The following is a 57,671-nucleotide window of genomic DNA, read 5'->3' as shown; positions in this document are numbered from 1 at the left end:
CTATTCCAGGTATCGAAAAGCTCAGAGATACACTGGCAGAAAAAGCAGAAGCTTTCAAGCATATCGTGAAAATCGGCCGTACCCACTTTATGGATGCGACGCCGCTTACACTCGGACAGGAAATTAGCGGTTACGTTTCACAGCTGAACCACGGTCTGAAAGCCATCAAAAATACACTGGAACACCTGAGCGAACTGGCCCTGGGCGGAACTGCAGTAGGTACCGGTATCAACACGCCAAAAGGTTATTCTGAGAATGTGGCTAAACACATTGCTAACCTGACTGGCCTGCCATTCATCACTGCCGAAAACAAATTTGAGGCACTGGCCGCACACGATGCAATCGTAGAAGCACATGGCGCTCTGAAAACAGTTGCAGTAAGCCTGATGAAGATCGCCAACGATATCCGTATGCTGAGCTCCGGCCCACGCTCCGGTATCGGTGAACTCCACATCCCTGACAACGAACCAGGTTCTTCTATCATGCCGGGTAAAGTAAACCCGACACAGTGTGAAGCGCTGACAATGATCGCTGCACAGGTACTGGGTAACGATGTGACGATCAACATCGGTGGCGCTACAGGTCACTTCGAACTGAACGTGTTCAAACCTGTAATGATCTATAACTTCCTGCACTCTGCACGCCTGATCGGTGACGGTTGTGTAAGCTTCAATGATAAATGCGCAGTAGGCCTCGCTCCTATCGAAGCAAATATCAAAAAACACGTAGACAACTCACTGATGCTGGTAACTGCCCTGAATACAAGAATCGGTTACTACAAAGCAGCTGAGATCGCGCAAACGGCCCACAAAGAAGGTACTACCCTGAAAGAAATGGCGGTGAAACTGGGTTATGTAAAACCAGAAGAATTCGACGAGTGGGTAAACCCGATCAACATGGTGGGTGATATCAAATAAAATATCGCAAACGATATACAATAACAAAGGGGTATCTATACGAAATAGATACCCCTTTGTTTTAACCGGTAATCCGGTTTATGTTAGTGTAAGAGTGTAATGATAATCGTGCGGAGACTCAACAGGATGATCAGTGTTCCTACCATGATCATCAACGGTTTACGCTTGATCTTTCTCACCAGCACCGCCGCAAACGGAGAGGCTATCACACCACCGATAATCAGACCAATGATAACCGGCCAGCCGGCAATTGCCCCAAAGATAAGAAATGTACCTGCACTGGAAAGTGATATGAAAAATTCAGCTGCATTTACCGAACCGATCGTGTAGTGCGCCGAACGTCCCTTGCTCAGCAAGGTAGACGTTACAATCGGACCCCATCCGCCACCACCGAAAGAATCCATAAAGCCGCCAAAAAACGCCAGTGATCCCAGACGTTTGGTCTTGCTTTTTGCTTTTTTAGGTAAAAACGCTTTTCTCAGTACAATCGCACCTAATATCAGCAGATAAGCGCTGATAAAAGGTTTTACATTCTCTTCCGTGAAATAGGAAAGGAAAGGTACTGCGGAAGAAATCGCATTCATATTGGAGATCAGGAAAGACCCGGCAATAGACCCGATAATACCTGGTACCAGCAGATACAGAAACAACTTCTTATTCACATTCCCGAAACGGAAATGCGATATTCCGGAAGCGCCTGTAGTAAATACCTCTGCTACGTGTACACTTGCGCTGGCAACAGAAGGAGGAATGCCCAGCCCTAGCAGTAAAGAAGACGAGGTCGCGCCATAAGCCATACCCAACGCTCCATCCACGGTCTGCGCCGCCAGACCTACCAGGATATAGAACAACAGTTCCCTGGTAAAAAGAGACTGCGTAAACTCGTAAACGCGCGTATGCGTGGCCGCTGAAGTGCCATAGTAGGTCAAAACGCCTATTCCTGCTAATACAGCCACCGCAATAAGACCTATCAACAGCCATAAGAACGGGCGGTGACGGTTTTCCTCATTGACAAGGTCTATTAACAATTCCTGACGTTCCACGGTAGCATACTTTTTTTCAAGTTGGTCTATCTCCTCGTTGTGCGACATGTATTACTTCAGTTATATAGTCTATAGATATGATAGACTAAGGTATGTTTAAATCATCGGATATCCAAATGCGGGAGATTAAAATGTGATGAAGAATATTAAAAAAGATGGACTGTGAAGACGAAGAAACTATCCATAGGAGCAAAAAAATCACCCGCCGGACAAACAACGCTGCCGGCGGGTGACATTTATTTTTCTGTAATAATTATTTCTTCTTGAAAGGCAGATCGTAGGTGATGGCTACATAATAGAGGCCTTTGATGGTCGGGCCACCTACATACTGGAAGTAAGAAGTATTGAAGATATTGGATCCACCCACTTTTACAGATGTATGCAGTTTAGGTAAGCCGTAGGTCACCTGTGCATCCACCGTGCTGTAAGCCGGCACATCGCCGTTACCAAACAGGTTCTGCCAGTAGAACTTATCCTGCCAGTGCCATACTACGTTGAAACCCAGGTTACGTGCTACCTGTCTGTTACCGAAGCTGACATTTGTAAACCATTTCGGCGTATTGAAACCAGGGATCAATGCATCGTCTTTGGTCTTATCCTGCGCCAGGGTATTGTAGTTGGCGTTACCGCTGATGGTAAAGCTCTTCAGGAAGTTATAAGTTACACCCACAGCGAAACCATAGTTCTGTACAGTGGATTTACTGTTCGTCCATACCCTGTAACGGTTCTGGAACTGTTTATCATACATCTGATTGAGTACTTCCTGCGTCGGATTACTGACATTGCCTGTTTGAGGAACTGCTACTTCCACCTGTCCGATGAAGTGATTGTAAGTATTGAAATAACCGTCGATATCTACAAATACCTTGTTATCAAACAGTACGCTTTTATAACCTACTTCGAATGACTGGATCTGCTCCGGTTTGATAGGATCAAGATTCGCTACTTTCAGCACTTTGGCATTCTGTACTTCTGCATCCGCACGGCTCAGGGTAGGATCGGCATTGGTTGCCTTATTTACGGCAGTCGTAAAGGCAGTAGCACTGGAAGTCAGATAGGAATTCTTGAAATATCCCAGTCCTTCCTCAATGAATGCCAGTCCGCCGACACGTCTCACCCCACCGTTGTTCACGAAGGAATAAGCCTCAAATAGAGAAGGGAAGCGGAAACCGTTCTGCCAGGAAGCGCGGAAGTTATGACGCTGGTTTTGCGTAGTATACACCGCAGCTATACGGGGATTAAATTTACCGGAGAATTCCTGGCTTTTATCGTAACGAAGAGAAGCCGTTACTTTCAGCTGATCATGTAGGAATAACTTGCTGCCCTGTACGAAACCACCCACTTTACCATACCAGATGTTTTTGCCACCAGGTGTATTACGTTTATCCAGTGGTTTGGTGAGATCAACAAAGTTATTACCATCAGGAATGATCTCATAAGTACGATAGTCTGCGCCTACCAATACATCCATGAAATGCACATATTTACGCAGGTTCCAGGTACCTTCTGCATGATAGAAATGGCTCATCTGCAATAAAGCAGCGCCACCGCTTTTGTTGGTACTGTCTTTTGATACCGGGTAAATATCCCAGTCATTGATGCCCTTGATCTTCGCTAACTGTGCATCAAAAGCTGCAGTACCAGGTGTCCAGCGACCTTTATCAGCAGCAGCACGCGCTGCTCTGTGAGCTTCAGCTACATTACTGCCAGTCGCGTCGAGTGCTGCATTCAGCGCATTTTTGTAGTCAGCCTGCCATTGTTTATCTGTCTTGAAAGATTTTTCCAGGTTATCTGCCAGTGGGTTCATATTGTATGAATCACCGGTGTTTTCCAGGGACATATAAGAACGGAAAGTGAAGTCTTCTCCTACTAATTCCACTTTATGATTCTGTACGACTACATTTTTCAGACCGATACGGTTACCACGCTGAAAGAAACCATCCATTTTACCAATACGGTAGGTATAGGACGCCTCAATCTTTGGCGTGATCTTGTAATGCAGCGCACCATCAAATTTGATGTTCTTTACCTTATAATCACCCACCAGGTCTTTTTCCCAGTAACCTGTACGCGATACGTTATAGGATTTACCATTTTTATCAGTGATCGGGAATGTGCTCTGGTCTGCATATTTATTCCAGGCATCATTGGCTGTATTGTCAGCACCTACCAGTTGCGGGAAGTCCGGATTGGCTTTAGTGCCAGGGTTGAAGTCATTGTGACTGTCTGCATACCAGTCAGTACCTTCCATGTAAGAGAAGTTCACTTTGAATGCGAATTTCTTACTCAGGGCCTGTGCATAACGGAAAGAGCTTTCAGTGATCGGCTTCGGAGAACTGCCTTTGCCGTCAAAATGGTTGACTGCTACTTTCTGGTACACGCTGATACCCTGATACTGGAAAGGATTTTTGGTAATCAGGTTGGACATACCGTTCAGCGCATTCATACCATAGAGGGCAGAAGATGCACCAGGTGTTACCTCAATGCTCTGTATATCCAGTTCTGTGGGCCCGATAGCATTACCCAATGGTACACCCAGCGTAGCAGCCTGGTTGTCCACCCCATCGATCAGCTGCATGAAACGGAAGTTATTAGGTACATTAAAACCACGTGTATTAAAGACTTTAAAGGTCAGACCTGCAGTGGTCATCTGAACCCCTTTCAGGTTACCGATCGCGTCATAGAAAGAGGCTGCCGGAGTTTCCTTCAGGGCTCTTACGTCTAGTTTTTCGATGGCGACAGGCGATTTCAGTAATTTTTCCTGTTGACGGGAAGCTGATACCACGACTTCATTTACCAGGAGAGACTGGGTCACCAGCTGTATCTGTAAACGGCTATTGCTGTTTTTTACATCAAATTCCTGCGGCTGATAGCCCAGGAGGCGGATCTGCAGTTTAAGAGGAAATCTGGTATTGGCAGTTATTTCAAACCGTCCGGTACTGTCGGTTGTAGCGCCGAAGGAAGTACCCTTGATCTGAACAGTAGCGCCTGGCAAAGGTTCCCCTTTGTCACCGGCAATCTTGCCACCAAGGATATAAGAGCCGTTCAGCTGTGCCTGGGCCAGTACAGGCATTAATAACACGAACAGCCATAGGTATGCAATACGAATAGTGCGTCTTTTTGCGGACATAACTATAGTTTATAATATATGAATTGGTCTTGTGAATAAATATGTGGGGTTTTACCCCTATGGATTCATTGGGGCAAAGCGGTGCGTAGCGCTCAACAACATCGTAAAGAAGTGTCCATCGTTTAATTTATTGGTGGTGAATACTACTTTTAGCTTTATTAGATCTATTAGTCTATCGGAATTGTGGACAAATGTAATGCGGCATTTCAAGTTTTCAAAGAAAACGTTAAAAAAAAAGCGGTCCACCATCGGCAGACCGCTTTCTAAAATATGGTGATAAGCTTATTTTGTCGCTGCAACAGCTTCTTTATCAGCTTCTTGTTTTGCAATGTGCTTGTGGAAGAAACGTTTCTGGAATATCAGGATGGTGATCACACCAACAGAGATAGCCGCATCCGCGATATTGAAGATCGGGTTGAAGAACACGAAATACTCCCCACCTTTAAATGGGATCCAGTTAGGCAGGTAGCCACGGTAAACAGGAAAATAAAGCATATCCACTACTTTACCATGAAGGAAGGAAGCATATCCCCCGCCTTTTGGCAGGAAGGTAGCTACATCGTAGAAGTTCGTTTCTGAAAATATCAGTCCGTAGAACATACTGTCTATCAGATTTCCTGCCGCTCCAGCCAGGATCAGGGCGCCACAAACCAGCAAACCGGTATGGTGCTGCTGTTTTACCAATGTCTTCATATACTTGAAGCCAATGACTACGGCTGCCAGACGGAAAAGCGTCAGTAATACCTTACCCCATTCGCCTCCCAGTTCCAGGCCATAGGCCATACCTGGGTTCTCGGTAAAGTGAATGCGGAACCAGTTAGGAAATATGATGAATTCCTGGCTAAAGTTCATGTGGGTTTTTATCCAGAATTTTAATGCCTGGTCAAAAACCAGCACCAATGCAACAATCCAGATTACGTGACGATATTTCAAAGGTTTCAAATTTTATCAAAAATAATAATAATGTGCAAAATCGGAATTTCCGGTCACTCCTCGAAATATACCCGCTTTACCCGCTGCGAAATTCCTGTTAATATTTCATAAGGAATGGTGTCTGCCCAGGCAGATACCTGCTGTACCGGCAGCTCATTGCCAAATACGATCACTTCGTCTCCTTCTGCCACTTCCGGAATATTGGTTACATCCAGCATCAGCATATCCATCGCCACAACACCTGCCACAGGGGCCAGTTGCCCGCGTACGAGCATCTTTCCCTTTCCGTTGCTCAGGCGGCGGGGATAGCCGTCAGCATACCCGATGCGTACTGTTGCCGTCACAGATGGCCCTTTCGCCACCCATTTGGCCCCGTAACCTACTGTATCGCCGGTGGACAGGTGTTTTACCTGTGCAACCGTTGTTTTCAGCGTACTGGCCGGACGTAACTGGTCCTGTATCTTGTTGGCGCTGTCTATGCCATACATGCCGATACCCAGTCTGACCATATCCAGCTGGAGGTCAGGATGACGCTCGATAGCTGCGCTGTTTGCAATATGCCTGATCACTGTATAGCCCAATGCCTTTTGCAGTTCGTGGCTCATTTCGAAGAATAACTGTCCCTGCTGTTTGGTGAAGGCGTCCATTGCCGGATCTTCACTGGCGGCCAGGTGACTGAACACAGAATTTACTTTCAGATAGATATTATCACTCAGTAAACGGGCCAGCTCGGGGATGTCTTTCTTCTCAAAACCCAGCCTGTGCATACCTGTATCCAGTTTAATGTGTACAGGGAAACCGGTTTTACCGGCCAGCTGTACTTCTTCTTCAAACTGTTTTAACAGGTGGAGGGAGTATATTTCGGGTTCCAGATTCCATTGGAGGATAGCGTCAAAAGAACTGGGTTCAGGATTCATGACCATAATCGGCATCGTAATGCCTGTTCGCCTCAGATCCACACCTTCATCAGCATAAGCAACGGCGAGGTAATCTACACCATGGAACTGCAATAGGTTTGCAATTTCAAAACTTCCGCTGCCATAAGAGAATGCTTTCACCATGGCCATCAGTTTGGTACCCGGCTTCAGCAACGACTGATATTGCTTTACGTTGTGCGTTACAGCACTCAGATTGATCTCCAGGATTGTCTGGTGTACCTTCTGTTCCAACAGCTTACCAATCCGCTCAAATTCAAATATACGCGCGCCTTTCAGGAGGATGGTTTCATGCTGAAAATCCTGCTGATTGAATTGCTGAATAAATTCTTCTGTCGTCAGGAAAAAACTGCTTTTCAGACCAGTGATCTGTTGAAAGCTTTTTTTCTCTCTGAAAATATTTTTCCCGATACCGATCACTTTATTGATGCCTTTCTGCTGGAGCAGACTAGCCACTTCCTCGTACAAAGACGCATCGCTTTTGCCACTCTGCAGGATGTCACTGAGGATGACCGTACGAGTAGGATGCTGCTGTTGTTGTTGCAGGAATTCCAGTGCAATGGCCAGTGAGCCAAGATCGGAATTATAACTGTCATTGATGACAGAGCAGTTGTTGATCCCCTGTTTCAGTTCCAGGCGCATGGCTATATTGCCCAGCTGGTCCATCCGTTGTTGTATTACAGAATGTTCCATACCCAGGTGCAGCATCAGCGCCCAGCAATGTATGGCATTCTCCACTGAACCTTCATCTACAAAGGGAATATTGATGTGGATGGGAATGGTCTGATATAATGCGTCAATACGGGAATGATGCTCACTTTTATCAACGCTGATAATGCGAAGATCTGCTTCCGTTTTACGGGACCAGGTAAACAGCTGTAAACCACCTTCATGGTTATCTTTCTTGCCTACCAGGTTGTGAAAATTCAATACACATTCGTTCAGTGCGAGATAGTCCTTGGAATAGATCAGCAGGTCGCTTTTGGAAAACAAAACCAGCTTTTCATTGATCTTCTGACGGATGTTCAGGAAGCCCTCATTATGCGCTTCTCCGATATTGGTAAAAATGCCGATGTTCGGGCGGATAATCTTTTCAAGATGCTCCATTTCCCCTGGTTGGGAAATGCCTGCTTCAAAAATAGCCAGCTGGTGCTCCGGTTTCATCTGCCATACAGAGAGTGGAACGCCGATCTGAGAATTATAGCTTTTAGGACTGCGGACGATATTATAATCTTTCTCCAATAGCTGATACAGCCATTCTTTGACGATGGTTTTACCGTTACTGCCGGTAATACCGATCACAGGTATATGGAACTGCTGCCGGTGATAAGCTACCAGCGCGTGCAGTGCCTGCATTGTGTCTTTTACTAATATGATGTTGGCTTTCGGATATTTCCCCTCTGGCACAGGTTCACTTACAATGAAATTGGAAACACCTTTTTCGTACAGCTCCTGTATATACTGGTGTGCATTACGACGGCTGCTTACCAGTGGTATAAAAAGAGATGTTTCAGGAAAGCTGAGTTTCCGGCTGTCCAGCAAAATGTGTTCAATCTCCGGATTACCCGTCTGCTGCAATAGTTCACCTTTCAGCACTTTGCTGATACTTTCTGCGTTATACACGTGTGGTTATATTTTGATGTGAAAAGCGTGCTTGCGTTTCACTGCTTCCCTTAATGATTCCGGGTTTACCGGGTATTAATTTTATTTAAAAGTTGGCGCTGGTTTTTCAGGGGTTCAGGTAGCCGCTTTTAAATTATCGTTGGGCAAATATATGGGGAATAGTCCATAGTCAATAGACTTCCGTCCATAGATATGCCCATTCCATGAATATTTGATGACTATCGCGGATAGTCTGTGGCTGTGATTGTTACGAAAAACTGTCATGTCCTTCCAACGCCGGAAAATGATAGTCTATTGTCTATAAATCAATTATTTACAGACGGATAGAACCATATATTGACACGGCTCATCGGCTGACAGCCACGCTGGTAACGGCTAATACTATACCTCGAATTTCCTTTTTCTGAAAAACATAAACACCGAAGCGAACAATAAGATCAGTCCGACAGGAACGATGAAACAAATTGCCTGCCACTTGCTTTTTTCCAGTTTTACTTTTTCCGGATTCAGCAGGCGCAGGGTTAATTCTTTGTTACGCGCGTCCATGATGCCTGTGTTATGGGTCAGGTAGCCCAGGGTATTAAGGAAGAATTCGCGGTTAGCATAGACCATTGACTGATCGTAGAGGTTAACCCCCATTTGCAGCGGACCACTTTTCTGTGAGAAAGCATTGGTGATGACATCGGCATCGCTCACAACGATCATTTTATTGATTGTGTCGCTGTTGTTCTTAAACGGTCTGCCTGTCGCCTTTTGAATGGCCTGTTGAGTGCCGGCATCAAGACGGTTGCGGAACAGAGAGGTGAATTCTCCTTCCAGTAATACCGCTACCGGCAGGAATTTCTTATTGAATTCACGTGGATTCGGTTTCGTACGCAGACTGTTCCAGGTAACCTCTGTAGGGGAGCTTACACTACGGCTGTTAGCTGAGGTGGTCAACAGTACTGTTTTCTTGATATTACCGCCTTTTATAGTATCGATAGAGCTGGCAAAGTGGCTCAGCACAAGGTCCATATTTTTTACAATCGGATGTGCACCGGTAGGTGTCAGCAGCGGGAAGAACGGAAATGCTAATGGCTGCATCTGTCCTGTACGATCCACAACCTGTGGTACAAAGTCAGACTGCATGTCCTGTACAAGGTCCTGATTGATACGTACACCATAACGGAACAGGATATCTTCCAGGTTCAATCCTTTATCAAATGCGACGAAGCTTTCCTGGTGCGCAAGACTGTCAATGGAAGCATTCAGTTCGTCGATAAACCACAACACCTTACCTCCATTCATCACATACTGGTCTATTTTCAGCTTATCCTCGTCTGAGAAGCGTGAGGCTGGTTTTGCAAATACAACCGCGTCAAACTCTTTAGGGATATAGGAAATGTACTGTAGTGTCAGTGTATCCAGCATATAGTTGCTCTGCATGGTGGTGAGTGCATCGTATACCTCTGCTCCCAGTTGCTCACCATTACCCAGCATATATCCTACCAGTGGCGTCCGTTTCTGTTGCAGTTGATAAATTGCGTTGGCGAACTGGTATTCCAGCAGGGATTCTGAATTATTCATCGCCGCGTCTGGATTTAATCCGCCCTGGCTTTTCAGGAGATTAATGCCGACTGTTCTGGTACCGTAATGTATCAATGCGCCGGGGAAGATCAGTTTTTCAGAATATCCCTGGTTGGCGTCTTCCTGCACCTGCATATTAAAAGGCATAATGCCTTTTTCTACCAGTGATTGCTGAAATGCCATACGGGAGGAATCCGGCAGTCCCTGGCCCGGGTTCTGGAAAGAGAATTGTATGCGGTTACCGCCATATTCTCTGAACTCTTCCAGCAATTCCTGGCTGGTTTGGGCCAGCTGACGGAAACTGGCGGGATAATCCCCTTTCAGAAAAACTTCTATGGTAACAGTGCTGTCCAGCCCGCGGAGCAGGGTTTTGGTAGCAGGAGTAAGTGTATATCTTTTTTCAGCGGTCAGATCCAGACGGGTATGAAAATAAGCAGCCAGTATATTGATGCCTACAAGAACGCCCACCACAAGTATCGCCCGTTGTATATATTGATTCCTTCTATTAGTAGCCACAACAAATGTTTTTGTTAATTAGGAATTAGGAATTATCAATTAGGAATGATGAAAGTGACAAGGCGTAATTCTTAATTCCTAATTCTTAATTCCTAATTGACTCAGTCCCATATCCTGCGTTGCAGTGATAATCTTGTCAGATACAGCATCAGGCCGATAATGCTCAGGAAATAAATAATATCCCGGCTATCGATCACCCCACGGCTGATAGACGTGTAGTGAAATTTGATACCAGCCATACGCAGGTAGTAATCAGCGCTGCCGGAAAAGGCCGGTACTTTGCTCAGCGCGTCAAAACCATTGTAGAATATGAAACAGGTAAAAATAGCAATGAGGAAGGCAACTACTGAATTGCTGGTCAGGGAAGATGACCATACACCTACAGCGGTGAATACAGCGCCCAATAAAAACAGGCCGATATAGGAACCTGCCATGCCACCGTTGTCAAGATTAGCGGGATCGGCACTCAGTTGTCTGACTGCGATATAATAAACAACAGTAGGGATCAGTGAGATCAGTACGACTACAAGACCAGCTGTAAATTTTCCTCCGACGATCTGCCACCAGCTCAATGGTTTCGTGCTTAACAGCTCCATGGTGCCGGATTTGAATTCATCCGCGAAACTACGCATGGTAATAGCGGGAATGAGTAACAGGTAGATCATGGGCGCCAGCTCAAAAAGCGGGTCGAGATTAGCGTATCCATAATCAAGCAGACTGGTATCGGGAAAAACGAATAACAGCAGGCCGTTGGCCAGCAGAAATAGGATGATGGCGACATATCCGGTTATGCTGCTGAAAAACTGATGTATTTCTTTTTTAAAAATTGCTAGCATAGTGAGACAGAAAGCACAAATATATATAATTAAAAATGATCAATTACGAATTAAGAATTAGGATTTAAGCAGGTATTTTGCCCAAATCCCGATTATTAACGCACAATTGATCAGTTAATTATTTTAGTTATGCTCTTCTTCCAGTTCGTAGCCTTCCTCAGGAACCTCTTCTCTCATAGGCTCCAGTCCGTTTTTGAAACGGTAATCGTTGATGGCTGCTTTTACTGCATCTTCGATAAGAATGGTGGCGTGTATCTTGGCTGGCGGAAGGCTCAGCGCTTCCACAATATCCATATGATCGAGCCTGGCGGCTTCTTCGATGGTTTTCCCCTTCAACCACTCTGTAGTAATAGAGGTAGCTGCGATGGCAGCGCCGCATCCAAAGGTTTTGAATCGCGCATCCATAATAACATGCCTTTTCGGGCTCACTTCGATCTGTATCCTTACTACTTCAATGTACTCCGGCACGTGTATTAACCCTGTCCCCACCTGCGGACTGGACTTATCCAGTGTTCCCGCATTTCTGGGGTTGTTGTAATAATCTAGAACTCTTTCAGCGTAAGCCATAAGCATAAGTATAAAAGATTTCACCAATCGTCCCCAATATGTTCACTGTATCAAAGACGGGACCACTCTATTGAGCTCATGTCCGCACCTTCTTTAAACATTTCCCACAGCGGACTTATTTCTCTAAGTTTATTGACCGTATCTGTAACGGTTTGAATAGCATAATCGATCTCTTCTTCAGTTGTGAAGCGTCCCAGTGCAAAACGAATGGAAGAATGGGCCATATCATCGCTGAGGCCAAGTCCCTTCAATACGTAACTGGGTTCCGGAGAGGCGGAGGTACAGGCAGAACCGGATGATAGCGCAAGATTCTTGTTAAAACCCATCATCAGGGCTTCTCCTTCCACATAACGGAAGGAAATGTTGGTGGCATGCGGTAAACGGTTGGTTCTTGATCCGTTGACAACGGTTTCTTCCAGTTGCAGCAATGCGTTTTCCAGTTTGTCACGCAGGGCTGCCAGTCTTTGTCCTTCTGCTTCCATTTCCTGTTGGCATAATTCACAGGCTTTTCCGAAAGCTACAATACCTGGTACGTTGAGCGTACCGGAGCGCATCCCGCGTTCATGTCCGCCGCCATCCATCTGCGCAGTTACTTTTACACGCGGAGATTTACGACGTACATAAAGGGCGCCTGCTCCTTTGGTACCGTAGAGCTTATGAGCGCTGAAGGCCGCCAGGTCGATACCATCGCGGTTGACATCCACAGGCACTTTTCCTGCCGCCTGGGATATGTCGCTCATCATCAGCACTCCATGCCTCTTGGCAATGGCGCTGATCTCTTTTATAGGATTAATAACCCCTATTTCGTTATTGGCATACATGATGGACACCAGGATGGTTCTTGGCGTGATGGCTGCTTCCAGTTCTTTCAGATCCGGAAAGCCCTCACTGTTCACCTTGAGATAAGTTATCTCTGCCCCTAGTTTTTCCAGGTGTTTGCAGGTGTCCAGCACTGCTTTGTGTTCAATTTCAGTCGTAATGATATGGTTGCCCTTGTCGGCATACATTTCAAACACGCCTTTCATCGCAAGGTTATCGGCTTCCGTAGCCCCGGAGGTGAAGATAATCTCCTTAGGATCTGCACCTATTAGCGCAGCTACCTGCTCACGGGCCAGATCGACTGCTGCCTCTGCTGCCCAGCCAAAAGAATGGTTACGGCTGGATGCATTACCAAATGTCTCCGAAAAATAGGGAAGCATGGCCTCTACTACGCGCGGATCGCAGGGGGTAGTAGCATTATAATCCAGGTAAACGGGCAGTTTTAGCATATCTGTCGGTCTTTAGTTGTACGTGTTGATTCCTTTACTACAAATTTAATGCTTAATTACTTTGCTTACCTACCACGATCATTGTAAGAAATGATAACTGCATAGAGAACGGTTATTTCTACTATAAATTGTTAAATTGCTATATGCAGAAAGTTGAACATATAGGAATAGCAGTCAAATCATTAGACATCTCAATACCCTTATTTGAGAAGCTTCTGAACAGTGGTTGCTATAAAAAAGAACTAGTGGAAAGCGAGTTCGTAGAAACCGCTTTTTTCCAGACCGGACAAACAAAAATCGAACTCCTGGAGGCGACCGGCCCCGACAGCGCAATTGCCAAATTTGTGGACAAAAAGGGTGAGGGGATACATCACATCGCATTCGAAGTGACTGATATCTATGCTGAAATGGAAAGATTAAGTAAAGAAGGATTCACGCTATTGCAAACTCAACCGAAAAAAGGAGCAGATAATAAACTGGTTTGTTTTCTGCACCCAAAAGGTATAAATGGCGTACTGGTGGAGCTTTGCCAGGAAATCTGAGATTTTTTTCAAATAATGAAATCCGGAAGATTAAAGCGTTCGTAAATATATTTCAGACACATGTAAACAGACACGTTAGAAGAAAAACATCAATCAAAATAACTTAGAACTTTTAAAACAAACAGGACGCAAAATTGTTGGTATTTAGAGCGCGGAAGTGTTCACAAGTGTATTAGCAGCAATATGATATACCTTACATTATCTTATTAAACCAAGCTTTACCCTGAAGAATAGCCCGTAAACCTCATTAGAAATTATGCCTCGTAAGAAAAATAATTTTTAGCCAATGGTCTCATATGCCTTGTAAAAACTAAATCATCACTTATAATATAATCACATTTATATATCAGATATAGCGTTTGAAAAGACGTAATTATCTAAGCGTATTTACAATACTCTAAAGTTGGCATAGGTTATGAACACCTGCGGGCTTTCCAGCTTGCAGGTCTCTTTTTTATATAAAGCTGACCAGGTTATATGACAAGGATAAGTCTATAAAACGCAACATCCTCCACGAAAGTATACACCCTCCGTTTTATTTAAGTATATATTTTATCAGCACCTGTTCTGCCGCGGTACATCTTCGTGTTAATATTACACTTATTGTAATGTATAGCTACTTTTTTAAAGGATCTCACTGCCCGTAAATAAGAAGGGGCTCCTTTAAAAAGAAGCCCCTTCTTGTATCCGATAAATATTGAAACAAGTATTATGCAATTACCTTTTCCATACCCATACTTCTTGATCCTTTAATCAGTAAGTAGGTGTCAGTGAATTGTTGTTGCTGTAGCCATATAGCTGCAGCTGCCGCATTTTCCTGGTAGATATAAGGGTGATTGGTTTTGATAAAATCTCCGCCTACCAGTACCACCGCGTGCCAGTGTGTACGTTGCAAAAGATCTACCAGTGCCTGATGTTCTGCTACGCTGTCATCACCTAATTCCATCATACCGCCTAATAACAGCACTTTCTTCTCCGCAGTAATACCCGCAAAATTGTCTATGGCAGCTTTCATACTGGATGGATTTGCATTGTATGCATCCATGATAATGGTATTGCTGCCCTGTTTCATCACCTGAGAACGGTTATTTGAAGGCACATAAGAAGAGATCGCGTGTTGTATCTTTTCAGCTGGTACACCGAAGTGCAGTCCGACAGCAACAGCCGCCATTATATTCGGAAAATTATATGCGCCTACCAGCTGACTATCGATTTGTCCGATACCCTCATGGCCTGTTACTTTTACACTTAACAAGGCGCTGTCTGCCAGCGGCTGTCCTGTATAGTCAGCAGCAGCTTCTCCATAAGTAATAACAGTCTGAATACCTTTACTCATATCTACTAAGTAAGGATACTCATTGCATACGAAAACAGTGCCCTTATTATTACGCAGAAAATCATACAGTTCTCCTTTCGCCCTGCGTACGCCTTCAGGACTTCCAAAGCCCTCCAGGTGCGCTTTCCCGATATTGGTGATAATGCCATGTGTAGGCAGTGCCACCTTACAATAGGCTTCTATTTCATGCTCATGATTAGCCCCCATTTCAATGACTGCCATTTCCGCATCAGCAGGAATGCGTAAAATTGTCAATGGTACGCCGATATGATTGTTCAGATTACCTGCGGTAGCAGTGGTTTTGAATGCGCTCGCCAGCACCGTGCTGACAAGCTCTTTCGTAGTCGTTTTACCGTTAGTGCCGGTGATGGCCAGGAACGGAATATTGAGACTTTGCCTGTGACGAAGCGCCAGTTGCTGCAAGGTTTCCAATGCATCATTGGTCAGCATCATTTTATCCGGCTGCGTATAATACGCCTCCTCATCCACTACAGCAAATACAGCCCCTTTTTCAAGCGCAGCTGCCGCATAAGTATTCCCGTTAAAATTCGGGCCCTTCAGCGCGAAGAAAATATCGCCCGCCTTGAGCTGTCTGGTATCTGTCTGGACAGATGGATATTGCCGGTATATATCGTAAAGCTGATCAATGTTCATAAAAACAAAAATATTAAAATTCAGCTGATAGTCCATAGACCCTGCTTGAATTAAGCACGAAGAATTAACATTCAGGAATCAGGGGGCGTTCCGGGCCTTTGAACACCCTCGCCGAAACATATCCCGGTTATGGACTGTCAATTATAAAATATATTTTTGTTTTAAGCGTTAAAACAAATAACCATTCAAAGACCCGGCCGGATAAACCGCCCTTAAATCGAAAGTGAAATGAAAAAACCTATGAGAACCGCGCTGTTGCCCATTCTGGCGATCCTTTTCGTGTACAGCTGTACGGCCGAACAGGCGCCCGCTCCGGAACCAGGCATTACGCCAACTGCCTGCGATACCGCAGTCATTACATCCGCCTATATTATGACTACCGTTTCGACAAAATGTACGAATGGTGCATGTCATAAAGGAACCGGCAACTTTGTCGTATCAGACTTTTCCACGCTGGAAAAGCTGAAAACCTACCTGAATGCCAATGAGGCCCTGTTCAGGGAAAGAGTAACCAGCCCGAACGCAGATATGCCTCCCCGTGGCAAGCTCAGTGAAGGTACGCGTGACTCAATTAACTGCTGGCTGAACCATGGAATGCCAGATTGATAACCCATTCTCAACAAAACAGTTTACAATGAAACAACTGATTGCTTTGCTTGCAGGACTTTTCCTCGCACATGCCGGATTCGCACAGGATGTATTTATGTGCCGTAATACCGGACTTTCCTTCTTCTCGGCTACGCCTGTTGAAGACATAGACGCTACCACCGATAAAGGGACGTCTGCCATGAATGTAAAGACCGGTGAACTCTATTTCAAAGTTGCCGTAAATACCTTCAAGTTTAAAAAACAGCTCATGGAAGAGCATTTTAATGAAAATTACATGGAGAGCGACAAATACCCTTACGCGATATTTAAGGGCAAACTGGTATCCCCTCCGGATCTGCATAAAGATGGGACCTATGAAGTAGCAGTTGACGGTGTACTGTCATTGCATGGCGTGGATAAACCTTACAAGGAGAAAGCCACTATCATCGTAAAAGACGGCAAACCTTCCGCCAACGCCAAATTCAATGTAAAACTGGCGGATCATCACATTAAAATACCAACACTGGTTATCAAAAACATTGCAGAAGTAGTGGAAGTAACCGTAAAAGCGGCTTACAGCGCTGCTTCCTGATAAAAACAATAATCTGTCAGATCCTATGAAACATATTTATCTGTTATTGCTGGGCTGTTGCCTGGGATTGCACTCCTTCGCCCAGGAAAGCCTGGAAGCACTTGTAGACAAGGAAGAAGTGAAGACACATGAGCCGGTGATCGCCACCTATAAATCTACCCGCATCATACAGGGACACTCTCCTGAAACACTAAAAAAGCGTGAGCTTGATTTCAGGGTTGCACACCATTTCGGTGACCTGGGAGGTGAGTTTGGTGGCCCCAAGACCTTTTTCGGAATGGACAACTCTGCTGATATCCGTATTGCCTTTGAATACGGTATTACTGACCGTTTAATGGTCGGTATTGGCCGGACGAAAGGTTCCGGTAACCTGACCCAGTTATACGAAGGATTGGCTAAATACAAGCTACTGCAACAAACGACGGACGATCATATACCGCTGACGGTAAGTCTCTTTGGTAACGCAGTGGTAAGTGGTATGACCTCCAGTAAAACCATCTCCGATGCCAGCTATTTTGGAAAATTCAGCGACCGCCTGTCTTATACCGGTCAACTGATTATCGCCCGTAAATTCACGCCTAGTTTGTCGCTGACCCTGTTGCCAACATGGGTACACCGTAACAGGGTAGGTTATAAAGACCAGAATGATGTCTTCGCTTTAGGCGGAGGCGGCAGACTGAAATTCACCAAACGCCTTGGTCTGTTGCTGGAATACTATTATCCGTTCCGTAGCCAGGAAAGTAAAGATTACTTCAAGGCACAGGGAAGAGAATTATATAATCCACTGGCTGCAGGACTCGAACTGGAAACCGGTGGACACGTCTTCCATATCACTTTTGGCAACTCTACCGCTATTCTGGAAAACCAGTTTATTACGGAAACACGCTCCTCCTGGCTGCAGGGACAGTTCAGATGGGGCTTCAATATCTCCCGTAGATTCTCATTATAACATCCTGGGAATGACGTATTGTGTATGAACAAATTGAATGGTCGTTCTGTACAATTCGTCATTCCTAATTTGTACTTTTAAGTAATGAAACCTGTGACCTGTTACATAAAAGAGCGATCATTGCTGGCCCGGCTGGCAGCCCGTTATATGGGTGGAAATCAGATCGCTATGGTAATAGGGAAGACAATTCACCTGCATGGAGCCACCCGGGAAGACTTTCTCAGTCACAAATGGTGGGTCAGGCACGAAATATGCCATGTAATGCAATACCGGGAATTAGGACTGATTCCTTTTCTCTGGAAGTACTTATGGGAATGTGCCAGGGTTGGTTACTACGCCAACCGTTTTGAAGTAGAAGCGAGGGCTGCTGAACACAACTCCGCAATCATGGAAAGAGTTGTTATTGTGTAAGTTGCTTGTTTTCAGCTGAAATATTCCAATTCAATGCCCTTTTCAGGTACTTCTAAATGAAAAGTTAAAGTCTTTCTGGACATATAATTTTTAGTACTACTGGATTTATTTTGCTTATTTTTACGTTAAACGAAACGGAGGTGTAATATGGTAAAGAAAGTAACAGACGGCATTACCATCAGTGTGGAGACATTTTATCAACCGGACTATTCTAATCCGATTGGTAGTGAGTTTATGTTCGCCTACCGTATTACCATTGAAAACAATAACACTTTCCCAATAAAGTTACTTCGTCGCCATTGGTATATCATTGATTCCAACGGTACCCACCGCGAAGTAGAAGGAGAGGGCGTAGTAGGTGTACAACCACTGCTGGCCCCGTCTGAAAGCTATCAATATGTTTCAGGGTCTAATCTGCGTACCGAGATCGGTAAAATGTACGGCTCCTACCAGATGGAAAATCAACTGAATAAAAAGCAGTTTGAAGTCAAGATCCCCGAATTTCAGATGATTGTGCCTTTTAAGCTAAATTGATTTACGTTTAATTTCAGGGTTTTACTAATAACTTGTAAGACTACCAGCGGTCAGTGGACACCTTCTTCCCTAAAACCCGGTCTGGTAATACTTATATAGTACTCATCCTACGTTAATCCTGCCTTTATTTGGTAGCATTAGCGAAAGATAACTATCATCATTCCCCTAATCAGCAAAGAAAATAGCATGGACACCAAACAAGCTTATAATCTCTGGGCATCCCATTACGACTCCAACGATAATAAAACACGCGATCTGGAAGCAGATGCACTCCGTACTTCACTCGCTGGTATACATTTTAAAACCTGCCTTGAAATAGGTTGTGGTACCGGAAAAAACACACTCTGGTTCCAGGAAAGAGCAGAATACATCACCGCCATCGATCAGTCGGAAGGTATGATGGACAAAGCGAAAGAGAAGATATCTTCCAGCAGGGTATTGTTTAAACAGGCCGATATTACGAAGGAATGGCAGTTCCAGGATGGCTTGTATGACCTGGTCAGCTTTAGCCTCGTGCTGGAGCATATTGATAACCTGGATCATATCTTTCAGCAGGTATCCAAATCCCTGCATCCCGGCGGTTATGTCTATATCGGCGAACTGCATCCCTTTAAACAGTACGCGGGATCTAAAGCACGTTTTGATACTGCCGCCGGAACGGAAGTACTGGAGTGTTTTAATCATCATATTTCTGACTTTATCCAGTCCGCAAGAAAGTTTGGGCTGATAGTAGAAGACCTCAATGAATATTTTGATGATAACGATAGAAACGGTATTCCCAGGATACTTACCATTATTTTGAAGAAAGTTTAATGAAACTAACGATTACAGCCTATTCAACAGCACTGTTTTCAAGCTGGTATTTTATAGAAGAACTAGGTATTTTACTCGATGCCGGAGACGGCATGATATCTGCGCTTTTGCAGAAAAGCCGTAAGATCACACATGCATTTATCTCACATGCAGACAGAGATCATCTTACCGGACTATTACAGTTTAATCAGTTAAATGCAAGGGAAGGTTATCCTGTGATATGTTATCCAAGGGATTCACGGTCTTTTCCCGCTATGCATGAATTCTTTGCAAGATTTGATCCGCATACCACCGGCACCGTATGGCAGCCGGTTACAGCAGGTGATGAAATTCGTGTGAAGGATGATATACTCGTTATACCCGTACGTAATGAACATGTACCAGTGCCTCCTGCAATAACGCGCAGTCTGGGGTATAAGATTTATCAGACGAAACGAAAACTGCGTCCGGAACTAGCAGGTTTATCAGGAGAAGAAATTCGTAAAATCGGTATTGAAAAAGGAAAGGAAGCCACTACAATGGAAGTGCGTACAAACATCCTGAGTTATTCCGGCGATACACCTGTTGATGATCTGCATAAATGGGACGATACAAAGATCCTGATTCATGAAGCAACATTTCTTGAACGTGAAGAAGAAATCAAAGTGCATGCGCATAAAAATAAACACAGCCGGCTGGATGAAGTGATCGAAATGGTGAGTGCTAGTAATATTGAAACATTGATACTGGGACATTTCTCATCTAGGTATAATGCGGCACAGATTGATGATGCAATACGACAACTCTGCGACAGATATGCACTGAATATACCTGTCTATAGAATACTGCCGGGAGAGGCCGTAGTGGATGTATTGAATGGTAAAACCGTCAACGGATAAACACGGTCAGCTGCGTGTAAGCGTAAAAATAATTTCCTGCAATTTTTTATGCAGTACATTTTTATTCAAAAAAATCATTCTATCTTTGTTTTATGCAAACAAACATGTCATATAGTAAATCGTGGTCATGGTGTCAACAAGATACCAGTCGGATTACTGTGTGATGTCAGATATACAAAGACATTAAGGCCCGATTGGTATTCCAATCGGGCTTTTTTTATTACTACTGGTTTCATCTAACGGTAAGATGATAGTCTCCAAAACTATTCATTAAGGTTCGAGTCCTTAAGCCAGTGCTGTGTTTCCGCGTCTGTATATGCGGAACGGAATGCGCATAAATACTGATTTCATCTAACGGTAAGATGACGGCTTCCAACCCCGTTCATTAAGGTTCGAATCCTTAGATCAGTGCAGTGTGTTTCGCAGTGATGCGAGGTGCAATAGTTATTACTACTGGTTTCATCTAATGGTAAGATGATAGTCTCCAAAACTATTCATTAAGGTTCGAGTCCTTAAGCCAGTGCTGTGTTCCGTGTCTGTATATGCGGAACGGAATGTACATAAATACTGATTTCATCTAATGGTAAGATGACGGCTTCCAACCCCGTTCATTAAGGTTCGAGTCCTTAAGCCAGTGCGGAATAATAAACAAGTTTTTTGTAACTGAAGATGATATACATGATGCAGATGTAATGTTGTAAAATACGATTGATAGAAATAAAAAATGCTTCTCTGAAAAGAGAAGCATTTAGGAGTATATGCTTAAATGTTATTTAGGTCTGTACTTTGACTGCGAAAATATTTTCATCGCATCTTTCTCTTCCATCAGTTTTTGCAAGGTTACCTCCGGATGATTATCCATGTATTCTTTTACGATTCTCCAGCCTACAAAAGTCCCGATTCTGCCAGGAGCCTCTTCAGGCATTCCCTGTGTAGAAGGGCCATCATTCATGTAATGCATGTTGCTTTGCCAGTCGGCCTTATACAACAGGTTCTGTTGCACGAAAAACTGCCAGATCAGCTGTTCATTATCTTTACACCATTCCATCTGGGTTTTAGTGTAACCCAGCCGGATACTATCTGCTGTTTCAGGCATCACCTGTTCCAGGAAATACTGTAGCTTGCCGGCCTTTACCAGTTGTATGACAAGCTGGTCCCCAGGGGCAGCACCAGGATAAACCTGTTGTGCCAGTGCCTGTATAGCATTGGTCGTAATGTATTCAGGAGAGAATTTGCGGATCATATAGACAGGATAATCCGGCAGTATGCCATATATTGGGAAATCCTTTCCCAGGTACATATCCAGTCCGATACCCACCACAGAATCAATGGTAACGGCGCCATAGTTACTGATCACAGAACTAAATGCCACTACCCTGCTGGGAATAGGGAAAGAAGGAATATAGTACTTTATATAGCGGAAGTTTTGCGCCAGCTCATGTTCCAGTGCATCCAGTTTAGGGAAATGCACATTAATGGAATCCTGTAAAACGCGATAATCGGCATTCCCGATCAACATCCTGCTTTGCAGCTGTATCATTTTACTGCTGTCGTTGTAAGGGCCGAAATTCATAATATGCTCGATATAAGCAGGCAGAAATACGGGATATGCCTTATCCAGTTCTTGCAGCCCCGCCTGGATGTTATTGGTATCCAGTTTGATCAATGCCTGGTCAAAACGGTCAATTTGAACATTCACGGCAATATGACTTACATCTGGCACGTTTTTGTGCTTACAGGCAGCTAAACAGGATATAAGGATGAGAGCGGATAATATCCACTGACTGTTACCGGGTAATTTATTAATGTAATTTCGCATACTTGGTATCTAACTTACGGACAGGTAAAAATATTATATAGCTTGTATTAAAAAAAAGATAAAATTATATGAGGAAGATATTTTTGATGGCATGTTTGTTTTTGATGGTGATGGTGGCCAGGGCCCAGAATAACTTTATGAGCGACAACCGGGTACGTCTTGGGTTTAAGCTGGATCCTACCTTTTTCTGGTTACAGCCTCAGGAATCCGGAGTGGAAAGGAATGCTTCCCGGTTCGGAGTCAGCTTCGGTCTGATGGCTGACTTCCTCCTCGATGAATCCGGCCGTTATGCCGTCGCCTCCGGTTTACAGATCTCCACAACGGGCAGTACATTGAAGTATGTAGCAGACAAGGGCCTGGATGACTATAAACAGGTGCCTACCGAATATAAGCTGAAAGTGACCTATGTAGAGATACCATTGGCTATCAAACTGAAGACAGATACTGATAATGGTATGGGCATCTGGGGACAGTTTGGCACTTATCTTGGATTCCCTGTTAAAGGACGTGCAGACGTGGTAAGTCTGAGCGTGAACCAGGATAAGGTGAACGTACTCCGTGACATCACCCCGATCAATATCGGTCTGCAGGTGGGTGCAGGCGTTGAATATCCACTGGGAGACAGGCTGAGCGGACTTGTAGGGCTCACCTACCGTAACGGGTTCATCGATGCTACCCGCAATGGAAAATGGAGTGATGGTAAGGTAAATATGAATAGCTTTGCAATAAACCTGGGACTATTCTTTTAAAAAGACGATTGTAGATGAAAATTATACTTGCGCAACAGAACTATCATATCGGCAATTTCGAACTGAATACGCAGAAGATACTGGAAGGAATAAAAGCAGCCGAAGCACAGGGCGCAGACCTGGTCGTGTTCACCGAGTTGTGCGTGTGCGGATATCCTCCCAGAGATTTCCTTGAATTTGACGACTTTATACAACAATCATACGCGGCTATTGACAAGATCAAAGCTCATACGTCCAATATAGCAGTACTGGTGGGTGCTCCCTGCCGTAATACACAGCCGGAAGGGAAAGACCTCTTCAACGCCGCCTGGTTCCTGCATGAGGGTGAGGTAAAGCAGATTATCCACAAAACCCTGCTGCCTACGTACGATGTATTTGATGAATACCGTTACTTCGAACCCGGTTATGCCTGGAACGTTGTGCCTTTCAAAGGCAAAAAACTGGCAGTAACTATCTGCGAAGATATCTGGAACCTGGGGGATAATCCGCTGTATCGGATCTGTCCGATGGATCAGCTGATAGAACAGCAGCCGGACGTAATGATTAACCTGTCTGCTTCTCCGTTCGATTATAATCATGCACAGGACCGTAAAAAGATCATCCGTGAAAACGTGAAGAAATATGGTATTCCTATGTATTACTGTAATGCAGTAGGTTCCCAGACTGAGATCGTTTTTGATGGCGGATCTGTAATCTTTGATAAACAAGGTAACATCGTAAAAGAACTGCCTTATTTTGAAGAAGCCATCGAGGGGTATGACCTGGAAGTACTTTTACAATCAGAACAACCAGCACCTGAGCCGGCTTATATACCGGTAAACGAGTTGCTGCCGGAATATAATATCGACCGTATCTACCATGCGATCATCATGGGGATTAAGGACTATTTCCAGAAGATGGGCTTTACCAAAGCGATCCTTGGTTCTTCCGGAGGAATAGATAGCGCTGTGACGCTGGCCCTGGCAGCAGAAGCACTGGGTAAAGAGAATGTGAGAGCTATTCTCATGCCTTCCCCTTATTCTACCGAACATTCTGTAGATGATGCCGTTGCCCTGTCTAAAAATCTGGACAATCCTTATGACATCATCCGTATCAATGATATTTATGAAACCTTCCTGCAGACCCTGAACCCATTTTTTGAGGGCAGACCCTTTAATGTGGCAGAAGAGAATACACAGTCACGTATCCGTGGGAACCTGCTGATGGGCTTATCCAATAAATTTGGTTATATCCTGCTGAATACCTCCAATAAGAGCGAGCTGTCTACCGGTTACGGTACCCTGTACGGTGATATGGCAGGTGGTCTGGCGGTATTAGGTGATGTGTACAAGATGCAGGTGTATGCACTGGCAAGGTATATCAACCGGGACAAAGAAATTATCCCTGCTAATATCATTGACAAGGCGCCTTCTGCAGAATTACGCCCTAATCAGAAGGACAGTGATAGTCTGCCTGACTACACAGTGCTGGACAGTATTTTGTATCAGTATATCGAGCGCCGTCAGGGACCAAAAGAGATCATTGCACAGGGTTTCGATGCTGCATTGGTGACGCGTACGCTCAAAATGGTCAATACCAATGAGTATAAAAGGAACCAGTTCTGCCCCATTATACGCGTTTCGTCCAAGGCATTCGGTGTAGGAAGAAGAGTGCCGATCGTTGGAAAATACCTCTCTTAATTAGGAATATACAATTAGGAATTAGGAATTGGTGAGGCAGAAGGCTTATCAGACCTATCTATAGGATAAAAAGATTTATCCTGATATGAATCCAAGTATCTGCTTGAAGTTATACTCAAATATGAGTAACCATATGGCGCCAGAATTCCTAATTCTTAATTCCTAATTGACTCCTATATTTGCTGAAATTTAATAAATCGTAAAATGTTACAAGTTCCGTTCATTCGTCAAAACAAGGACCAGGTACTGGAAAGGCTGACCCTGAAGAACTTCAGGGAGCTGGAACTGGTGGACCAGGTACTTGAGCTGGACGACAAGCGCAAGAAATTAACCCTTGAGTATGATGAAACACAGGCCAAAGTAAACTCGAATTCCAAGGAAATCGGTAAACTGATGGCACAGGGGCAGAAAGATGAAGCGGAATCTCGTAAATCGGAAGTAGCATCACTGAAAGCAAGACTGCAGCCTATTAACGAAGAACTCGCGGCTACAGAAAAGCTTTTGCACGATACATTGGTAAAACTGCCAAACCTGCCTTCTCCGCTGGTGCCTCCCGGTAAAACACCGGAAGAGAACGTGGAAGTCCGCAAGGGTGGCGATATCCCTCAGTTACATGAGGGCGCTGTGCCTCACTGGGACCTGGTGAAGAAATATGACCTGATCGACTTCGAACTGGGTAACAAGATCACAGGCGCTGGTTTCCCGGTTTATAAAAACCGTGGAGCACGTTTACAACGCGCTATGATCCAGTATTTCCTGAACTTCAATACCGATAAAGGTTACACTGAATTCCAGGTGCCTCACCTGGTGAACAGTGATTCCGGATATGGTACAGGTCAGCTGCCTGATAAAGAAGGACAGATGTACTTCGTAGGAGAAGATGAATTATACCTCATCCCTACAGCCGAAGTACCTCTGACGAATATCTTCAGAGATGAAATACTGAAAGACACCGAGCTGCCGGTAAAACTGACTGGCTATACGCCTTGTTTTCGTCGTGAAGCAGGTTCTTATGGTAAAGACGTACGTGGTCTGAACCGTTTGCACCAGTTTGACAAGGTAGAGGTTGTACAGGTGGTACATCCGGAGAAATCTTATGAGATCCTGGATGAAATGGTAGCGCATGTGGAAGAACTGGTGAAGTCACTGGAACTGCCATACCGCATACTGCGTCTTTGCGGTGGTGATATGGGATTTGCTTCTGCGCTGACCTACGATTTCGAAGTATACAGCACTGCACAGCAGAAATGGCTGGAAGTGAGCTCTGTATCCAATTTTGAGTCTTTCCAGGCAAACCGCGCGAAGATCCGTTTCAAAGACGGTGGTGGTAAACCACAGCTGGTACATACGCTGAATGGCAGCTCCCTGGCATTACCGCGTATCCTGGCTTGTATCCTGGAAAACAACCAGACACCGGAAGGTATCAATATTCCGAAGGTATTACAACCTTATTTCGGCGCCGATAAGATCGCACTGTAAGGAAATAATATTTAAAATAATATAAAAGCGTCGCACCTGTGCGGCGCTTTTTTTTGTGCTTACATTTGTACTATGCAGCATTTTCTACCTAACGGCCAGGTATTGTTGGTGCGCCCGGCCACACTGGAAGACGCTCCAGCCCTGCTGGCATTGTACCAACAGTTGACCACAGAGACAGGTTTCCTGTTAATGACCCCACAGGAGTCGGCAGCGCTCACTGTCGCAGATGAAGAGGTATTTCTCCGCTCCTTCTGCAATCGCCCGCAACACCTGATGTTGCTGGCGGAAACAGAAGGTCGCCTGGTTGGGAGTATTTCCATTAAACAATCCGGTTTCAGAAAAGAGAAACACCTGGGGCAACTGGGTATCGCTGTGTTGCATGAATGCTGGAATATGGGGATCGGCAGGCGACTGATGACTGCCGGGATAAGATGGGCAGAACAGCATGAAGAGCTGGAAATCATACACTTTAACGTGTTTGCAAATAATGAAAGAGCTATTCAGTTGTATCGTAACTTTGGTTTTATGGAATATGGCCGTCTGCCGCAGGCATTTAAGCAGTCGGACGGTACATACGGAGATTCAATATTTATGTCAAAAAGGATAAAGAACGGATGATGCAACGATATGACAGACACCTGAAACTGGATGGCTTCGGACCAGCAAAACAACAGCTGCTCAGCAATGCAGCAGTACTGATTATAGGTGCAGGCGGATTAGGCGTACCTGTATTACAATACCTGACCGCTATGGGCGTAGGCCGCATAGGAATCGTAGAACACGATGATATTTCACTCACCAACCTGCAAAGACAGGTCCTTTACAATACGGATGAAGTCGGGCAACCCAAACTGCGTACCGCTGTTCAGCGTTTAAAAAAGCTGAACCCGGAGGTACAGTTCTCTACATATGATACGTGGATCATGCCTGATAATGCACTGGACATTATTCAACCTTACGATGTAGTAGTGGATTGTACGGATAATTTCGGTACCCGCTACCTGGTGAATGATGCCTGTGTCATGCTGAACAAGCCTTTTGTATACGGTGCTATTCACAAATATGAAGGTCAGGTCAGCGTATTCAATTACAAAGGTGGTGCTACTTACCGCTGTTTATTTCCTGAGCAACCGGAACCAGGTACTATGCTGAATTGCAGCGATATTGGTGTACTGGGGATTCTGCCGGGTATCATCGGCTCTTATCAGGCTAATGAAACAGTGAAGATCGTTACCGGTATCGGTGAGGTATTAAGCAATCAGCTGCTGACAATAGATACCCTGTATAATATGCACGATACATTCCAGATTAAGCCTGTTGCCGGTAATCATGACATCAAAGCATTACAGGAAACCTATGACCAGCCCTGTGATACCGGAGGTGTAAGAAGTTTATCTGTGCATCAGTTACAGGACTGGCTGGATACAGAAAAACCATTACAGTTGATAGATGTGAGAGAACCGGATGAATGGGAAATATGCAGTATTCCACAAGCGATGCGGATACCGATGCGTATGGTGGGAGGCGTAATGGCACAGCTGAGCAAAGAGATCCCTGTTGCCTTACTCTGTCATCATGGGATGCGCAGTCTGATGGTGGCGCAGCAACTGGATGCAGCAGGATTTCCTGCGGTATATAATGTGGAAGGTGGTATTCATGCCTGGGCCGCAGAAATAGATGTGGAAATGAACAGGTATTAAAGAGATAGATCTTATAAGGGAAAGGGCTGTTCGCTGATTGCTGAACGGCCCTTTCTCTTATATACTTTGCTGGATATCATGATTGTATCTGTACCCTGGAGTTGACAGTTTTATTTATCGGTAATTTCTTCTTTGCTTTTGCTGTCGGTTTCTTCTTCTTTCTCCCCATCCAGATCAGAAATCCGGATATTGGCAGGGTGAATGCTACCAGCGCAGCGATCAGCGCGAGAATCTTGGTAGGAACGCCATACAGACTGCCTGTGTGGATCGGGTAGACCCATCTTCTGGCAATTGTACCTGCACTTTCATTGTCATACAGTCTCACTTTTAACAGCTTGGCGGTACCTGCTTCGAAGTACAGGAAATCGCTTACATTATCATGTCTGGATCTGTTTTCTTTTGCAGCAGAAACGGCCAGTGTATCTGAATCCGCAAAGCGGATGGTGATCTTTCCTTCGTAAGGGAGCTTTTCGTTTGTGGTAGCTACGATCCTGTCCAGGTAAGCAATGCCTGTATTTTCTACCGCTCTGCTGGTTGGTGCTACGATCTTCTGCTGTTTGGTGTTGCCATCAAATGCGAGATAGAGCAGGCTATTGGCCCATTTATAACTCCATACCAGTCCGGTAATAGCTATCACGAAGAGAATGATATGCACATAAAAACCGAATACGGCATGAATGTCCCAGTTCAGACGTTTGAAAGAAGCATTCCATTTCACACGGAAACGCTGTTTCCGGTTGTTCCTTTTAGGCCACCATAATATCAGACCGGTCAGGATCAGGATGGTAAAGATGGAGCAGGAAATACCGGTGATAATCTTTCCGGTTTCGCCCATACAGAGGTAACGGTGTAACTGTAGTACGACAGAGAAGAAGCGTTTATTACCCGCTACGGAGGAAATGATCTGACCTGAGTAGGGGTTCACCGCTACGTACAGCTGATTTTTAATCTCCTTTGGTTTCCCTTTTACCAGCAGGTATACGATGCTGCGGTTTGCTTCCGGTTCTATACCAATGGTGAGTACTTTATATTTCGGATTTTCACGCAGCACATAGGCGGTCAGATTATCCAGAGGTTGTCTGGAAGTGTTGGCGGGCGCGTCTACGTAGAAAAAAGAAGACCGGAACGCATGTTCCAGTTCCTCTTCGAATACCAGCAGGCTGCCTGTTCCTGCTACTACCAGGACTACTAAACCGGAGCCGATGCCCAGCCAGAGATGTAACCAGCCAAATATTTTTTTCATGATCAGATTGTATAAGAAATCCTTGCCTGCCAGTGTCTGGCGTCCCCCGGGAAAAGGAGAATATCATCATATCCACCCGCCCAATAGGTTTTATTTGTTACGTGCGTTATTGAAATTCATCTGTATCCGGCTTGTTGGCATGGTACAATGTATTGGTTTGTACCATGTGGTATTACGGAAGCGTTTGCAGTCAGGTTACCGTTGAATCATTGTAACCGAACATTAACTGACGAATTTTTCACAAAGAACGATCAGTATGCTGCTTGGGAGTGATCGAATCGGGAAAAAGATTGATCAAAAGCGAAAAAATCCGCCTGTTCAGTGAACGTATGTCAGGATGATGTCATATTTTATAGTGTGACATCTGTATTATTTAGCCCGTGTTGACGGTGTATTGCTCTTTTTAATCACTTATGAGTAGCATCTGCAAATATTTCAGCTTATCCGTGATTTGTATAACCCCGCTGAAAAAGGCTTTTCGGCGGCTGGTAGCTATCAAAAGAAATAGTGAGCTGGCTATCTGTTAATGTTGATAATGATAGCTATTCCTGTAGCTAGGGATATGTATAAATGATTGATCAGCAGCTTTCTAACGGATTGTCAAAAGCATTGCTGTCATCTTCATTCCGTTCGGTAAGGCATTTAAAGTCCTTTTCAACGAGTATATGGAGGGAGGAACCATCTGCATTGGGAATTTCTGCGGAGAATCCTACCTGATCGGTATCGATCCATTGGCGTACTTGCTCTTTCGGAAAAGAGAGGTGTACGGCCGGGCCTTCCAGTTTGATGAAGGGACTGGTAGCGCCTTCTTTGGCCTTGAGGCAGAAATGAAGTTGACCAGCGCCAATGACGGTGCTTTCTTCTACTTTACCATCGTTTTTCAGTATGTCGACGTCTTTTTTGTCCAGACGATAACGGATGCTATTGCCTCTGATTCTGATTTTCATTTGACTGTTATTTGATATATCACCCCTTAAATTACTACAATATCGTAGCTTTATCTAAATTTCATGATTGGGATATGCGCATTTTATTATTCGGCATAGCGAAAGATATAGCAGGTGCGCCTGTTATTACGGCAGAAGAAATCACTACAGTAGCAGCACTCAGAGCCTGGTTGTATACAAAATACCCTTCCCTGGAACAGTTACGTTCCCTGATGATTGCTGTGAATAAGGTGTATGCAAATGATGAGGATACTTTGCAGCCTGGTGATGAAATCGCAGTGATTCCTCCGGTGAGTGGTGGATGATACGACGCTTTTCTTTTACTTGCTTAATTGTTAGTTATCGCTTGCGGCGTCTGCTCTTTACTTTGATAAACCTCATTTCCAATTGATGGATATCACTTTCTGATGCATAAGGAATCTTCTTCAGCTCTCTGACAGATCGGGCAACACGCCATTCCAGGCATACTGTATACAAAGTCTTAAAAATTGAATGAAAACTATTGAAGATCCAGTTGCTAAGTAGTACCAAAACTACCGACAGTAAAGGTGTCGCAATGATCATATAACTTTTAAACCAGTATGCGTCCGGCAATTTTTCTGCCATTACCATTAATAGTGTACCGCAAACGGCACCAAATGTTCTTGCATGGTTATGCCTTTCCTGTGGCCTATGCCAGGAATTGATAAGATTCGACAATGTAGTAAGCGTTTGGTTTTAAAATGTGAAGCGCACGTTGTACTTGAGATAAAGTATTTTAATACTGCTTTGCTTTGTATTTTTTAGGATCAGTTTTGAATTTATTGATTTCTTTTTCCATTTCAGCGACAAACTTGCGATGACTTTTCATCGACGCAGTAATGTGTTTAATCAATGGAATAATAGGATACAGTAAACTCGCGATACAAGCGATCCAGATAAGTGTGTGTACAACAGGATTTATTGGCATTACAAACAATAATTTTATGCTTCAATATTAGCGCATTTTCTTTGTCCAATAAAAATTATTTTGCTTCAAAATATACAAATTCTCTAAGCGATATTCAGATGAACAAGTTAATAAAAATAGACAGTAATGTGACCGTACAACAAGCACTGGACTTCGTTGAAACGCCTGACTGCGGAGGTGTTGTTGTCTTCTCTGGAAATGTGCGTAACAATACAAAAGGAAGAAAAGTAAACAAACTTTTCTTTGAATGTTATGAGCCAATGGCATTGCTGGAAATGGATAAAATCGCAGATGATGCAATAGAAAAGTTTGCCCTTAAAAAGATCGCTATGTTACACATCGTTGGTGAGAAACAACCGGGTGAAGTAGTCGTAGTAATCGCCGTTGCTGCACCACATCGGGCAGCTGCTTTTGATGCCTGCGAATACGCCATCGATACTTTAAAAGAAACAGTACCTATCTGGAAGAAAGAATATTTTGAAGACGGAGAAGTGTGGGTCGCTGCACATCCCTGATAAAATATAAAAACGCGTGTCTCAGCAATAGTCGGGACACGCGTTTTTTTTAAAAAGATAATTGATGACTATTCGTGTTCTTCCGCGTGTACTTCGAAAGTTAATTTGAGTATATCTGTTCCTGCATAACGGGTTGCATAATCCAGATAGTTCCAGTCTGTACGCTCAATTTTCGCCTTAGTAGCAGGATCAGTGAACTTCCGCAATACATAAGAGATATCTGCCTCTGCACCGCTATTCGCTTCTCCCAGTGTAAAGTAAGCCAATATACCCGTCGTTTCATATTTACCACCTATAGAAGTACCATCGCCATACACCTGCTCTCTCGGCTGAAAGATGGCTCCGTTTTCTGCATCGCCGGTAGTTGGATTCAGTACAAAATTTCCTCCGGTTAAGAATACTTTAAAAGAATCAGCGACTGTTTTGTTCTGCAGGAAGCCTTGTTGTAACTCATGTCCCGCTTTGTTAAACACACGCAGCTGTATTCTGTATACCTTATGCGGATCAAGATGCAGATGTCCGTTTTGTGTTTCTCCCTGTGCATTAAACAGTATCGCTATACTGTCTTTCTCACCGGTTTTTTCTGCGAGATCATGGAAGTGATCACCGTGTGCGCTTCCGTTTACTTCAATGAAATCAAGTCTTGAAGAGGAGATTACATTCGGATCTTCTGGCGCGACTTTTTCATCGTCTTTACTACATGCTGTCAGGAATAAGGCAATAGCCGTAAATGCGTAACAATACTTTTTCATGGTTTCTATTTTATTGGTTTTTATTCAACAGGGTGTAATTCAAATTTCAAATCGAGATCGGTAGCGCCGGCCAGTTTAGACTGATAATTGGTATTGTTCCAGTCATCTGCTGTTACGCCCGCTTTTACACCTGGGTTCAGGTGACGCATCAGGTATTGCAGGGTAAAGGTGGATGCACCTTTTACAACATGCAGATAACCTGTAACACCTACCTGGTTATCGCCGTATGTATAATCAAGTACACCAGTCGGTGCTCCCAGGATGACTGCCTGATGTATGTCGGCTCTGTCGAGAAATGTCTGTTGTATTTCACGTCCTGCGTAGTCGCGTGCAATGAGTGTCAGTTTATAGGAATGACCTGTGTGCAGATGCAGGTGAAATCCTACGGGTGCATTACCTTGTTCATCAAAGGCAATGGTGTCAACAGCTGCACCATCGATGGCGTGTGGATGGCCCGTTCTGAAATCGCCGTCCCATCCTACTTCCTGTAGCAATAAGGATGTTTTACCTACTTCTTCCTGATCTTTTTCTGGTACGGGATCTTCCTTCGAACAGGAAGAAAAGGTGAACACACCAAAGGTGATCATTCCCAACAGCAGGTAGTTGCATAACTTGTTCATAATTGTATATTGTTTAAAATGTATAATGAATTCTGAGTGTAAAATTTCTGCCCATCTCATGTGCGTAGTATCGGAAGCGGTCCATGTAATCTTTGTAAAGCCTGTTAGTCAGATTGTCCACGGAAAGGCTGACGGATACTGATTTATACTTCACGGCTGCTATGGCTGCAAAGAGATGATAAGCTGGTGGTGGCGCTGCATAGTCGGTATTTGTCTTATACCTTTTCTGTCGGGCAACATACCTGTGTTCCAACTTTATATAGCATTGCTTGTAATCCCATTGTAGTCCATGATCAAAGCGATCGGCAGGGATATAAGGCAGATATTCCCGGCTTCTGATGACAGCTGCATTTGCTGTATAAGTAAAGCGTGGCAGGAACCGATAGCTACCGCCAAAGTCAATACCAGCAAAGGCAGCGTCTGTCTGCTGATAGATGAAGATGGGAAAGGTGCCGCGCACCGTTCTTCTTACCGTATCCGGTGTGGGTTGTGCATAGATATAATTGCTGATATAGTGTGCATATACATCCAGGTGCAATTGTAATTTGTTACTGCTGTATGAAAGCGAATTGACCCATTTATATCCTTGTTCGCTTTTCGTATCCGGATTACCTATTTCATAGATCGCGGCGCCATGATGTAAACCGTCGCTATACAGTTCATTCGCTCCCGGCGCTCTCCAGGCCAATCCTATGTTACTGCGCAGTTCCAGTTTATTGTTGAAGTGTAATACCGCACCCAGTGATCCGGACACATTATGGAATTGCCGGATATCAGTAAAAAGGTTCAGGTCAAATCCACCGTTGTCATTGAATTTTGTATAATCATAGCGGTAGCCGGCAGCATCAAAATATTTGAAATCATACCTGATGCCTGCTTCCAGTTCATAGCGTTCTTTCACAAATCTTTCTACTGCATATGCCCCCAATGTGTAACTATCGAAATTTGGTATCAGCGGTGTTGTACCGGTTCCTGGTGTATTATTATTAACCTGGAGCATTCCGTTTACTCCCCAGGTGCCTTTCAGATAATTATTGTGACAGATATGATAAGCTGCATCGATTGTCTGGGTGCTGAGTACAAGATCCATCATCGCCCGTGCATCATTGCCTGCTGAACGGCGCAGATCAAATTCCTCCCGGTGGTTTCGCTGAAATGCATATTGTATTTCTAACTGATCCGTCTTCCAGCTAAGTTTGGCTAAGTCATGTGTGACCTGTTGCCGGGGAGGCGTAATGTCATATGTAAAATCATAGGTTTCGAAAGGACGTCCGTGTGTAATCCTTGCGGCAATATCTTCTACTGTACCGATATGCGCGCTATGCAGGATGCCCAGTGCTGTGCTGAAATGACTATAGTATATATCGAAGGACCTGTATTTAAGCGCAGCGGAAAAATTACTTTCATTCACACCGGTATTACCCAGGTAATAATCAGCTGTTTTGATATTCCCGGCTTTTTTGAAGGAGCCCTGTGCCCGCCATCCAATACCATGTGCGTTACCTTGGAGCATAGCCGCTGCATTGCCTGAACGACCATTCGTAGCACCACTCAGGTATACTTCACCTTTTAGTTTTCCCTGTTCCGGTAATGGAGCAGGTTTTACAAGTATGACACCGCCCAGTGCGTCTGCACCATAGCGGACGCCTTCAGCACCTTTGATGACCACCAGTTCTTTGGCGACATAAGCATCTACTTCCGGGGCGTGTTCGGTACCCCATTGCTGGCCTTCTTGTCGTACGCCATTGTTTAGTATCAGTACCCTGTTACTGTGCATACCGTTGATGACAGGCTTCTCAATAGAATGTCCTGTTTTTAATATGCTGAGACCTGGTAATCTCGATAATGCACCGGCGAGACTAGCGCCGCGTGTCTGCTCCAACTGTTCATTGCTTAGCGACATAGCAGTGGCAGTACCTGTTTTTACAGGCGTCTTACCTCTTACTTCGACATCGCGCAGGCGAATAGTATCGCCTCTCCCGACCTGTGCCAGTACGGGTACGGCATAGGTCAGCAGGCAAAACAGCGGTAGCTGTTTTGAAATCGACATGTATGTATGATTTAAAATGTTTTGAGGACACTCAAAACTGCTGATGGAGGGATTGTATTTATGCTATTGATGGAGGATCTTTATTCAGGTCGCTGGGAAGGAAAATAGCTGAAGGTCTTGTGCAGGCTATTTCCCGGATAATTTCGGGTTTGACATTGATATCGCGCAGCGTGAAAATATCTGCCGTCAGTGACTGATGTTTTTTTACCAGTAAATGATCACAGATCTTACAGGCCGGATCTTTCCCGAAGTGAAGATGTTTGTCAGGAGAATAGTAATGGTGGTGATAATCATGCAGGACCTGCACTCCCTGGATGTAACTGAATGTTACCAGCAGGAGATATGCTACGAACCTGTATAGATTTGATTTGATCACGGGGGCAAATATATGTCGTTTGCAGCGTTGTTGCAAATAGTTTGCAATAAAAAATACTTGCTATCCGGGTTGTACGAATAATGTATGTCTTAAAATCTGTGTCAGATAGGGTGATATGATGCTTGCCATATGCAGTGTAATGTAATGGGTCTTTCTACACAAAAGCCGCTCTCTCCGTTTGGAAAGAGCGGCTTTGCGTATTCGTAGTATGCTTCGTATTATACCGGCATTACGCCGTAATTTCTCCGTTACCGCTTCGTTCAGGAACGGACAGATAGCGGCGTAATGCCGGTGTAGTAACGGTTTAATACGAATATCAACGTACGTTCACTATTTCAATCCCAGCTGGGCACCTGCTTCCTTCATGTCGTCAGGTGTATTGGCATTAAAATGCTCTGCTGAAAATGGATTTTCTATCTGATGGATATCGGCATTTAATAAGGTCTTACGCGGGCAATTTCTGCCATCCGTTACATTCTGCCGGAGTTTTTTCAATCCGGAGGGTTCCCAGATGGCGATCAGGGGTTCCGGCAGGTGATTGACAGGACTGATCAGTGACGTAGCTTCTTTGTCTGTCTGTCGTTGGGAGAGCAGGTAATTCACACTTTGCGCGCTGATTAATGGCAGATCTACCGCCAGTACCAGCCAGGCCGCATCCGGAAATGCCTTGTTTGCACTGAGTAATCCTACAGAGGGACCGCCGCCCTCCACACTGTCTGTTATAACATCGATATCTGCACGTAAATTTTCCTGCTGATCTTCGCGGCAGGAGACATATACTTCCGGAAGGAAGGATTTTACCAGTTCGTAGAGATATTGCCATTGCGGTACACCGTGGTAGGCAATCAGGCTTTTATCCTGTTGCATACGTGTACTGCGGCCACCGCATAGAATGAGTCCTTTTAATGGAGCTGCCATGTCATATTTTTAAAAATCCCGTTTGCCGCCTGTCTTGCTCAGCAACCGTGTTTGTCTGATTACCATCTCATGTGTAAATGCTTTACACATATCATAAATCGTTAATGCAGCTACGCTGGCGCCGGTCAGCGCTTCCATCTCCACACCGGTTTTACCCGTGGTTTTGATTGTACAGCGTACGACTGCTTCCTCTTCTTCCAGTGAGATATCTACCTGACAGCCGTCAAGCAGTAATGTATGGCATAAAGGTATCAGATCAGGCGTTTTCTTGGCGGCCATAATGCCCGCCAGTATGGCGGTCTGGAAGACAGCCCCTTTCGCCGTGTATATATCTTTTCCGCTGAATTGTTGTCTTACGATCTCCGGCAGAAATACCCTGCTTTCTGCCACTGCCACGCGTACTGTATCTGTCTTGCCGCTTACATCTACCATGACCGGTTGATCGGCGGCATTCAAATGTGAAAATCCCTGTTGACTTGAATCATTGCTCATAATGGAATAAATTTACAACTAAAGCAATCAAACCTCCAAAACAATGCTGATAGACGTAACTGCCGCATCTGCCGCTGTGATGAGCACTGTCCGTGACTTCGGAATGGAACAGCTGCCCTTTACTGCCGTTACCGGACGTATCCTGCGGGAACCGGTCTTATCTGACAGAGACTTTCCCCCTTACGACAGGGTGATGATGGACGGTATTGCCATCGATTATGAGACCTATTCAAAGGGACAGACCGTCTTTGGCGTAGAAGATATGCAGGCGGCAGGGATGCCCCGTAAACAACTGGGGAATACTGCCAACTGCATAGAAGTAATGACCGGTGCTATCCTGCCGGAACTAACGGATACCGTGATCCAGTATGAACACCTGGTGGCTACAGAGCATGAAGGGTTCAAGCGTTTCACCATCAATGCCGCAGTAGAAAAAGGACAGGCCATTCACCGGCAGGGTACAGACGCCGCTGCAGGGCAACTGGTTATTCCCGCAGGTACCTGGTTAACCGCCGCCGAGATCGGTGTACTCGCATCTGTAGGCAAAACAATGGTGAACGTCAGCCGGCTGCCTAAAGTCGCCATTATCGCTACCGGCGATGAACTGGTGCCTGTTGCCGATACGCCGGATATCCACCAGGTAAGGATCTCTAATTCCTATAGCCTGGCGGCGGCATTAAAAGAACTGGGTATCGAAGCCAGCTGTTATCATGTACAGGATAATGAGGCCGCTATACGGTCTTTATTTGAGTCGTTGAAGGATGCAGATGCCTGGATATGTACAGGGGCTGTATCAGCCGGAAAATACGATTACCTGCCATTGGTACTGGAGCAGATGGGGATGCAACAGCTTTTCCATAAAGTACAGCAACGTCCGGGCAAACCTTTCCTTTTCGGACAATTTGAAAACGGCCCTGTCGTATTTGCCCTGCCTGGTAACCCGGTGTCCGGCTTTATGTGCTGCTACCGTTATGTATTACCCTGGTTCCGCGCCAGCCTCCAATATACACCACCTCCTACGCCGCATGCGGTACTGGGAGCGGATGTGAATTTCTCGTCTCCGCTGACTTACTTTATGCCGGTAAGACTGCATCCCGTAGCAGGAGGACAGCTTATTGCCCTGCCGCCGCCCTATCATGGTTCAGGTGATCTCGCCGCTTTATTACAGGCGGATGGCTTCCTGGAACTGCCTGCTGAGCAACGGGTGTTTGAAAAAGGAAGTAGCTATCCGGTATGGCGGTTCAGACCATAAACAATTAGGAATTAGGAATTAACAATTAAGAATTAGGACTCCGGTAAGAGGCTGAATTCTTAATTGTTAATTCCTTCATCGATTGGTTGATTTATTTAATGGAACCCCTGTTTAATTGGACGGCTAACCAATTCCTAATTCCTAATTCCTAATTGTTAATTGTTAATTCCTAATTGTTATTAACAATTTGATCATGTTAATTCTTCCGTCTGCTGTTAAACCTTCTCTCTTCTCTCTTGTCAAACCCAAAATCTATCTACCTGTATGCCCGCAGTTTCTGAAAAACTACAAATGCAGCACCTGGCATGGAGAGCCGGATTCGGTGCTTCTCCAGCCATAATTGACGAGTGGACCCATAAAAAACGCCGTCAGGTCATCAGTAAGATCCTGGCGGGACCTGAAAAAGACGCACAAACGCCTTTGAAAGTCCGCGACGCTTCCGATCTGCCTGACCGTGGTACAATGATGTCTCCCGAAGAAAAGAGAGCGCTTAATAAAATGAACCGCCAGGGTGTCAAAGACCTCAACCTGCAATGGATGAATGAAATGGTGCAGAGTGAGCATCCGCTACGTGAGAAAATGGCGCTTTTCTGGCATGGCCATTTTGCCTGCCGCACACAGAATGTACTGTTCAACCAGCAGTTACTACAGGTAATAAGGGAAAATGCACTGGGTAATTTCGGTGAATTGCTGACAGCTGTTTCCAAGTCGCCCGCTATGCTGCAGTTCCTCAATAATCAGCAGAACGTGAAAGCACATCCGAATGAAAATTTCGCCCGCGAAGTCATGGAGCTTTTCACAATGGGAAGAGGACATTACGCTGAAACGGATATCAAAGAAGCCGCCAGAGCATTTACAGGCTGGGCATATGAAGGAGATGGCAGCTTTGTGTTCAGAGAGAAAAGACATGACAACGGACAAAAAACAGTATTGGGAAAGAGCGGCAATTTCACCGGGGATGATGTACTGAAAATACTGCTGGAACGGAAAGAAACAGCCAGGTATATCACAGAGAAAATATATCGCTACTTCGTCAGTGAAAACCTGGACGAAATAAATGTGAACAAACTGGCAGATAAGTTTTATGCTTCCGGTTATGATATCGGTGCATTGATGCAATACCTCTTCAATGCGGACTGGTTTTATGACGCTACGCTGATTGGTACCCGTATAAAATCACCGGTGGAATTGCTCGTTGGATTACGTAGGACCGTACCCGTTGATTTCGAAAGAGAAGAGGTGATGTTGTCTTTTCAGCAGGTATTAGGACAGGTCTTATTCTATCCTCCCAATGTAGCCGGATGGCCGGGCGGACGTAACTGGATCGATAGTTCCAGTCTGATGTACCGTATGCAGTTACCCAAAATGATCCTCTATGAAAAAGAGTTCAATATCACACCCAAGGAAATCACACCTGAAATGGGGATGGGTAGTTATAAAGTGACGATGGAGCTGAATGAATCTGTGCAGAAACAGTATGCGAAAAAGATTAAAGGTGTGATCAACTGGAATGCGTTATTGAAAGACTATGAAAAAGTACCACGTGAAAAACTGGCGGATGCTATCGCCGGTTCATTGTTACAGGCAAATAAAAACGTCAGTAAGCAGGTACTGGAAAACTATGCAGATGCCTCCTCTCGCGAAAACTATATTAAAACCGTTGCAATTGCAGTAATGAGCACACCGGAATATCAGTTGTGCTGATGTATCCACTTTAAAAAATCAAATCATGCTGATCTTAAACAGAAGACGTTTCTTACAGGTGGGATCATTGGCCTCTGCTTCTATGATGATGCCTAAATTCCTGAAAGCACTGGAAAAAGATAACCTGGTGCCTCCCGGCAATAAAGTATTGGTCGTTGTACAATTATCTGGCGGTAACGACGGACTGAATACTGTTATCCCTTATCGGAATGATATTTATTACCGTTCACGTCCGACCCTGGGTATTCAACGTGAACAGGCTTTATCTCTGACGGATGAAATAGGGATTCATCCTGCATTACATGGATTGAAAGGATTGTATGATGAAGGAGCGCTTGCTATATTGAATAACGTGGGTTATCCTAACCCCGATCGCTCGCATTTCCGTTCGATGGATATCTGGCAGTCTGCAAGCGCCTCATCTGAAAACTGGACAGATGGCTGGATCGGCCGTTTCCTGGATGCCCAGTGCCAGGGTTGTGATAAGCCTGTACAGGCACTGGAAATAGATGATACGCTGAGTCTGGCGATGAAAGGTGATCTGCAGAAAGGGCTTGCTTTCAAAGATCCCGATAAGTTACAGGCAGCCGCGAATGACCGGATGTTTAAAGAGCTGTTGGGGAAGGAAAATGGCGGTCATCCGGTTGAAGATGATCATGCACCGGTAGACTATCTGTATAAAACAATGGGTGCAACTATGTCATCCGCAGGATATATTAAAAATCAGTTCAAGGCGTATAAAACCAAAGAGCTTTTCCCGGCGACAGACCTGGGGAAAAACATGCAGACCATTGCCCGTCTGATCATGTCAGATATCAGTACGAAAGTATATTATGTGTCGCATGGCGCTTTTGACACACATGTGAATCAGCTGGCTTCGCAGCAGACGCAGTTGAAAAGACTGGATGAAGCCATTACAGCGCTGACCCGTGAACTGAAGAATAACAACCGTTTCCAGGATGTAGTGATTGTGACCTTCTCTGAATTCGGCCGTCGCGTAGCACAGAATGCCAGTGGAGGAACAGATCATGGCACCGCCAATAATATGTTCCTGATTGGCGGCGGACTGAAAAAACAGGGATTGCTGAATGATGGACCTGACCTGGTCAATCTGAATGAAGGCGACCTTCAACACACGGTCGATTTCAAGCGTGTGTATGCTACATTATTGAAAAACTGGTTGGGCGCAGATGATGCGGCTATTCTGAAAAAGCAGTACGAACATTTATCCTTTGTTTAATTCGCAGTAATAATCGCCCGCAGGAAACCATGGGTGACGGGTTTAGGAACGAACGTACCACTGGTATCTACGGCTGTTCCATAAAATACGGCTTCTACGAGACTGTCTTTGACACTTCTGATCGCAAGGGTAAATGATCCGTATGTCTGGTCCGCTAACTGTGTGATATTGTTTTTATCGTAATAGACGGAAAACTTATTACCATCCTGTGAATAGAACATACCCTGATCAAGTCCTTCACTGCTGCCTATCAGGGTAATGTTCAGTTTTTCAGCCTTTTCTCCCCTGGCAGTGATGGTCAGTTTGTCGATATCATTGTTCGGATCGGTATCGGTCAGATTGGCCCGGGTGATAACAGCTTTTGGATTTTCGCCGATGAAAAAGACGGAGTCCATCTGACAGGATATAAACTTGCGGACTTCTTCATGTCGTTCTTTTTCGCAGGCAGATAGCAATAAGGCAACACAGACAATAGTTAAAACTGGGCGCATAAAAGGGGGTATTTGGTTCTATAACGCAATAATAAGCAGTTAATTGTGAATATTATAGCCCCTGAAAATTAAAAATCCTGATCTGTCACAGATCAGGATTTTTAATATCTATGGACGACAGACAACGAGTTGTCTGCGCCGGTTTATTTTTTAACAGCTACACGGTAGAGATAAGTTCCCATCAGTGCAAAGGCAACAGTGCCGAGAATGAAGTAACCACCCGTTCCGAGCGTATGTGAAAGCTTCTCTTCCAGGTTAATGCTGGCCAGCACACTTGCTGAGCCGTCGAAGCCGGCGAGTATTGCGATGATCACACCTGCAACGGCGCCACCTGCTACCAGACCGGTTGCGAAGAGGTTACCTTTACCCAGTTCTTCTTCCTCAGCAGATACCTGGATATTATCTTTCTTACGCTTTTTATCTACCAGTCCACGAATCGCGCCACCAATGAAGATAGGCAGTGTGGTTGATAATGGCAGATAAGCACCTACTGCAAAAGACAGGGATTTGATACCGCAGAGTTCCATGGTGATAGCCAGGAATACGCCTACCAGTACAAACTGCCAGTCGAGGTTGTAAGAAAGGATACCTTTTGCCAGGGTGGCCATCAGGGTTCCCTGTGGTGCAGGATAATAAGTACTGCCGATTGCGTGGTCAGTAACGCCATTAGCGATCATCGCAGCCGTTGGTTTATCCAGGAATTTTACCGTCAGACCGATTACGATCGAAGAAACAATCGCACCAATGAACAGGGCCAGCTGCTGATACATAGGCGTTGCACCTACGATATAGCCTGATTTCAGGTCCTGAGAAGTACCACCGGCATTCGCAGCAGCGATACAGATCATACCACCTACTACCAGTGCCATTGGCTCATATACTTTACCGCTCCATCCTACTGCGATAAATACCAGACAGGTACCCATCAGGGTAGCGATGGTCATACCGGAGATCGGGTTGTTGGAGGAACCGATCAACCCTACGATACGGCTGGATACTGTTACGAAGAAGGCGCCGAAGATCACCACCAGCAAACCTACCAGCAGTTTCTTGCCAATGGAATCGCCTGGTAACTGAGGGAGGAAGGCCATTAATACGATCAGCGCAATGCTACCGATCAATACAATCTTTACATTCAGGTCTCTTTCTGTACGCGGAACAGCACCATTTGCTATACCAGCTTCTCCGGTACCTTCTTTTTTAAAGGAGCCGATGCTGCCTTTAAAAGAGGATATGATGGTCGGAATCGTCTTGATCAGGGTGATAAAGCCACCAGCTGCTACTGCACCGGCGCCGATCTGGCGTACATAGGCAAAGTATACAGCGGAGGAGAAATCACCGAAAGTATGCAGGCTAGGATCCCAGTTACCTTTACCACCTGGTGTGGTTACACTGGCCAGGTAGCCAAGTTTTACCAGCTGTGCGGCGATCATATCTGCCGGTACCAGTGATGACAGTAAAGGAATCAGTGCCAGCCAGGACAGTACGCCACCGGCTACCAGTACACCCGCGATACGGGGACCGATGATATAGCCCACACCCATATATTCAGGGGTGATCTCACCACTGATGCGGGCAGAAGGGAAGTATTTATTGACTTGTTTGGTCATGTAGAAAGGCACTTCTGCCACAATGTGCATGACCTTCTGAAGAATGGCATATATAAATGCAAAGCCTAATCCATAGAATGCTGTTTTTGCAAAATCACCACCTTTCTCACCTGCGATCAATACCTCTCCACAGGCAGTACCTTCCGGATAAGGGAGAGTTTCATGCTCTTTTACGATCAGGGAGCGACGCAGCGGAATCATCATGAGGGTACCCAGGATACCGCCGAAGATGGCCAGGATCAGGATGGTCATGTAATTAAAGAACTGTTCGCCACCACCATCTGTCAGGAACAGGAAGCCTGGCAGGGTGAATACCACACCGGCAGCGATGGATTCACCGGCAGAACCAGTGGTCTGGATGATGTTATTTTCCAGGATAGTGGTTTTGAAAAATCTGCGGCCAAGTGTAATGGCAATAACTGCGATAGGTATAGATGCAGAAACGGTCAAACCTGCTTTCAGTGCGAGGTATACAGTTGCGGCGCCAAAGATGATCCCGAAAATACAGCCCAGTACAATGGACTTGATGGTAAATTCCTTCATATTCACCTCGGGCGATACGAAAGGCTTGAATTTATCTGCCATAAGTTGGTTTGATAGTGTAGATTTTTGTTGATTAAACGGCAATATAAGTGAAAAATCCCTTTTAGAACGGGCTTTTCGGATAATTGGTCGCAGTCAGGGACAAGTTTCAGGAGACATAAATAAAGAAGGCGCAACCGGGGTCGCGCCTTCTTTATTTATCTGATAATCAGTAGTGTTTAGTAAGATCCCGTCTTTTCTTTCACGACCTGCGCGATCCATTTGCTGATCATCAGCATCACAACACCTGCAACAGCGGCAGATATTACGAGGATCAGGAAGTAAAGTTTCTTGTCGATGAATTCGTCCCAGAAGGTCGCCATCAGACCCGCCACTTTACCGGCGATCGCATTTACCAGGTACCAGCCACCCATCATCAGGGCGGTTACACGTGGAGGAGACAGTTTGGATACCATAGAAAGACCGATCGGGCTTACCAGGATCTCACCTACCGTAAATACGGCGTAGGTGCCAAACAGCCATGCCATAGATGACTTATCGAGGTACACGTTGGTCATTGACGCAGCTACCACCATGAGCAGGGAGGAAGCGCCTGCCAGGAAGATACCCATCGCGATCTTCACAGGTGTGGTGGGTTCCTTACCGCGTTTGGCCAGCCAGCCGAAGAGACCTACTACCATGAGACTGAATGCCACGATAAAGAATGGGTTGATGGACTGGAAGATCTCGGTGGAGATCAGTCTCATTTTACCTTCTTTCGGCCACTGGTCTTTGGGCAGGTTCTGGAAGTAAGGGTCAGGACCCTGTGTTTCCAGGGTTTTACCACTGGCGTCGGTTACGGCACGGAAGTGCTCATCTACCTGTGTAACGGCGTGCGGCTCTGTGGTCACTGTTTGCAGCATACCCAGTGGTTTAGCGGCTTCTTCCACGGTAGTGGACATACCACGGTCGGTATACTGGTCAGCCCAGATGGTCAGACCGGTACTGTTCTGGTTATAGATTACCCAGAACACGATTGCAACTGCGAAGAATGCTAACAGGGCGCCCAGTCCGCGTTTGTCTTCATGTTTCTTGGAAGTGGTATACAACCGGATATAGAAGATAATGATCGGTACGCAGGCAAACATGAATGCGTCGTTGGAGCGGGTATGGAACAGGGTATGTCCCAGGATGTCCTGCATAAAGTAACCGAGCGTAGCGGCGATAATGGCCGGTACAAATACGAGAGATACGATTTTACCGATCGGCATATCATCCGGAGATGGCTCTTTTCTGATATCGCCGGAGGCAATTACTTTCTGGTTGGTGCTGAAGATAACGAGTCCGATAAGCATACCTACGCCGGCAGCGGCAAACGCATGACCCCATCCGTAGTGGTTACGGAGATAGGCGGCTACGAAGTTGCAGATAAAGGCGCCGATATTCACACCCATGTAGAAGATATTGTAGGCAACATCTTTCTTGGCGCGAAGGTCTTCTCTGTTGTAGATATTACCCAGGATGGTACCGATATTGGGTTTAAAGAACCCGTTACCGATGATGATCAGGCCCAGGGCCACATACATCGCCATATCGCCGGGAACGGCCAGACAGAAGTATCCGGCAGCGAGGAGGAAGCCTCCGAGGATAACGGCCCGGCGGTATCCGAGGTAGCGGTCCGCCATGAGTCCTCCGAGGAAAGGAGAGAGATATACTAATGCGATGTAGGAACCAACGAGGTCAGCAGCTTTGGTTGTATCGAGCCCTTTACCACCGTTGGCGGCAGGGTCTACGAGATAAAGGAAGAAGATACCGATCATCAGGTAGTAACCGAAGCGTTCCCACATTTCTGTAAAGAAGAGTACATACAATCCCTTATGGTGCCCTTTCCCCTTAGGGGACGGCGAAATTACAGGCTGCTCAACAGCAGTTTGAGTCATAATAGGTACGTTTAGTTTTTGTTGTTTATGGTGTTAGTCAGTCCGTCAAATCCGGCAAGTTAAATAAATTCAGCTTTTTATCAGGTAAAATGGTGTTTTTGGTTAAATTTTGGCCTTTCTTTGCAAAAAATTTGGAAGAACGGAGCAGATTGATCAGGTGAGTGTATTTTAAGCGCGCAAGCGAATTTTATTTTTTCATATGAAGATATTACTATTAGGAAGCGGCGGTCGCGAACACGCCCTGGCTTGGAAAATGGCACAGAGCACACATTGTGAACAGTTGTTTATAGCGCCCGGCAATGCGGGTACTGCCCAGTATGGTCAGAACCTGGATTTCGCTGTTTCTGATTTTGAGAAAATAAAGACATTCTGCGTAGAGAATGCAATCTCGCTGGTAGTGCCAGGTTCTGAAGAAGCACTGGTAAAAGGAATTTACGATTATTTTCAGCAGGACGCTGCTTTACGGCATATCCCGGTAATGGGCCCCTCTGCCCTGGGTGCACAACTGGAGGGTAGTAAAGCATTTGCGAAACAGTTCATGCTGCGTCATGATATTCCGACTGCCGCTTACCGCGAGTTCAGTGAGGAAAATTATGAGGAAGGTGTGGCTTACCTGCGTACGCATTCCCTCCCGATCGTACTGAAAGCCGATGGACTTGCGGCGGGAAAGGGTGTATTGATCCTGAACGATCATGAAGAAGCAGTGGCGGAGTTTTCACAGATGATCAAAGATGCGAAGTTTGGCGATGCGAGCAAGAAAGTAGTGGTAGAACAGTTTTTGACGGGAATCGAGTTGTCAGTATTTGTGCTGACAGACGGTCATTCTTACCAGATACTGCCTACTGCAAAAGATTATAAAAGGATCGGAGAAGGAGATACAGGTCTGAATACCGGAGGTATGGGGGCTGTTTCACCGGTGCCGTTTGCCGATAAGGCATTTATGGACATGGTGGAAGAGCGTGTTATCCGTCCGACGGTGGCCGGTCTGGAAAAAGAGCAGATCGCCTATAACGGGTTTATCTTCTTCGGTTTGATCAAGGTAGATGGGGAACCATTTGTCATTGAGTACAACTGTCGTATGGGGGATCCGGAAACAGAAGTGGTGATGCCACGACTGCAGAACGATCTGCTGGAACTTTTCAAGGCGGTGGAGGAAGGGAAACTTTCTTCACAGCAGATTTTTGAGGATGCCCGTGTGGCAACTACGGTTATGCTGGTAGCAAAAGGCTATCCCGAGGCATACGAAAAAGGAAAGGTAATCAGCAACATACCGGCGCCTACGCAGGATCAGCTGGTGTTTCAGGCAGGAACACGTGCCGCTGGCGGAGAAATTCTGACCAACGGAGGGCGTGTACTGACGATAACATCCCTTGCAGCAGATCTGGGCATTGCGTTGACACACAGCCGGCAGACAGCTGAAATTATTGACTTTGAAGGCAAATATTACAGGAGGGATATTGGTTACGAGTTCGTGTAGATGATGTTCATTTGCGCCTTTCACGCCCTTACGGCGCGAAAAGTGTAGTTTGATCCTGTAGCCCGGAAAGTACCGGGGAAGGACCGTCTGGGGTGGTCCTGTAGCGCATAACTCATTCATATAGAGTACACAATTAACAGCAACCATTTTTCGTTTAAGCGTTTTCGAGAGTCATTACTATGCCAACGGTCACATTGTCATCAATTGTTACAACCTATTAACCGGCTCATCCAATACAATAACTAACATTTTTTAATATTATAGTTGTATTATTGAGAAAACAAACAGTTTTTAGATTGTATATTCGTTGGAATTATTCATTTTTGCACACAATAATATTTTGACCATATTAAGCAATGGGGTTCTTTAATTTTTTAACACAGGAAATAGCGATTGACTTAGGTACAGCTAACACGCTGATCATACACAACGACCAGGTGGTGGTGGATGAACCTTCCATTGTTGCTATAGAGCGCGCAAGCGGTAAAATCGTGGCGGTAGGAAAGAAGGCCATGATGATGCACGAGAAAACACACGAGTACCTGCGTACAATCCGTCCGTTAAAAGATGGTGTGATCGCCGACTTTAACGCGGCAGAAGGTATGCTTCGCGAGATGATCAAACTGGTGTATCCCAAAAAGCCCTTATTCTCCCCCAGCTGGCGTATGGTTATCTGTATACCATCCAGCATCACAGAAGTAGAAAAACGCGCCGTACGCGACTCTGCTGAACAGGCAGGCGCGAAGGAAGTGTTCCTCATACATGAACCTATGGCCGCTGCATTGGGTATCGGCATCGATGTAGAAGAGCCCGTAGGTAACATGATTATCGACATCGGAGGTGGTACCACCGGTATTTCCGTAATCGCCCTGGCAGGTATCGTTTGTGACCAGAGTATCCGTATCGCCGGTGATGAATTCACTGCTGATATCATGGAAGCACTGCGTCGCTACCATAGCTTGCTGATTGGTGAAAGAACAGCAGAACAGATCAAAATTCAGATCGGTTCCGCGCTGAAAGAACTGGACAACCCACCAGATGACGTGGCAGTAAACGGCCGTGACCTGGTAACAGGTATTCCTAAACAGATCATGGTGTCTTACCAGGAAGTAGCAGAAGCGCTTGATAAATCTATCTTCAAGATCGAAGAAGCTATCCTGAAAGCACTGGAAACCACTCCTCCGGAGCTGGCAGCAGATATCTACCGCAGAGGTCTGTACCTCACAGGTGGCGGTGCATTGCTTCGCGGACTGGACAAACGTCTCACACAGAAGATCAAATTACCCGTACACGTAGCGGACGATCCGTTACGCGCGGTAGTAAGAGGTACCGGAATCGCATTAAAACATGTAGGTAAGTATCCGTTCCTAATGCAATAATATCAGGAAATGTCCAGGGCTATATAACAACAGTCCTGGACATCTTCTACCAAGAAAATATATCCTGTGCGTAATCTCATCATTTTCTTTAGGCGCTATTTTAACTTTTTTCTCTTTTTGCTGCTGGAAGTGATTTGTTTTGTGCTGGTAGTCCGGAACAACGACCTTCAGAAATCAGCTTACCTCAATTCTGCCAATAGTTTCAGCGCCAGGTTATACGAAAGTTACAACAATGTGGAGTATTACTTACACCTTAAAGCTACCAATGACAGCCTGGTGAAAGAGAATGCACGCCTCCATAACATGTTGCGCACCAGCTTCGACAGTGTATCCCTCAACAATATTGTAAAACTGGACACCATCCGTCACTACAGTACAGATACCACCCGTAAGGTGATCGGTACTGAAGTTCGCCGTTACCTCTATAAAGAAGCTAAGGTGGTGAATAACAGTGTTAATAATCCAATCAACTACATTACCATCAGACGCGGCAGTGCCAATGGCATACGGCCGAATATGGGTGTGGTCGGACCGAGTGGACTGGTCGGTGTGGTACGTAGTGTTAATGAAAACTATGCCGTTGTGCTTTCCCTGCTCTCCAAGGGCCGAAACTTCGGTTTCAGCGCCCGTCTGAGCTATAGCAAGGAAATGGGTACCGTACGCTGGTACGGTGGTGAAGCCGGATATGCAGTGATGGAAGATGTGCCGAAGAGTGTGAAACTTATCAAAGGAGATACCGTGGTGACCAGTGGCTACTCCGCCCTGTTCCCCGAAAATATACCTATCGGTTACGTTGAATCCTATACCACTACAGATAAATCCAGTACTTCTTATACCATCAGAATTAAACTGGCGACCAACTTTTATAACCTTCAGTACGTATATGTCGTAGACAATCTGCTGAAAGAGGAACAACAATCTTTGGAAGACTCAACCTACAGGCTGATTAAATGAGTATACTGTTAAGAAATATTATCCGCTTTGTGCTCTTACTGCTGTTGCAGGTATTCGTACTGAATAATATCCTGTTGCACCAGCTGGTAGGCCTTAACCTGTATATGTTGTTTGTCCTTTTATTGCCATTTAACCTGCCACGACCTGCACTGATGCTGCTGGCGTTGCTGATGGGACTTGGTATGGACATGTTTATGAATACCATGGGTATGCATGCCGCTGCCTGTGTATTCATCGCCTATCTCCGCCCGTTCATCATCAACGTATTGTCTCCACAGGGTGGTTTTGAGACGACCCAGAAAACACCGTCCATGACCAGCATGGGTGTTTCCCAATTCCTGACCTATATCGGAATCCTGGTATTTTTACACAACCTGCTGTATTTTCCACTGGAGGTGTTCAGCTTTGCAAGCTTCTTTTACCTGCTTTTAAAGATCGTTTTGTCAACAGCCGCCAGCGTTCTGCTGATCGTACTGTATGAATTATTGTTCTTTTCCAGAAAGTAGGCAGGAATCATTACAGAGACCATATTTTTTTGAGAGATTATGTTTTGTTAATTAGAAGAACAATAACAGATAGCACAGAACGTAATATCTATCTTTAAGAAGGAATTGAAAGTCATATTATAAAGCAACAGGTCGCTTGCTTCATCTTTCTGCCAGACGGTGGGGGAGGCCGTGAAGTGGCCACATTATTCAGCGTAAATGTCTGTCTATAATCAGCCCAGGAAAAGAGTAATTCAGTTTATCATCCTTGGAATGGTAATTTTAATCATTACAAGGTTGTTCTTTCTGCAGATTGTCGAGAAGAAATACTCCAAGCTGGCGGATGCCAATGCGGTACTCCGCAAAGTGGTATATCCCAGCCGTGGTATTATCTACGACCGTAAAGGAAGAAGTATCCTCAGTAATGATGCGATGTATGACCTTGTCGTTACACCTATCAGCGTAAAAAACATCGACACGGCTTACATGTGCGAAATTCTCCGCATCGACAAAGAGGAGTTCAGAAAACGTATCACTACCGCTATCATAAAAAACGGCAGCCGCCGTGTTTCCATATTTTATCCCCTGCTGCCCCCCGAAATGTTCGGTCGTTTGCAGGAAAGTATGTACATGTTCCAGCCTGGATTTGAGCTGGTACAACGTCAGATCCGCTCCTACCCTTTCAATGCCGCCGCCAACATCCTCGGTTACATCGGGGAAGTATCGCCGCAGATGCTGCAGAAACCAGCATACAGCGCCTATAACCAGGGGGATTACCTTGGTATGACCGGTCTTGAAAGAACATACGAAAGTGTGCTGATGGGACAACGTGGTATCCAGTACCTCGTAAAAGATAACCTGAACCGTCCGCAGGGACCTTATGAAAAAGGGGAATTCGATACCGCCGCTATTGCCGGTAAGAACCTCCGCCTGGCCCTGGACGTAGACCTGCAGGTACTCGGGGAACATCTCATGCGTAACAAGATCGGTAGTGTAGTGGCCATTGACCCACGTACCGGAGGTATCCTGACCATGGTGAGTGCGCCGACCTTTGACCCGAACCTGCTGACTGGTTCCTATCGTGCCCGTAACTTCAGCCGCCTCTTCTCTGATACGACCAAACCGCTTTTCAACCGTGCTATCCAGGCCGGATATCCACCAGGTTCGTCTATGAAACCGCTGACGGCACTGATCGCATTGGATGAAGGCGTTATTACGCCAAGCTTTGGTTTCCCTTGTGGAGGCGCATATACCTATTGCGGCCGTCCTATCGCCTGTACGCACCATAATGCAGGACACGCAGCTAACCTGCGTCTGGCAATCGCCAACTCCTGTAACGCCTACTTCGTACACCTCTACCGTATGGAAGTGGATGCCGCGAAATGGGGCGGCGTGAAAAAAGGACACCAGCACTGGCATGACTATATTTCCTCTTTCGGTCTGGGACATAAACTGGGTATTGATATTCCGGGTGAATCTGGTGGTAAAGCGATCGATACAGCGGGTATGAACAGACTGTATCATAATCAGTGGAATTCCTGCTCTGAACTGTACGTGGGTATGGGCCAGGGTCAGGTAGTCGCTACGCCGCTCCAGATGGCGAATGCGATGTGTATCATTGCGAACAAAGGTTTTTATTATCTGCCGCATTTCGTGGATAAGATCGATAATGACGACACCGAACTGCTGACGAAATTCAGAGAGAAACACGTTGTGGCCAAGATCTCTGACTCTTCTTATATGCCGGTAATTTACGGTATGCAGGATGTGGTAGAAAGAGGTACCGGTATGATTGCGAAGATCGAAGGCGAGATCGTATGTGGTAAAACAGGTACGGCTGAGAATAACGCGATCGTAAATGGTAAGCTGACCAAACTGAAAAACCACTCCGTATTCGTTGCTTTCGCACCAAGAGATAATCCTAAGATCGCTGTTGCAGTGATTGTGGAGAACGCGGGTTTTGGTAGTACCTACGCTGCGCCTATCGCGAGTCTGATCATGGAGAAATACCTGCATGATACCATCTCCGTAAAGCGTAAGCCACAAATGAAGACGCTGCTGGAATACAATACACTGGATCCCGTAGTACGGGAAAAATCCAAGCTTGACTCATTGAATGGAGCCAGCGCTAAAATGACACCTGATCAGATACTTAAACTTTATTTCCGGGATTAATCAGTTATGAACCGTCGGCAGCAAATAAAATTGACAGAAGGTATTGACTGGCCTATTATGGGTCTTTACCTGGGGATCGTAACCGTTGGACTGTTATCGATCTTCGCAGCTGAGTACAGGGAAGGTGATAACATCTGGAATGATATCATCCACCTGAATAAAAACTATTCCCGCCAGCTCATGTGGCTGGGTGTATCTGCTGTATTGGCGACTATTATATGGTTGACAGACAGTAAATTCTTCACTGCCACAGCCAACCTGTTGTATGCCGGAGGTATTCTCCTGCTGCTGCTGGTATTGGGTATTGGTAAAGATGTAAAAGGGTCGCATTCGTGGCTGGTGATAGGAGGTTTTCAGTTCCAGCCGGCCGAATTGACCAAGCTTTGTACGAATCTGGCCCTGGCCAAGTACCTGTCCTCACTTGAAACTGATTTTACAAAACTCCGTTCCAGGCTGATCGCCGTATCCCTGGCACTCATCCCCTGCGCCATTATTATCCTGCAATCAGAAACAGGGCTGGCACTGGTATATTTCTCCTTCTTCCTGGTGATGTACAGGGAAGGCTTACCAGGTGTATTACTGGTAATTGCTTTCTCGGGTATCGTGCTGGTACTCTCCGCCTTGCTTGTAGATAAGAATATCCTCTTTATCATATTCTCGGTCATTACCGTGCTGGTAATCTATTTCAGCCGGCGAGAGATAAAACGTAACCGTTCCCGACTGGTCGTTATACTGGGCATATGGGCTTTCTGTTCCGTGTTTGTGATGTTTGTGGTGCCTTTTGCCTTTACAAAAGTGCTGAAGGATTACCAGGTACGTCGTATCGAGGTAATGCTCGGAAAAGAGAACGATCCTAAGGCAACTTATAACACCCGTCAGAGTATGATCGCCATCGGTTCCGGTGGTGTGATCGGAAAGGGATATCTGAAAGGAACACAGACGCGTTACGACTTCGTTCCTGAACAAAGTACTGACTTCATTTTCTGTACCGTAGGGGAAGACTTCGGTTTCCTGGGGTCTATCATATTTATCGGCCTGTATGTGGCATTGCTCTTACGGATCATTTTTGTGGCGGAGCGACAGCGATCGACATTCAGCCGTGTATATGCCTATGGGGTGGCCAGTATTATCTTCTTCCACATGGCCATTAATATTTCCATGACCATCGGTCTGGCGCCGGTAATCGGTATTCCATTGCCACTGGTGAGTTATGGGGGATCTTCTCTGATGACGTTCACAATGCTCATTTTCATCATGCTCCGTTTGGATGCTGACAGACAGATGGTATTACGATAGTTGCCTATCTTTGCAGAATGGCACGTATTATACCACTATCAGAAGGGGCTTTTACAGTAGACGCAACGAAGAAGTTTATACCGTACGATCTTCAAAAAGATAACATGCAGCAGCGCGCCGGCGGTTCGTTGCTGGTAGAGATTCAACCTTTCCTGGTCATCACCGACCAGGATTATATCCTGCTGGATGCCGGATTAGGCTATCGTAATCCGGACGGCGTGATGCAGATTCACCAGCATCTGATCGACAATGGTGTTAATCCGATGGATATCACCAAAGTGCTGATGAGCCATCTCCATAAGGACCATTCCGGAGGTATTTCTATTGTAGATCCGCTGACCGGGGAGCGCAACCTGACTTTCCCGCAGGCGACCTACTATGTGAATGCAGATGAAATGCAATATGCACTGGACAACGATGGTAAGTCTTATCATGCAGAAGATGTGCGTATACTCCAGCAGCGCGACAATGTGGTCTTTACACAGGGAAATGGTACGATTGACGGTTATATTTCCTACGAAGTAACCGGCGGTCACTGTCCTTATCACCAGACATTCCTTATTGATACCGGCGACGACAGGATCTTTTTCGGCGGTGATGAAGCGCCACAGGTTTCCTATATGAAACGTCGTTTTGCCGCCAAGTATGATTTTGATGGCAAACGCGGTATGGAATTGCGCGAGCAGTTCAAGGAGCGGGGCATCCGCGATGGCTGGACTTTCCTGTATTATCATGACACCAAAGTGCCTTACGGCAAATTTCAATAGCCTTTATGTATACGCTGTACGAGAACCTGCGGTTTACCGGCCATGACCGGATGGATACCTGGCAGCAGGGTACACACAGCTGGGCAGCGTACAGCGTATACACACAAAAGGCACATCACGAAGTATATACCCCCCACACTATTCTCAACCTGATCGTCAGGGGACAGAAAAGAATGTATGACGGCCGCGTCATACATCAGCTCCAGGCAGGCGATGTTTTTATCATTCCTGCAGGTTCTTTGCTTTGCTCAGAGATACCCGGACAGCGATATGGATACGAGAGTATCAATATTGAACTGCCGGACGCTATTATTAACAAGTATTCCCTGCCGCAAACGTCCTCCCTTCCTACTCCTGTCGGAGCTACATCATTAACTGCAAGCAGTGCATGGCAACAGCTGAAGAATGAGCTTTTACAACAGTTTACAGTTGCCAGATCCATACATGCAGGACCGTCCCAGGCCCAGATCGCAGCCATGGCATTATCTCTTATGGGGCAAACAGCACAGGGGCAATCCATCATCCGGATGTTACAGCTGGCCACTGCCGTCCAGCCAGCCACCATGCATACCCTTGGGAAAGAGTTGTTTCAGATGGGCGAACTGGAGGAGATGGCCCGTCATGCCTGTATGAGCAAGGCCACCCTGAAAAGACGTTTCCGGCAGGTGTATGATGTAGCGCCGATGAACTGGATATGGGAGAAGAGATTGGAGCAGTCGGCTTTTCTGCTGCGTACCCAAACGGATCCCATTGCGGATATTGCTTACCGCTCAGGCTTTGAAAACATCTCTCACTTCTATCGGCTGTTCCGGAATGCGTTTGGAATGACGCCGGTAGCCTGGCGGAAGTACTGCTTCCCGATTTGAGCTTTTCAGCAAATACTAGCCGATCCGGGTACGTTATATTGTGTACCACATCAAATCTTATTATATGAATGACTTTGCCCGGGAATGGCTACATGCCTGGAATACGCATGACCTGGAGGCGATAATGGCTCACTATGCCCCGGATATCGTCTTTTACTCCCCCTTTATCCAGCAGTTAAACAATGACCCTACGGGTTGTATCAGGGGAAAGGATGCCCTGAGAGCCTATTTTAAACGTGGACTTGATGCCTACCCTGAATTGCATTTTGAGCCCTATCATGTACTGGAAGGGGTACAGTCGGTCGTGATCTATTATAAGAGTGTAAAGGAAATGCTGTCTACGGAGATGATGGTATTGAATGAGGAGGGAAAAGTATGCGAGGTGAGGGCACATTACACCGCCGCCTGATTCTAAATAATAAAAAAAGCCCCGATCCACCTGGATCAGGGCTTTTTTGTATTTTAAAGCATTGCATCAATTGTCAGGGGCGGCCTCTTCTGGCGCCGCCGAGACCGTTCACATTTCTTATCTGCCGTTCTTTCATGGCGCGGATTAATGTGTTACGGAACTCTCTTTCAGATCTGAATACATTACCGGCTTTGGTAGCGGGCAATACTTTCTGGAATTCCTGGTTATAGTGTGTTTTGATATCAAGCATACGACGTTCATATCCCAGTTCCTTCTGATCGGCGGGCGGATTATTAGATGCCTTGGGACCATTGGTGGTGTGTTTACGGCGTTCAGCAATGAGTATCTCTACTTCTTTTGTGTATTGATTATATAGTGGCCAGAATTTCTGTGCTTCTTCCGGGGTAAGGTCCAGTTTCTGTGACAGGTAAGCAATTTCAGCTGCACGGATACGGTCCTTCATCTGATCGTCAGCAGCCTGCTGCGCAAGGATGGCAGAAGGTAGGCAAAACAATGAGAGGACAATAAATATAAAAAGTGTGTAAAAATGTTTCATCTCAATTGTCTGTTAGGCTTTCTTTTAACAAACCAGTGTTATCTAAATAGTGTTCGATGGCTTCTGCCGGTAACTCGTCTACTTCCGGGATCTCGTAACTTTCTTCAGCGGCAGGCGCGTAGGTTGCCAGTTCTTCCTTATCAAAAGCATCTGTGTGGGCCTGTAGGTATTCCATGATCTCCTGGTCGCTTACATTGGCCAGGGCATTGTCTATTATATTGGCAGAATGGTTATTTTCTCTGACAAAGAGCAGCGTACTGACACTTACGAGGGCTATCAGACTGGCCGCAACGGCCCATTTGATATACCGGCGTGTATTCATCTTCCGGATAACGGTTGTAGGCGCCGGAACGGAAAGCTGTTCAGATATAACAGTTGCAGGTTTAGTAGCGGAAGCTGCGACAGCAGCGATTATTTCGGATCTCAATTGAGCAAAATATCCATCAGGTACAGACAGCGGCATGTTTTTAGACATGTCGGCCAGTAAAGGTGACAGTGCAGCCAGTTCTTCCCGGGCTTCAGACGCATGTATTTTCCGCAGGAGCTGTGCAGGTAACTGATCGAAGTAGCCGGCAGGGGTTGTCATGGGGAACGCCTTTGGCAGGTCTGCCAGCAGGGATGGCTCGTCATCTGCAGCCATTACACTTTCTGAAATACTGGTAATGTCTTCGCTGATATTGAGCAGTATGTTTTGTGATAATTGGTTGAAATAGTCTTGAGGTACTGACAGGGGAACGGTTTTCGGCATAGCTGACAGCAGTGGAGAGAGCGTTTCGAGCTCTTCTTTCACTTCCGTAGCATATACTTTCTGCAGGATCTGACCTGGCAGCTGATCGAAGTATCCGGTGGGTACCTTTCCAGGGAAAGGCTTGATACCGGGCCATTCAGCCTCAGGGATGATCTCCCGCAGTTCGTTCGCAATATCGTTATCTCTGGATATCATACAGCTTTTTAGACAGCAGAAGAGAGCAATAGTTTAAAAAAGTTGTGGTTTCGTCTCTAAAAAATTGTGATTCACCTCTTAAAAGTACGAAGATGTCGCATTTTCAGCTATTTCGGATGAACTCTTCGATCTTTTTTACGGCGTGATGGTAGGATGCTTTGAGTGCGCCTTCTGAGGTGTCGAGAACACGGCTCATTTCTTCATAGGGCATTTCATCATAATACCTCAGATTGAATACAATCCTTTGTTTTTCAGGCAGTCCCAGAATTGCCTTTTGCAGTTTCCACTCCAGTTTATTAGGGTCAAACTGGGCATCTGCCTTCAGCGTATTACTAAGACCAGTTTCTACATCTGACAGTGAAACTGAGTTGTTTTTCTTTTGTTTTTCCAGGAAGGTGAGGCATTCATTAGTGGCTATCTTATATAACCAGGTGTAAAGTTGTGCATCTTCACGGAATCCTTCCAGGTTTTTCCAGACTTTTACAAATACATTCTGCAATACATCATTGGCGTCATCATGGTCGAGTACCAGTCGTCTGATATGCCAGTAAAGGCGTTCCTGGTATTTCTGGATGATATACGTAAATCCCTTTTCCCTTGTGGCAGGGTCGCGGTATATTGCCAATAATGCCTTATCATCCTGAGGTATGCTCATTCTTAGGTTAAATGGTTTAAATAAAAAAAAC

General features: G+C 45.5%; 52 protein-coding genes (1 of these 52 cut by a window edge). 28 read left to right on the top strand and 24 right to left on the bottom strand.

Going from position 1 to position 57,671, the window contains the following annotated elements; all coding sequences use genetic code 11:
* Positions 1-917, top strand: the 3' portion of a protein-coding gene (fumC, locus tag CPIN_RS01170; protein ID WP_012787914.1) for a class II fumarate hydratase. Its footprint begins 484 nt before the window's first position; 917 of the gene's 1,401 nt are visible here — the last part of the coding sequence; its start codon lies off the left edge, out of view; its stop codon occupies positions 915-917.
* 83 nt (positions 918-1,000) lie between these two features.
* Here the strand turns inward: fumC and CPIN_RS01165 are convergent, their stop codons facing one another.
* The 8 genes from CPIN_RS01165 to CPIN_RS01130 form a co-directional block, all read right to left on the bottom strand.
* Entirely contained in the window at positions 1,001-2,008 is a 1,008-nt protein-coding gene (locus CPIN_RS01165; RefSeq protein ID WP_012787913.1) for a sulfite exporter TauE/SafE family protein, read from the bottom strand.
* Positions 2,009-2,213: 205 nt separating this feature from the next.
* The gene (locus CPIN_RS01160; RefSeq protein ID WP_012787912.1) at positions 2,214-5,090 is read right to left on the bottom strand and encodes a TonB-dependent receptor; all 2,877 of its coding nucleotides are present in this window, start codon (positions 5,088-5,090) and stop codon (positions 2,214-2,216) included.
* A gap of 282 nt (positions 5,091-5,372) precedes the next feature.
* Complete coding sequence (locus CPIN_RS01155; protein WP_044220625.1) at positions 5,373-6,023, bottom strand: lipoprotein signal peptidase; 651 nt, start codon at positions 6,021-6,023, stop codon at positions 5,373-5,375.
* 53 nt (positions 6,024-6,076) lie between these two features.
* A complete protein-coding gene (locus CPIN_RS01150) occupies positions 6,077-8,581 on the bottom strand; it encodes a bifunctional UDP-N-acetylmuramoyl-tripeptide:D-alanyl-D-alanine ligase/alanine racemase (protein WP_012787909.1) in 2,505 nt (834 codons plus the stop codon).
* A 381-nt stretch (positions 8,582-8,962) separates the two neighbouring features.
* A complete protein-coding gene (gene gldG / locus CPIN_RS01145; RefSeq protein WP_012787908.1) occupies positions 8,963-10,663 on the bottom strand; it encodes a gliding motility-associated ABC transporter substrate-binding protein GldG in 1,701 nt (566 codons plus the stop codon).
* 101 nt (positions 10,664-10,764) lie between these two features.
* A complete protein-coding gene (gldF, locus tag CPIN_RS01140) occupies positions 10,765-11,499 on the bottom strand; it encodes a gliding motility-associated ABC transporter permease subunit GldF (RefSeq protein WP_012787907.1) in 735 nt (244 codons plus the stop codon).
* Between the two features lie 123 nt (positions 11,500-11,622).
* Positions 11,623-12,066, bottom strand: coding sequence for an iron-sulfur cluster assembly scaffold protein (locus tag CPIN_RS01135; RefSeq protein WP_044220622.1), 444 nt, complete (start codon positions 12,064-12,066; stop codon positions 11,623-11,625).
* 50 nt (positions 12,067-12,116) lie between these two features.
* A complete protein-coding gene (locus CPIN_RS01130; RefSeq protein ID WP_012787905.1) occupies positions 12,117-13,334 on the bottom strand; it encodes an IscS subfamily cysteine desulfurase in 1,218 nt (405 codons plus the stop codon).
* A 143-nt stretch (positions 13,335-13,477) separates the two neighbouring features.
* On the opposite strand from CPIN_RS01130, the gene mce reads away from it, so the two are divergent.
* The gene (gene mce, locus CPIN_RS01125; RefSeq protein WP_012787904.1) at positions 13,478-13,876 is read left to right on the top strand and encodes a methylmalonyl-CoA epimerase; all 399 of its coding nucleotides are present in this window, start codon (positions 13,478-13,480) and stop codon (positions 13,874-13,876) included.
* A gap of 709 nt (positions 13,877-14,585) precedes the next feature.
* Here mce and CPIN_RS01120 read toward each other — a convergent pair.
* Positions 14,586-15,866, bottom strand: a complete 1,281-nt coding sequence (locus tag CPIN_RS01120) for a UDP-N-acetylmuramoyl-tripeptide--D-alanyl-D-alanine ligase (protein ID WP_044220620.1) — start codon at positions 15,864-15,866, stop codon at positions 14,586-14,588.
* Positions 15,867-16,094: 228 nt separating this feature from the next.
* Here CPIN_RS01120 and CPIN_RS01115 point away from each other — a divergent pair, with 228 nt between their 5' ends.
* From CPIN_RS01115 to CPIN_RS01085, 7 genes are all read left to right on the top strand, one after another.
* On the top strand, positions 16,095-16,472 hold the full coding sequence (locus tag CPIN_RS01115) for a hypothetical protein (protein WP_012787902.1): 378 nt from the start codon (positions 16,095-16,097) through the stop codon (positions 16,470-16,472).
* Between the two features lie 28 nt (positions 16,473-16,500).
* Positions 16,501-17,046 carry a YceI family protein gene (locus tag CPIN_RS01110; protein ID WP_012787901.1) on the top strand — a complete coding sequence of 182 codons (546 nt, stop codon included), beginning with the start codon at positions 16,501-16,503 and terminating at the stop codon, positions 17,044-17,046.
* Positions 17,047-17,071: 25 nt separating this feature from the next.
* Positions 17,072-17,995 carry a DUF5777 family beta-barrel protein gene (locus CPIN_RS01105; RefSeq protein WP_012787900.1) on the top strand — a complete coding sequence of 308 codons (924 nt, stop codon included), beginning with the start codon at positions 17,072-17,074 and terminating at the stop codon, positions 17,993-17,995.
* 84 nt (positions 17,996-18,079) lie between these two features.
* Entirely contained in the window at positions 18,080-18,406 is a 327-nt protein-coding gene (locus CPIN_RS01100; protein ID WP_012787899.1) for a hypothetical protein, read from the top strand.
* Between the two features lie 147 nt (positions 18,407-18,553).
* Positions 18,554-18,940, top strand: a complete 387-nt coding sequence (gene apaG, locus CPIN_RS01095) for a Co2+/Mg2+ efflux facilitator ApaG/CorD (protein WP_012787898.1) — start codon at positions 18,554-18,556, stop codon at positions 18,938-18,940.
* Positions 18,941-19,126: 186 nt separating this feature from the next.
* Entirely contained in the window at positions 19,127-19,753 is a 627-nt protein-coding gene (locus tag CPIN_RS01090; protein WP_012787897.1) for a class I SAM-dependent methyltransferase, read from the top strand.
* The gene (locus CPIN_RS01085) at positions 19,753-20,631 is read left to right on the top strand and encodes an MBL fold metallo-hydrolase (RefSeq protein ID WP_012787896.1); all 879 of its coding nucleotides are present in this window, start codon (positions 19,753-19,755) and stop codon (positions 20,629-20,631) included. The genes CPIN_RS01090 and CPIN_RS01085 overlap by 1 nt, the downstream gene beginning before the upstream one ends.
* 769 nt (positions 20,632-21,400) lie before the next feature.
* Here the strand turns inward: CPIN_RS01085 and gldB are convergent.
* The gene (gldB, locus tag CPIN_RS01080; RefSeq protein WP_012787895.1) at positions 21,401-22,450 is read right to left on the bottom strand and encodes a gliding motility lipoprotein GldB; all 1,050 of its coding nucleotides are present in this window, start codon (positions 22,448-22,450) and stop codon (positions 21,401-21,403) included.
* 68 nt (positions 22,451-22,518) lie between these two features.
* Between gldB and CPIN_RS36220 the strand changes: the two genes are divergently transcribed.
* From CPIN_RS36220 to CPIN_RS01055, 5 genes are all read left to right on the top strand, one after another.
* Entirely contained in the window at positions 22,519-23,199 is a 681-nt protein-coding gene (locus tag CPIN_RS36220) for a porin family protein (protein ID WP_012787894.1), read from the top strand.
* Positions 23,200-23,213: 14 nt separating this feature from the next.
* A complete protein-coding gene (locus CPIN_RS01070; RefSeq protein ID WP_012787893.1) occupies positions 23,214-24,878 on the top strand; it encodes an NAD+ synthase in 1,665 nt (554 codons plus the stop codon).
* A 204-nt stretch (positions 24,879-25,082) separates the two neighbouring features.
* Complete coding sequence (gene serS, locus CPIN_RS01065; RefSeq protein WP_012787892.1) at positions 25,083-26,357, top strand: serine--tRNA ligase; 1,275 nt, start codon at positions 25,083-25,085, stop codon at positions 26,355-26,357.
* A gap of 72 nt (positions 26,358-26,429) precedes the next feature.
* Positions 26,430-26,975, top strand: coding sequence for a GNAT family N-acetyltransferase (locus CPIN_RS01060; RefSeq protein ID WP_012787891.1), 546 nt, complete (start codon positions 26,430-26,432; stop codon positions 26,973-26,975).
* Positions 26,972-28,057: a HesA/MoeB/ThiF family protein gene (locus tag CPIN_RS01055; RefSeq protein ID WP_012787890.1), complete on the top strand. Its 1,086-nt coding sequence runs from the start codon at positions 26,972-26,974 to the stop codon at positions 28,055-28,057. Before CPIN_RS01060 ends, CPIN_RS01055 begins: the two co-directional genes overlap by 4 nt.
* A 76-nt stretch (positions 28,058-28,133) precedes the next feature.
* Here the strand turns inward: CPIN_RS01055 and CPIN_RS01050 are convergent, their stop codons facing one another.
* A complete protein-coding gene (locus CPIN_RS01050) occupies positions 28,134-29,300 on the bottom strand; it encodes a PepSY-associated TM helix domain-containing protein (protein WP_012787889.1) in 1,167 nt (388 codons plus the stop codon).
* Between the two features lie 578 nt (positions 29,301-29,878).
* Positions 29,879-30,247, bottom strand: a complete 369-nt coding sequence (locus CPIN_RS01040; protein ID WP_012787888.1) for a DUF7009 family protein — start codon at positions 30,245-30,247, stop codon at positions 29,879-29,881.
* 74 nt (positions 30,248-30,321) lie between these two features.
* Between CPIN_RS01040 and moaD the strand changes: the two genes are divergently transcribed.
* Both moaD and CPIN_RS01020 read left to right on the top strand, forming a co-directional pair.
* Complete coding sequence (moaD, locus tag CPIN_RS01035) at positions 30,322-30,552, top strand: molybdopterin converting factor subunit 1 (RefSeq protein ID WP_012787887.1); 231 nt, start codon at positions 30,322-30,324, stop codon at positions 30,550-30,552.
* Positions 30,553-31,294: 742 nt separating this feature from the next.
* Positions 31,295-31,711 (top strand): molybdopterin synthase catalytic subunit, encoded by a 417-nt coding sequence (locus CPIN_RS01020; RefSeq protein ID WP_012787884.1) that lies wholly within the window; start codon positions 31,295-31,297, stop codon positions 31,709-31,711.
* Positions 31,712-31,779: 68 nt separating this feature from the next.
* On the opposite strand, the gene CPIN_RS01015 is transcribed toward CPIN_RS01020, so the two are convergent.
* The 6 genes from CPIN_RS01015 to moaC form a co-directional block, all read right to left on the bottom strand.
* Positions 31,780-32,463: a hypothetical protein gene (locus CPIN_RS01015; protein ID WP_012787883.1), complete on the bottom strand. Its 684-nt coding sequence runs from the start codon at positions 32,461-32,463 to the stop codon at positions 31,780-31,782.
* 20 nt (positions 32,464-32,483) lie between these two features.
* Positions 32,484-33,083: a hypothetical protein gene (locus tag CPIN_RS01010; RefSeq protein WP_012787882.1), complete on the bottom strand. Its 600-nt coding sequence runs from the start codon at positions 33,081-33,083 to the stop codon at positions 32,484-32,486.
* A 13-nt stretch (positions 33,084-33,096) separates the two neighbouring features.
* Positions 33,097-35,133, bottom strand: a complete 2,037-nt coding sequence (locus tag CPIN_RS01005) for a TonB-dependent receptor (protein ID WP_012787881.1) — start codon at positions 35,131-35,133, stop codon at positions 33,097-33,099.
* Positions 35,134-35,191: 58 nt separating this feature from the next.
* Positions 35,192-35,509 (bottom strand): hypothetical protein, encoded by a 318-nt coding sequence (locus CPIN_RS01000; RefSeq protein ID WP_044217577.1) that lies wholly within the window; start codon positions 35,507-35,509, stop codon positions 35,192-35,194.
* A gap of 330 nt (positions 35,510-35,839) precedes the next feature.
* Positions 35,840-36,427 (bottom strand): molybdenum cofactor guanylyltransferase, encoded by a 588-nt coding sequence (mobA, locus tag CPIN_RS00995; RefSeq protein ID WP_012787880.1) that lies wholly within the window; start codon positions 36,425-36,427, stop codon positions 35,840-35,842.
* 9 nt (positions 36,428-36,436) lie between these two features.
* Positions 36,437-36,919, bottom strand: coding sequence for a cyclic pyranopterin monophosphate synthase MoaC (gene moaC, locus CPIN_RS00990; RefSeq protein WP_012787879.1), 483 nt, complete (start codon positions 36,917-36,919; stop codon positions 36,437-36,439).
* A 43-nt stretch (positions 36,920-36,962) separates the two neighbouring features.
* Between moaC and CPIN_RS00985 the strand changes: the two genes are divergently transcribed.
* The 3 genes from CPIN_RS00985 to CPIN_RS00975 all read left to right on the top strand — a co-directional run bounded on the left by CPIN_RS00985 (position 36,963) and on the right by CPIN_RS00975 (position 41,115).
* Entirely contained in the window at positions 36,963-38,171 is a 1,209-nt protein-coding gene (locus tag CPIN_RS00985; protein ID WP_012787878.1) for a molybdopterin molybdotransferase MoeA, read from the top strand.
* 264 nt (positions 38,172-38,435) lie between these two features.
* Positions 38,436-39,875 (top strand): DUF1800 domain-containing protein, encoded by a 1,440-nt coding sequence (locus CPIN_RS00980; RefSeq protein WP_044217574.1) that lies wholly within the window; start codon positions 38,436-38,438, stop codon positions 39,873-39,875.
* A 25-nt stretch (positions 39,876-39,900) separates the two neighbouring features.
* Positions 39,901-41,115, top strand: a complete 1,215-nt coding sequence (locus CPIN_RS00975; RefSeq protein ID WP_012787876.1) for a DUF1501 domain-containing protein — start codon at positions 39,901-39,903, stop codon at positions 41,113-41,115.
* Here the strand turns inward: CPIN_RS00975 and CPIN_RS00970 are convergent.
* From CPIN_RS00970 to CPIN_RS00960, 3 genes are all read right to left on the bottom strand, one after another.
* Positions 41,112-41,606 carry a hypothetical protein gene (locus tag CPIN_RS00970; RefSeq protein ID WP_012787875.1) on the bottom strand — a complete coding sequence of 165 codons (495 nt, stop codon included), beginning with the start codon at positions 41,604-41,606 and terminating at the stop codon, positions 41,112-41,114. The genes CPIN_RS00975 and CPIN_RS00970 overlap by 4 nt on opposite strands.
* 143 nt (positions 41,607-41,749) lie before the next feature.
* The gene (locus tag CPIN_RS00965; protein ID WP_012787874.1) at positions 41,750-43,801 is read right to left on the bottom strand and encodes an OPT family oligopeptide transporter; all 2,052 of its coding nucleotides are present in this window, start codon (positions 43,799-43,801) and stop codon (positions 41,750-41,752) included.
* Between the two features lie 176 nt (positions 43,802-43,977).
* Positions 43,978-45,678, bottom strand: coding sequence for a peptide MFS transporter (locus tag CPIN_RS00960; RefSeq protein ID WP_012787873.1), 1,701 nt, complete (start codon positions 45,676-45,678; stop codon positions 43,978-43,980).
* 199 nt (positions 45,679-45,877) lie between these two features.
* Between CPIN_RS00960 and purD the strand changes: the two genes are divergently transcribed.
* The 9 genes from purD to CPIN_RS00915 all read left to right on the top strand — a co-directional run bounded on the left by purD (position 45,878) and on the right by CPIN_RS00915 (position 55,486).
* The gene (purD, locus tag CPIN_RS00955; protein ID WP_012787872.1) at positions 45,878-47,155 is read left to right on the top strand and encodes a phosphoribosylamine--glycine ligase; all 1,278 of its coding nucleotides are present in this window, start codon (positions 45,878-45,880) and stop codon (positions 47,153-47,155) included.
* Between the two features lie 356 nt (positions 47,156-47,511).
* Positions 47,512-48,534, top strand: coding sequence for a rod shape-determining protein (locus CPIN_RS00950; protein WP_012787871.1), 1,023 nt, complete (start codon positions 47,512-47,514; stop codon positions 48,532-48,534).
* Between the two features lie 66 nt (positions 48,535-48,600).
* Entirely contained in the window at positions 48,601-49,488 is an 888-nt protein-coding gene (mreC, locus tag CPIN_RS00945) for a rod shape-determining protein MreC (RefSeq protein WP_012787870.1), read from the top strand.
* Positions 49,485-49,994 (top strand): hypothetical protein, encoded by a 510-nt coding sequence (locus CPIN_RS00940; protein WP_012787869.1) that lies wholly within the window; start codon positions 49,485-49,487, stop codon positions 49,992-49,994. Before mreC ends, CPIN_RS00940 begins: the two co-directional genes overlap by 4 nt.
* Positions 49,995-50,192: 198 nt before the next feature.
* Positions 50,193-52,148, top strand: a complete 1,956-nt coding sequence (gene mrdA / locus CPIN_RS00935) for a penicillin-binding protein 2 (RefSeq protein WP_012787868.1) — start codon at positions 50,193-50,195, stop codon at positions 52,146-52,148.
* 6 nt (positions 52,149-52,154) lie between these two features.
* A complete protein-coding gene (rodA, locus tag CPIN_RS00930) occupies positions 52,155-53,444 on the top strand; it encodes a rod shape-determining protein RodA (RefSeq protein WP_012787867.1) in 1,290 nt (429 codons plus the stop codon).
* Positions 53,445-53,461: 17 nt separating this feature from the next.
* On the top strand, positions 53,462-54,211 hold the full coding sequence (locus CPIN_RS00925; RefSeq protein WP_044217568.1) for an MBL fold metallo-hydrolase: 750 nt from the start codon (positions 53,462-53,464) through the stop codon (positions 54,209-54,211).
* A gap of 5 nt (positions 54,212-54,216) precedes the next feature.
* A complete protein-coding gene (locus CPIN_RS00920; protein WP_012787865.1) occupies positions 54,217-55,077 on the top strand; it encodes a helix-turn-helix transcriptional regulator in 861 nt (286 codons plus the stop codon).
* A gap of 64 nt (positions 55,078-55,141) precedes the next feature.
* Positions 55,142-55,486, top strand: a complete 345-nt coding sequence (locus tag CPIN_RS00915) for a nuclear transport factor 2 family protein (RefSeq protein ID WP_012787864.1) — start codon at positions 55,142-55,144, stop codon at positions 55,484-55,486.
* A 73-nt stretch (positions 55,487-55,559) separates the two neighbouring features.
* Here CPIN_RS00915 and CPIN_RS36215 read toward each other — a convergent pair whose 3' ends face one another.
* From CPIN_RS36215 to CPIN_RS00900, 3 genes are all read right to left on the bottom strand, one after another.
* Positions 55,560-56,042, bottom strand: coding sequence for a hypothetical protein (locus tag CPIN_RS36215; protein WP_012787863.1), 483 nt, complete (start codon positions 56,040-56,042; stop codon positions 55,560-55,562).
* A gap of 1 nt (position 56,043) precedes the next feature.
* On the bottom strand, positions 56,044-56,985 hold the full coding sequence (locus CPIN_RS00905) for a hypothetical protein (RefSeq protein WP_012787862.1): 942 nt from the start codon (positions 56,983-56,985) through the stop codon (positions 56,044-56,046).
* 103 nt (positions 56,986-57,088) lie between these two features.
* Positions 57,089-57,640 carry an RNA polymerase sigma factor gene (locus CPIN_RS00900; RefSeq protein ID WP_012787861.1) on the bottom strand — a complete coding sequence of 184 codons (552 nt, stop codon included), beginning with the start codon at positions 57,638-57,640 and terminating at the stop codon, positions 57,089-57,091.
* Positions 57,641-57,671 lie beyond the last annotated feature (31 nt).

It is taken from the genome of Chitinophaga pinensis DSM 2588 (assembly GCF_000024005.1).
In the GTDB taxonomy this organism is placed as follows: domain Bacteria; phylum Bacteroidota; class Bacteroidia; order Chitinophagales; family Chitinophagaceae; genus Chitinophaga; species Chitinophaga pinensis.
This window is presented reverse-complemented; position numbering and strand designations above follow the sequence as displayed.

What these genes read in the sequence shown, in the direction of transcription:
- CPIN_RS01165 (WP_012787913.1), bottom strand. Translation starts at nt 2,008, where the DNA reads ATGTCGCACAACGAGGAGATAGACCAACTTGAAAAAAAGTATGCTACC.
- CPIN_RS01160 (WP_012787912.1), bottom strand. Translation starts at nt 5,090, where the DNA reads ATGTCCGCAAAAAGACGCACTATTCGTATTGCATACCTATGGCTGTTC.
- gldF (WP_012787907.1), bottom strand. Translation starts at nt 11,499, where the DNA reads ATGCTAGCAATTTTTAAAAAAGAAATACATCAGTTTTTCAGCAGCATA.
- CPIN_RS01135 (WP_044220622.1), bottom strand. Translation starts at nt 12,066, where the DNA reads ATGGCTTACGCTGAAAGAGTTCTAGATTATTACAACAACCCCAGAAAT.
- CPIN_RS01130 (WP_012787905.1), bottom strand. Translation starts at nt 13,334, where the DNA reads ATGCTAAAACTGCCCGTTTACCTGGATTATAATGCTACTACCCCCTGC.
- mce (WP_012787904.1), top strand. Translation starts at nt 13,478, where the DNA reads ATGCAGAAAGTTGAACATATAGGAATAGCAGTCAAATCATTAGACATC.
- CPIN_RS01120 (WP_044220620.1), bottom strand. Translation starts at nt 15,866, where the DNA reads ATGAACATTGATCAGCTTTACGATATATACCGGCAATATCCATCTGTC.
- CPIN_RS01115 (WP_012787902.1), top strand. Translation starts at nt 16,095, where the DNA reads ATGAAAAAACCTATGAGAACCGCGCTGTTGCCCATTCTGGCGATCCTT.
- CPIN_RS01110 (WP_012787901.1), top strand. Translation starts at nt 16,501, where the DNA reads ATGAAACAACTGATTGCTTTGCTTGCAGGACTTTTCCTCGCACATGCC.
- CPIN_RS01105 (WP_012787900.1), top strand. Translation starts at nt 17,072, where the DNA reads ATGAAACATATTTATCTGTTATTGCTGGGCTGTTGCCTGGGATTGCAC.
- CPIN_RS01100 (WP_012787899.1), top strand. Translation starts at nt 18,080, where the DNA reads ATGAAACCTGTGACCTGTTACATAAAAGAGCGATCATTGCTGGCCCGG.
- apaG (WP_012787898.1), top strand. Translation starts at nt 18,554, where the DNA reads ATGGTAAAGAAAGTAACAGACGGCATTACCATCAGTGTGGAGACATTT.
- CPIN_RS01090 (WP_012787897.1), top strand. Translation starts at nt 19,127, where the DNA reads ATGGACACCAAACAAGCTTATAATCTCTGGGCATCCCATTACGACTCC.
- CPIN_RS01085 (WP_012787896.1), top strand. Translation starts at nt 19,753, where the DNA reads ATGAAACTAACGATTACAGCCTATTCAACAGCACTGTTTTCAAGCTGG.
- gldB (WP_012787895.1), bottom strand. Translation starts at nt 22,450, where the DNA reads ATGCGAAATTACATTAATAAATTACCCGGTAACAGTCAGTGGATATTA.
- CPIN_RS36220 (WP_012787894.1), top strand. Translation starts at nt 22,519, where the DNA reads ATGAGGAAGATATTTTTGATGGCATGTTTGTTTTTGATGGTGATGGTG.
- CPIN_RS01070 (WP_012787893.1), top strand. Translation starts at nt 23,214, where the DNA reads ATGAAAATTATACTTGCGCAACAGAACTATCATATCGGCAATTTCGAA.
- serS (WP_012787892.1), top strand. Translation starts at nt 25,083, where the DNA reads ATGTTACAAGTTCCGTTCATTCGTCAAAACAAGGACCAGGTACTGGAA.
- CPIN_RS01060 (WP_012787891.1), top strand. Translation starts at nt 26,430, where the DNA reads ATGCAGCATTTTCTACCTAACGGCCAGGTATTGTTGGTGCGCCCGGCC.
- CPIN_RS01055 (WP_012787890.1), top strand. Translation starts at nt 26,972, where the DNA reads ATGATGCAACGATATGACAGACACCTGAAACTGGATGGCTTCGGACCA.
- CPIN_RS01050 (WP_012787889.1), bottom strand. Translation starts at nt 29,300, where the DNA reads ATGAAAAAAATATTTGGCTGGTTACATCTCTGGCTGGGCATCGGCTCC.
- CPIN_RS01040 (WP_012787888.1), bottom strand. Translation starts at nt 30,247, where the DNA reads ATGAAAATCAGAATCAGAGGCAATAGCATCCGTTATCGTCTGGACAAA.
- moaD (WP_012787887.1), top strand. Translation starts at nt 30,322, where the DNA reads ATGCGCATTTTATTATTCGGCATAGCGAAAGATATAGCAGGTGCGCCT.
- CPIN_RS01020 (WP_012787884.1), top strand. Translation starts at nt 31,295, where the DNA reads ATGAACAAGTTAATAAAAATAGACAGTAATGTGACCGTACAACAAGCA.
- CPIN_RS01015 (WP_012787883.1), bottom strand. Translation starts at nt 32,463, where the DNA reads ATGAAAAAGTATTGTTACGCATTTACGGCTATTGCCTTATTCCTGACA.
- CPIN_RS01010 (WP_012787882.1), bottom strand. Translation starts at nt 33,083, where the DNA reads ATGAACAAGTTATGCAACTACCTGCTGTTGGGAATGATCACCTTTGGT.
- CPIN_RS01005 (WP_012787881.1), bottom strand. Translation starts at nt 35,133, where the DNA reads ATGTCGATTTCAAAACAGCTACCGCTGTTTTGCCTGCTGACCTATGCC.
- mobA (WP_012787880.1), bottom strand. Translation starts at nt 36,427, where the DNA reads ATGGCAGCTCCATTAAAAGGACTCATTCTATGCGGTGGCCGCAGTACA.
- moaC (WP_012787879.1), bottom strand. Translation starts at nt 36,919, where the DNA reads ATGAGCAATGATTCAAGTCAACAGGGATTTTCACATTTGAATGCCGCC.
- CPIN_RS00985 (WP_012787878.1), top strand. Translation starts at nt 36,963, where the DNA reads ATGCTGATAGACGTAACTGCCGCATCTGCCGCTGTGATGAGCACTGTC.
- CPIN_RS00980 (WP_044217574.1), top strand. Translation starts at nt 38,436, where the DNA reads ATGCCCGCAGTTTCTGAAAAACTACAAATGCAGCACCTGGCATGGAGA.
- CPIN_RS00975 (WP_012787876.1), top strand. Translation starts at nt 39,901, where the DNA reads ATGCTGATCTTAAACAGAAGACGTTTCTTACAGGTGGGATCATTGGCC.
- CPIN_RS00970 (WP_012787875.1), bottom strand. Translation starts at nt 41,606, where the DNA reads ATGCGCCCAGTTTTAACTATTGTCTGTGTTGCCTTATTGCTATCTGCC.
- CPIN_RS00965 (WP_012787874.1), bottom strand. Translation starts at nt 43,801, where the DNA reads ATGGCAGATAAATTCAAGCCTTTCGTATCGCCCGAGGTGAATATGAAG.
- CPIN_RS00960 (WP_012787873.1), bottom strand. Translation starts at nt 45,678, where the DNA reads ATGACTCAAACTGCTGTTGAGCAGCCTGTAATTTCGCCGTCCCCTAAG.
- purD (WP_012787872.1), top strand. Translation starts at nt 45,878, where the DNA reads ATGAAGATATTACTATTAGGAAGCGGCGGTCGCGAACACGCCCTGGCT.
- CPIN_RS00950 (WP_012787871.1), top strand. Translation starts at nt 47,512, where the DNA reads ATGGGGTTCTTTAATTTTTTAACACAGGAAATAGCGATTGACTTAGGT.
- CPIN_RS00940 (WP_012787869.1), top strand. Translation starts at nt 49,485, where the DNA reads ATGAGTATACTGTTAAGAAATATTATCCGCTTTGTGCTCTTACTGCTG.
- mrdA (WP_012787868.1), top strand. Translation starts at nt 50,193, where the DNA reads ATGTCTGTCTATAATCAGCCCAGGAAAAGAGTAATTCAGTTTATCATC.
- rodA (WP_012787867.1), top strand. Translation starts at nt 52,155, where the DNA reads ATGAACCGTCGGCAGCAAATAAAATTGACAGAAGGTATTGACTGGCCT.
- CPIN_RS00925 (WP_044217568.1), top strand. Translation starts at nt 53,462, where the DNA reads ATGGCACGTATTATACCACTATCAGAAGGGGCTTTTACAGTAGACGCA.
- CPIN_RS00920 (WP_012787865.1), top strand. Translation starts at nt 54,217, where the DNA reads ATGTATACGCTGTACGAGAACCTGCGGTTTACCGGCCATGACCGGATG.
- CPIN_RS00915 (WP_012787864.1), top strand. Translation starts at nt 55,142, where the DNA reads ATGAATGACTTTGCCCGGGAATGGCTACATGCCTGGAATACGCATGAC.
- CPIN_RS36215 (WP_012787863.1), bottom strand. Translation starts at nt 56,042, where the DNA reads ATGAAACATTTTTACACACTTTTTATATTTATTGTCCTCTCATTGTTT.
- CPIN_RS00905 (WP_012787862.1), bottom strand. Translation starts at nt 56,985, where the DNA reads ATGATATCCAGAGATAACGATATTGCGAACGAACTGCGGGAGATCATC.
- CPIN_RS00900 (WP_012787861.1), bottom strand. Translation starts at nt 57,640, where the DNA reads ATGAGCATACCTCAGGATGATAAGGCATTATTGGCAATATACCGCGAC.